The sequence below is a fragment of the Enterobacter sp. E20 genome (assembly GCF_000801755.2).
Lineage (GTDB): Bacteria > Pseudomonadota > Gammaproteobacteria > Enterobacterales > Enterobacteriaceae > Enterobacter > Enterobacter asburiae_B.
Genome location: NZ_CP012999.1, coordinates 2620703 through 2678373 on the forward strand (window position 1 = coordinate 2620703; position 57671 = coordinate 2678373).

51 protein-coding genes and 4 pseudogenes (2 of these 55 running past the window's edge) are annotated in these 57671 nt (G+C 56.7%); 23 read left to right on the forward strand and 32 right to left on the reverse strand.

Annotated features, from left to right (window positions below):
- Positions 1–1188 carry the 3' portion of an MFS transporter gene (locus tag NI40_RS12310; protein ID WP_047748429.1) on the forward strand. The gene continues 66 nt to the left of window position 1, outside the view, so only the last 1188 of its 1254 coding nucleotides appear in the window; its start codon lies beyond the left edge, outside the window; it ends in the stop codon at positions 1186–1188.
- Between the two features lie 61 nt (positions 1189–1249).
- Here the strand turns inward: NI40_RS12310 and NI40_RS24310 are convergent.
- Positions 1250–1414: pseudogene (locus tag NI40_RS24310) on the reverse strand (DUF1264 domain-containing protein); the annotation flags it as partial.
- 29 nt (positions 1415–1443) lie between these two features.
- Between NI40_RS24310 and NI40_RS22860 the strand changes: the two are divergent.
- Both NI40_RS22860 and NI40_RS12315 read left to right on the forward strand, forming a co-directional pair.
- Entirely contained in the window at positions 1444–1791 is a 348-nt protein-coding gene (locus NI40_RS22860) for a DUF6530 family protein (RefSeq protein ID WP_071884846.1), read from the forward strand.
- A gap of 353 nt (positions 1792–2144) precedes the next feature.
- Positions 2145–2660: a type III toxin-antitoxin system ToxN/AbiQ family toxin gene (locus NI40_RS12315; RefSeq protein ID WP_039264110.1), complete on the forward strand. Its 516-nt coding sequence runs from the start codon at positions 2145–2147 to the stop codon at positions 2658–2660.
- A gap of 50 nt (positions 2661–2710) precedes the next feature.
- Here NI40_RS12315 and NI40_RS12320 read toward each other — a convergent pair.
- From NI40_RS12320 to silC, 9 genes and pseudogenes are all read right to left on the reverse strand, one after another.
- Positions 2711–3025: pseudogene (locus NI40_RS12320) on the reverse strand (sensor histidine kinase); the annotation flags it as partial.
- 14 nt (positions 3026–3039) lie between these two features.
- Positions 3040–3737 (reverse strand): IS1-like element IS1B family transposase gene (locus tag NI40_RS12325; RefSeq protein ID WP_095033700.1). Its coding sequence is split into 2 segments (ribosomal slippage): positions 3040–3488 and positions 3488–3737, totalling 699 coding nucleotides; the frame shifts between segments, so codons are not numbered across the junction.
- A 245-nt stretch (positions 3738–3982) separates the two neighbouring features.
- A complete protein-coding gene (locus NI40_RS12330; protein WP_000843494.1) occupies positions 3983–4180 on the reverse strand; it encodes a DUF2933 domain-containing protein in 198 nt (65 codons plus the stop codon).
- A 40-nt stretch (positions 4181–4220) separates the two neighbouring features.
- On the reverse strand, positions 4221–6695 hold the full coding sequence (silP, locus tag NI40_RS12335; protein WP_131631839.1) for an Ag(+)-translocating P-type ATPase SilP: 2475 nt from the start codon (positions 6693–6695) through the stop codon (positions 4221–4223).
- Positions 6696–6792: 97 nt separating this feature from the next.
- The gene (locus NI40_RS12340; protein ID WP_001549797.1) at positions 6793–7233 is read right to left on the reverse strand and encodes a DUF411 domain-containing protein; all 441 of its coding nucleotides are present in this window, start codon (positions 7231–7233) and stop codon (positions 6793–6795) included.
- 85 nt (positions 7234–7318) lie between these two features.
- Complete coding sequence (gene silA / locus NI40_RS12345) at positions 7319–10465, reverse strand: Cu(+)/Ag(+) efflux RND transporter permease subunit SilA (protein ID WP_039264114.1); 3147 nt, start codon at positions 10463–10465, stop codon at positions 7319–7321.
- A gap of 10 nt (positions 10466–10475) precedes the next feature.
- A complete protein-coding gene (silB, locus tag NI40_RS12350; protein WP_032425548.1) occupies positions 10476–11768 on the reverse strand; it encodes a Cu(+)/Ag(+) efflux RND transporter periplasmic adaptor subunit SilB in 1293 nt (430 codons plus the stop codon).
- Positions 11769–11881: 113 nt separating this feature from the next.
- Positions 11882–12235 (reverse strand): cation efflux system protein CusF, encoded by a 354-nt coding sequence (gene cusF / locus NI40_RS12355; protein ID WP_001246153.1) that lies wholly within the window; start codon positions 12233–12235, stop codon positions 11882–11884.
- A 28-nt stretch (positions 12236–12263) separates the two neighbouring features.
- Positions 12264–13649 (reverse strand): Cu(+)/Ag(+) efflux RND transporter outer membrane channel SilC, encoded by a 1386-nt coding sequence (gene silC / locus NI40_RS12360; RefSeq protein ID WP_039264115.1) that lies wholly within the window; start codon positions 13647–13649, stop codon positions 12264–12266.
- A gap of 189 nt (positions 13650–13838) precedes the next feature.
- Between silC and silR the strand changes: the two genes are divergently transcribed.
- The 4 genes from silR to copM all read left to right on the forward strand — a co-directional run bounded on the left by silR (position 13839) and on the right by copM (position 17163).
- Complete coding sequence (silR, locus tag NI40_RS12365) at positions 13839–14519, forward strand: copper/silver response regulator transcription factor SilR (protein WP_039264117.1); 681 nt, start codon at positions 13839–13841, stop codon at positions 14517–14519.
- On the forward strand, positions 14512–15987 hold the full coding sequence (gene silS, locus NI40_RS12370) for a copper/silver sensor histidine kinase SilS (RefSeq protein WP_039264118.1): 1476 nt from the start codon (positions 14512–14514) through the stop codon (positions 15985–15987). The genes silR and silS overlap by 8 nt, the downstream gene beginning before the upstream one ends.
- Positions 15988–16237: 250 nt before the next feature.
- Positions 16238–16669, forward strand: a complete 432-nt coding sequence (gene silE, locus NI40_RS12375) for a silver-binding protein SilE (RefSeq protein WP_000790483.1) — start codon at positions 16238–16240, stop codon at positions 16667–16669.
- 143 nt (positions 16670–16812) lie between these two features.
- Positions 16813–17163, forward strand: coding sequence for a CopM family metallochaperone (gene copM / locus NI40_RS12380; protein WP_000694954.1), 351 nt, complete (start codon positions 16813–16815; stop codon positions 17161–17163).
- A gap of 166 nt (positions 17164–17329) precedes the next feature.
- Here the strand turns inward: copM and NI40_RS12385 are convergent.
- The 4 genes and pseudogenes from NI40_RS12385 to NI40_RS12400 all read right to left on the reverse strand — a co-directional run.
- Positions 17330–18367 (reverse strand): annotated as a pseudogene (locus NI40_RS12385) (ATP-dependent nuclease); the annotation flags it as partial.
- Between the two features lie 59 nt (positions 18368–18426).
- The gene (locus tag NI40_RS12390) at positions 18427–19716 is read right to left on the reverse strand and encodes an ISL3-like element ISPpu12 family transposase (protein WP_039264119.1); all 1290 of its coding nucleotides are present in this window, start codon (positions 19714–19716) and stop codon (positions 18427–18429) included.
- 339 nt (positions 19717–20055) lie between these two features.
- Complete coding sequence (locus NI40_RS12395) at positions 20056–21060, reverse strand: IS110-like element IS4321 family transposase (RefSeq protein WP_000427623.1); 1005 nt, start codon at positions 21058–21060, stop codon at positions 20056–20058.
- A gap of 78 nt (positions 21061–21138) precedes the next feature.
- Positions 21139–24105 carry a Tn3-like element ISPa38 family transposase gene (locus tag NI40_RS12400; RefSeq protein ID WP_003100881.1) on the reverse strand — a complete coding sequence of 989 codons (2967 nt, stop codon included), beginning with the start codon at positions 24103–24105 and terminating at the stop codon, positions 21139–21141.
- A gap of 158 nt (positions 24106–24263) precedes the next feature.
- Between NI40_RS12400 and NI40_RS12405 the strand changes: the two genes are divergently transcribed.
- The 8 genes from NI40_RS12405 (at position 24264) to NI40_RS12440 (ending at position 28610) form a co-directional block, all read left to right on the forward strand.
- Positions 24264–24554, forward strand: coding sequence for a nucleotidyltransferase family protein (locus NI40_RS12405; RefSeq protein WP_001247892.1), 291 nt, complete (start codon positions 24264–24266; stop codon positions 24552–24554).
- The gene (locus tag NI40_RS12410) at positions 24551–24937 is read left to right on the forward strand and encodes a HepT-like ribonuclease domain-containing protein (protein WP_003100872.1); all 387 of its coding nucleotides are present in this window, start codon (positions 24551–24553) and stop codon (positions 24935–24937) included. The genes NI40_RS12405 and NI40_RS12410 overlap by 4 nt, the downstream gene beginning before the upstream one ends.
- Before the next feature lie 236 nt (positions 24938–25173).
- A complete protein-coding gene (locus NI40_RS12415) occupies positions 25174–25530 on the forward strand; it encodes a cupin domain-containing protein (protein WP_003465043.1) in 357 nt (118 codons plus the stop codon).
- Positions 25531–25784: 254 nt separating this feature from the next.
- Entirely contained in the window at positions 25785–26111 is a 327-nt protein-coding gene (locus NI40_RS12420) for a hypothetical protein (RefSeq protein ID WP_003100858.1), read from the forward strand.
- The gene (locus tag NI40_RS12425; RefSeq protein ID WP_003100856.1) at positions 26108–26608 is read left to right on the forward strand and encodes a hypothetical protein; all 501 of its coding nucleotides are present in this window, start codon (positions 26108–26110) and stop codon (positions 26606–26608) included. Before NI40_RS12420 ends, NI40_RS12425 begins: the two co-directional genes overlap by 4 nt.
- A complete protein-coding gene (locus NI40_RS12430) occupies positions 26605–26976 on the forward strand; it encodes a hypothetical protein (protein WP_003100853.1) in 372 nt (123 codons plus the stop codon). The genes NI40_RS12425 and NI40_RS12430 overlap by 4 nt, the downstream gene beginning before the upstream one ends.
- Positions 26970–27527, forward strand: a complete 558-nt coding sequence (locus NI40_RS12435) for a recombinase family protein (RefSeq protein ID WP_003100847.1) — start codon at positions 26970–26972, stop codon at positions 27525–27527. The genes NI40_RS12430 and NI40_RS12435 overlap by 7 nt, the downstream gene beginning before the upstream one ends.
- Positions 27528–27605: 78 nt before the next feature.
- Positions 27606–28610 (forward strand): IS110-like element IS4321 family transposase, encoded by a 1005-nt coding sequence (locus tag NI40_RS12440; protein WP_000427623.1) that lies wholly within the window; start codon positions 27606–27608, stop codon positions 28608–28610.
- A 198-nt stretch (positions 28611–28808) separates the two neighbouring features.
- Here the strand turns inward: NI40_RS12440 and NI40_RS23650 are convergent, their stop codons facing one another.
- The 3 genes from NI40_RS23650 to NI40_RS12455 form a co-directional block, all read right to left on the reverse strand.
- Entirely contained in the window at positions 28809–29186 is a 378-nt protein-coding gene (locus NI40_RS23650; RefSeq protein WP_052954135.1) for a LysR family transcriptional regulator, read from the reverse strand.
- Positions 29179–30204 (reverse strand): phosphonate dehydrogenase, encoded by a 1026-nt coding sequence (locus NI40_RS12450; protein ID WP_039262298.1) that lies wholly within the window; start codon positions 30202–30204, stop codon positions 29179–29181. The genes NI40_RS23650 and NI40_RS12450 overlap by 8 nt, the downstream gene beginning before the upstream one ends.
- Before the next feature lie 712 nt (positions 30205–30916).
- Entirely contained in the window at positions 30917–31324 is a 408-nt protein-coding gene (locus NI40_RS12455) for a DUF1772 domain-containing protein (RefSeq protein WP_052954136.1), read from the reverse strand.
- Between the two features lie 104 nt (positions 31325–31428).
- On the opposite strand from NI40_RS12455, the gene NI40_RS12460 reads away from it, so the two are divergent.
- Positions 31429–34344, forward strand: a complete 2916-nt coding sequence (locus tag NI40_RS12460; RefSeq protein ID WP_003049965.1) for a Tn3-like element IS1071 family transposase — start codon at positions 31429–31431, stop codon at positions 34342–34344.
- Between the two features lie 218 nt (positions 34345–34562).
- Here NI40_RS12460 and NI40_RS12465 read toward each other — a convergent pair whose 3' ends face one another.
- From NI40_RS12465 to NI40_RS24315, 5 genes are all read right to left on the reverse strand, one after another.
- Entirely contained in the window at positions 34563–35762 is a 1200-nt protein-coding gene (locus NI40_RS12465) for an NAD-dependent formate dehydrogenase (protein ID WP_039262297.1), read from the reverse strand.
- Positions 35763–35902: 140 nt separating this feature from the next.
- Complete coding sequence (locus tag NI40_RS12470; RefSeq protein WP_039262296.1) at positions 35903–39502, reverse strand: ABC transporter ATP-binding protein/permease; 3600 nt, start codon at positions 39500–39502, stop codon at positions 35903–35905.
- A complete protein-coding gene (locus NI40_RS24205) occupies positions 39472–39900 on the reverse strand; it encodes a chorismate synthase (protein ID WP_218055119.1) in 429 nt (142 codons plus the stop codon). Before NI40_RS24205 ends, NI40_RS12470 begins: the two co-directional genes overlap by 31 nt.
- A complete protein-coding gene (gene aroA / locus NI40_RS12475; RefSeq protein ID WP_218055120.1) occupies positions 39897–41297 on the reverse strand; it encodes a 3-phosphoshikimate 1-carboxyvinyltransferase in 1401 nt (466 codons plus the stop codon). Before aroA ends, NI40_RS24205 begins: the two co-directional genes overlap by 4 nt.
- Positions 41281–42099, reverse strand: coding sequence for a 3-dehydroquinate synthase (locus NI40_RS24315; RefSeq protein ID WP_236918807.1), 819 nt, complete (start codon positions 42097–42099; stop codon positions 41281–41283). The genes aroA and NI40_RS24315 overlap by 17 nt, the downstream gene beginning before the upstream one ends.
- Here NI40_RS24315 and NI40_RS12485 point away from each other — a divergent pair.
- The 3 genes and pseudogenes from NI40_RS12485 to NI40_RS12495 form a co-directional block, all read left to right on the forward strand.
- A pseudogene (locus tag NI40_RS12485) lies at positions 42034–43242 on the forward strand (IS91-like element ISPps1 family transposase); the annotation flags it as partial. The gene NI40_RS24315 and the pseudogene NI40_RS12485 sit on opposite strands and share 66 nt — an antisense overlap.
- A gap of 309 nt (positions 43243–43551) precedes the next feature.
- Positions 43552–44397, forward strand: a complete 846-nt coding sequence (locus tag NI40_RS12490) for a Bug family tripartite tricarboxylate transporter substrate binding protein (protein ID WP_052206735.1) — start codon at positions 43552–43554, stop codon at positions 44395–44397.
- Positions 44397–45257, forward strand: a complete 861-nt coding sequence (locus tag NI40_RS12495) for an EamA family transporter (protein ID WP_033996650.1) — start codon at positions 44397–44399, stop codon at positions 45255–45257. The genes NI40_RS12490 and NI40_RS12495 overlap by 1 nt, the downstream gene beginning before the upstream one ends.
- Positions 45258–45374: 117 nt before the next feature.
- Here the strand turns inward: NI40_RS12495 and yczE are convergent, their stop codons facing one another.
- On the reverse strand, positions 45375–46046 hold the full coding sequence (yczE, locus tag NI40_RS12500; protein WP_033996651.1) for a membrane protein YczE: 672 nt from the start codon (positions 46044–46046) through the stop codon (positions 45375–45377).
- 61 nt (positions 46047–46107) lie between these two features.
- Here yczE and yczR point away from each other — a divergent pair, with 61 nt between their 5' ends.
- Positions 46108–47547 carry a MocR-like transcription factor YczR gene (yczR, locus tag NI40_RS12505; RefSeq protein ID WP_047783232.1) on the forward strand — a complete coding sequence of 480 codons (1440 nt, stop codon included), beginning with the start codon at positions 46108–46110 and terminating at the stop codon, positions 47545–47547.
- Positions 47548–47565: 18 nt separating this feature from the next.
- On the opposite strand, the gene NI40_RS12510 is transcribed toward yczR, so the two are convergent.
- Positions 47566–47841 carry a TetR family transcriptional regulator C-terminal domain-containing protein gene (locus NI40_RS12510; protein WP_218055121.1) on the reverse strand — a complete coding sequence of 92 codons (276 nt, stop codon included), beginning with the start codon at positions 47839–47841 and terminating at the stop codon, positions 47566–47568.
- Between the two features lie 66 nt (positions 47842–47907).
- Here NI40_RS12510 and NI40_RS12515 point away from each other — a divergent pair, with 66 nt between their 5' ends.
- A complete protein-coding gene (locus NI40_RS12515; RefSeq protein WP_001067855.1) occupies positions 47908–48612 on the forward strand; it encodes an IS6-like element IS26 family transposase in 705 nt (234 codons plus the stop codon).
- A 141-nt stretch (positions 48613–48753) separates the two neighbouring features.
- Here NI40_RS12515 and NI40_RS12520 read toward each other — a convergent pair whose 3' ends face one another.
- The 7 genes from NI40_RS12520 to NI40_RS12550 all read right to left on the reverse strand — a co-directional run bounded on the left by NI40_RS12520 (position 48754) and on the right by NI40_RS12550 (position 52017).
- Positions 48754–49311 (reverse strand): recombinase family protein, encoded by a 558-nt coding sequence (locus NI40_RS12520; RefSeq protein ID WP_003100847.1) that lies wholly within the window; start codon positions 49309–49311, stop codon positions 48754–48756.
- Positions 49305–49676, reverse strand: a complete 372-nt coding sequence (locus NI40_RS12525; protein WP_003100853.1) for a hypothetical protein — start codon at positions 49674–49676, stop codon at positions 49305–49307. The genes NI40_RS12520 and NI40_RS12525 overlap by 7 nt, the downstream gene beginning before the upstream one ends.
- Positions 49673–50173, reverse strand: coding sequence for a hypothetical protein (locus tag NI40_RS12530; protein ID WP_003100856.1), 501 nt, complete (start codon positions 50171–50173; stop codon positions 49673–49675). The genes NI40_RS12525 and NI40_RS12530 overlap by 4 nt, the downstream gene beginning before the upstream one ends.
- Complete coding sequence (locus NI40_RS12535) at positions 50170–50496, reverse strand: hypothetical protein (RefSeq protein ID WP_003100858.1); 327 nt, start codon at positions 50494–50496, stop codon at positions 50170–50172. Before NI40_RS12535 ends, NI40_RS12530 begins: the two co-directional genes overlap by 4 nt.
- A gap of 254 nt (positions 50497–50750) precedes the next feature.
- Positions 50751–51107: a cupin domain-containing protein gene (locus tag NI40_RS12540; RefSeq protein WP_003465043.1), complete on the reverse strand. Its 357-nt coding sequence runs from the start codon at positions 51105–51107 to the stop codon at positions 50751–50753.
- Between the two features lie 236 nt (positions 51108–51343).
- Complete coding sequence (locus tag NI40_RS12545) at positions 51344–51730, reverse strand: HepT-like ribonuclease domain-containing protein (RefSeq protein ID WP_003100872.1); 387 nt, start codon at positions 51728–51730, stop codon at positions 51344–51346.
- Entirely contained in the window at positions 51727–52017 is a 291-nt protein-coding gene (locus tag NI40_RS12550) for a nucleotidyltransferase family protein (RefSeq protein ID WP_001247892.1), read from the reverse strand. The genes NI40_RS12545 and NI40_RS12550 overlap by 4 nt, the downstream gene beginning before the upstream one ends.
- A gap of 158 nt (positions 52018–52175) precedes the next feature.
- On the opposite strand from NI40_RS12550, the gene NI40_RS12555 reads away from it, so the two are divergent.
- Both NI40_RS12555 and NI40_RS12560 read left to right on the forward strand, forming a co-directional pair.
- Positions 52176–55142, forward strand: a complete 2967-nt coding sequence (locus NI40_RS12555; RefSeq protein WP_003100881.1) for a Tn3-like element ISPa38 family transposase — start codon at positions 52176–52178, stop codon at positions 55140–55142.
- A gap of 78 nt (positions 55143–55220) precedes the next feature.
- Positions 55221–56225, forward strand: coding sequence for an IS110-like element IS4321 family transposase (locus tag NI40_RS12560; protein ID WP_000427623.1), 1005 nt, complete (start codon positions 55221–55223; stop codon positions 56223–56225).
- A gap of 671 nt (positions 56226–56896) precedes the next feature.
- On the opposite strand, the gene NI40_RS22920 is transcribed toward NI40_RS12560, so the two are convergent.
- On the reverse strand, positions 56897–57671 hold the 3' portion of the coding sequence (locus NI40_RS22920) for a hypothetical protein (protein ID WP_033144814.1). It continues 152 nt past the right edge of the window; 775 of the gene's 927 nt are visible here — the last part of the coding sequence; its start codon lies beyond the right edge, outside the window — the gene reads right to left on this strand; it ends in the stop codon at positions 56897–56899.

Genomic DNA, 57671 nt, shown 5'->3' on the forward strand with positions numbered 1-57671 from the left:
AAAGTGCTGGGCGCAACCGGCCTTGCTCACCTTTTCCATGATGGCGTGACGGACATGCACTATGTGCTTTTTGCCCTCTGGCAGCAGCAATTTGGGCTTTCAATGGCGCAGATCGGTTTACTGAAGATGCTATTTTCTGGCGCGATGTCGGCGTTTCAGATCCCATCGGGAGAACTGGGCAGAAAATACGGCGAGCGGAAAGTGTTAATCGGCGGCACGCTGCTTTTAACTGTCGCGCTGCTGCTGTATGGAACGTCAGAAACGCTGATACAGCTCATGATCTTGATTGTGATTGGCGGCCTTGGTGCCAGCGTTCAGCATCCGCTCTCCTCCAGCTTTATTACGCGGTTTTATCCCGCTCAGCGCGCCCGTATCGCGCTCAGCACCTACAACTTTTTCGGCGATGTAGGTAAAGGGATCATCCCCAGTACGCTTTCTGCCTGCCTGTTGATTATTACGTGGGGAACTGCACTGCAGTTGATTGCGCTTTTGGGTTTCCTCGTCACTCTCAGTCTTTATGTGTTACTGCCTGCGGATGGCAAAAAAGCGCCCCAGATGGCTACGCTGGCGGGCAAAGAAGCGACACAGCAGAAGCAGCAGGTCTCCAGCGCAAAACTCCCTGAGCCGCTTCGCAAACGCGCTTTCACTGCGCTGTGCGTGATTGGCAGTATCGACAACGCCACGCGTACCGGCACGCTGACATTTCTTCCCTTTTTAATGGCCGCAAGGGGCGCTTCTGCAACGCAAATTGGCTTTGCGCTGACCTTAATTTTTATTGGCGGAGCATTTGGCAAACTGGTTTGCGGGGTGCTGGCGACAAAACTCGGTGTTATCAAAACCGTCGCGGCCAGTGAGATCATTACCTCGGCCATTGTACTGGGAATGACGGTTGCCCCTTTGCAGGTAAGCTGGCTGCTGTTGGTTCCGCTGGGTGTCGCGCTGAACGGAACCTCGTCCATTCTGTATGGCAGCGTAGCCGAACTCGCCAGACCGCATCAGCAAACCCGCGCATTTGCTATTTTCTATACCGCGTCGCTGGGATGTGGCGCGATTATGCCGCTTATTTATGGCCTGGCAGGCGATGCGATTGGGGTAAAACAGACATTAGTCGTTGTCGCGCTGCTGGTACTTTGCATATTGCCTTTGCTCATTCCCATCAGAAGCGCAACGAAAATTGTCGCGCAATAAGGCTGTTCACTGCCCTTTTTGACACAGCAGAGAGTCGCGGCAGAATGCCGCCCTGACCGGGCTATTGGTCTCGTTGTGCTCCGATTTGCTCCGCCTGCCCGAAACCGGTATCGCCATGAGCATGCTCACCTGCGCCCGGCACCCGTTTGAGCTGAATCACTTCGCCCTGCTCCCATGCGTTGGCCCCTTTGATAACAGGGTGCGCGATAATATTCTGGCGCGCTCGATGGGCCATATGCTGATGACACTGATGCAATGGGGTTATCCGTAGGAATAGCTCAATGGAATACTCCTGGATGGACTGAGTTATCCGCAAAAGTTTGGAGAAATACTGGTGAGAAGTGGTCGCGCCAATCAGAAGAACTGCCTCTGCATAGAGTGATAGATCTTGCTACTTTGGTATGCATTACAATGGATTATGCAAAAAATGGTCGTTTATCATCTGAGGATGATTTTCCTGTAAGCCGCTCTACTGGCAACCCAGAGTTAGCTCACCATACTGAGTTAATGAAAAAAGAGCTGAAACAAAATCATAAGTACCTAGATGAAAGCCTAAAAAGACTCTCTTTAGAATTGAAACGGTTGGGATATGGCAACCAGTAAGGATACAACTACATCTGTACGTCACTCGAGTTGTAAGCTTTAACAAAGATCAGGTATAATTGTTCCAAGGTGATTTGCTACCTCAAGTGCAGCTAGAAATTCAGGTGATTTGCTACCTCAAGTGCAGCTAGAAATTCAGGTGATTTGCTACCTTAAGTGCAGCTAGAAATTCAGGTGATTTGCTACCTTTAAGTGCAGCTAGAAATTCAGGTGATTTGCTACCTTTAAGTGCAGCTAGAAATTCAGGTGATTTGCTACCTTAAGTGCAGCTAGAAATTTAGGTGATTTACTACCTTAAAGTAATAAAGTAAAAAAGGCGACTGCACACAGTCGCCTTTTTTACGAGAAAAAAAATGAAATTCTACCAAATATCAAGTAGATACATTAGTTACCTGAAAGAGTTTGAAGAAAAGGTTCCTAATAGTGAAGATCCCACCTATCAGAATCCTAAAGCTTTTATCGGTATCGTATTAGATATCCAAGGCCATAAGTATCTAGCCCCTCTGACATCTCCCAAACCATGGCATCAGGATATAAAAGAGTCCTCACCTAACTTTTTCAAGTTGCATGAAAATGGCGTACCTGAAAATCAACTCGGGCTAATCAACCTGAAGTTCATGATCCCTATCATCGAGTCAGAAGTATCATTACTTGATATGGGCAGTATGCCTGACTCACGATACAAGAGAATGCTTTATAAACAACTTCAGTTCATCCGTGCCAATTCGGTTAAAATCAATGAAAAATCAGAGCTTTTAAGAAGTCTCGTTTTACAAGGTAAGATGCGGGGGACATGTGACTTCGGCCTTTTAGAGGAGAAGTACAGAGGCTTTGGTAAAGAACATACCGATAAAAAAGAAGAAGAATAGTTTTACCTTTTCAAAGTATCTCCAGTAAGAGTACAATTTTCATCTACATTTTATCGCGCAGATTGCAGTGGCAGGACAATGCTGACCAGTACGCCTGAGGTAAACTGGCTGGCAGGGGCTAAAGTAACTTTCCCACCCAGCCGCGTGACGCATGCTTTGACTATCGCTAAGCCCAACCCAGAGCCGGGTTGGGTCACGCCTTCAGGGCGATAAAATGCATCGAACACGCGCATCCTTTCTTCTGCGGCAATACCGGGACCGTTATCTTCAACTTTAATGATCGCTTCGTGCTGCGATACCATCACGCTGAGATCAATTTGTCCGTGTTCCGGTATATAGCGGATTGCGTTTTCTACCAGATTTTGGTAATGACTCCAACTTATTGATAGTGTTTTATGTTCAGATAATGCCCGATGACTTTGTCATGCAGCTCCACCGATTTTGAGAACGACAGCGACTTCCGTCCCAGCCGTGCCAGGTGCTGCCTCAGATTCAGGTTATGCCGCTCAATTCGCTGCGTATATCGCTTGCTGATTACGTGCAGCTTTCCCTTCAGGCGGGATTCATACAGCGGCCAGCCATCCGTCATCCATATCACCACGTCAAAGGGTGACAGCAGGCTCATAAGACGCCCCAGCGTCGCCATCGTGCGTTCACCGAATACGTGCGCAACAACCGTCTTCCGGAGCCTGTCATACGCGTAAAACAGCCAGCGCTGGCGCGATTTAGCCCCGACGTATCCCCACTGTTCGTCCATTTCCGCGCAGACGATGACGTCACTGCCCGGCTGTATGCGCGAGGTTACCGACTGCGGCCTGAGTTTTTTAAATGGCGGAAAATCGTGTTGAGGCCAACGCCCATAATGCGGGCGGTTGCCCGGCATCCAACGCCATTCATGGCCATATCAATGATTTTCTGGTGCGTACCGGGTTGAGAAGCGGTGTAAGTGAACTGCAGTTGCCATGTTTTACGGCAGTGAGAGCAGAGATAGCGCTGATGTCCGGCAGTGCTTTTGCCGTTACGCACCACCCCGTCAGTAGCTGAACAGGAGGGACAGCTGATAGAAACAGAAGCCACTGGAGCACCTCAAAAACACCATCATACACTAAATCAGTAAGTTGGCAGCATCACCCAGCGGACGTTCATCCGGTCCTCATTTACATTACGAGCTGGTCATCAATAACAATCCTGTTAATTCACTGTCGTTCCGGGCATCGGCACCCGCTGATAACAAACTCGAACAGCATGCCTTTGCGCATGCCAGAGACTACGAACGATACCTGGACTGATAACGGGACCGCGACGCGGCCCCGTTTGCCGGATTAATTTTTTTTATCGTTTTCACTTCCGTGATGTTGGTGATCCCCATGCCCTCCGTGGCCGTGGAAAAGATGCATTAGCGGGCAGACCAGCAATAACAGATATGGCCAGTAACCTGCCACATGTGACCAGTGTTCTCGCAGGAGGGCAAATGCCGCGATCGCGGCGACAGCAATAAGCGCATAGGTGGTACTTTTCATACTGGACTCCTTCTGTTCATAACAGACCCTTCACTCAGTGTTATTTCCCGAGCCTGACACTTTTCAGACGCAACGCATTCACAATGACGCTGACGGAAGAAAGAGCCATGGCCGCCGCCGCAATAACTGGCGACAGCAGTATTCCATACACAGGATAAAGCAGGCCTGCAGCCACCGGCACACCAAGTGCGTTGTAGATAAATGCAAAAAACAGATTCTGTCGGATATTTTTCATGGTGATCTCTGACAGATGACGGGCCCTGTTCAGTATCATCAGGTCGCCTTTGAGAAGGGTGACTCCGGCACTTTCAATTGCCACATCTGTACCCGTTCCCATGGCTATACCCACGTCAGCCGCTGCCAGCGCCGGGGCATCATTCACACCGTCTCCGGCCATCGCAACCACATGGCCAGACTCTTTCAGTCGGGTTATCACTGCTTTTTTGCCATCCGGCAGAATCCCGGCTTCAACCTCATCTATTCCCAGTTTCCGTGCGACTGCTTCAGCAGTAAGCTGGTTATCCCCGGTGAGCATAACAATGCGGATCCCCGCCTGACGCAAAGCTTTAAGCGCATCCGGCGTGGTTGCTTTCACGGGATCCGAGATAGCTATCAGGCCTGCAAGGTTCCCGTCTGTGGCCACATAGATAACGGTAGCGCCTTCCATCCGCAACGTATCCGCAACGGCCTTTTGATTATCAATAACGATACTGTTTTCCTGCATAGCCAGTTCATTACCAATAACAACCCGTTGACCTTCGACATCGCCTGAGACACCTTTCCCCGACGGGGCATTGAAATTACTGACGGCAGGTATCACGATCCCCTTTTCCTGCGCGGCTCTGACAACAGCCATACCCAACGGATGCTGCGAACCTTTTTCCACTGCAGCTGTTACACGTAAAAGAGATATTTCCCCACCCGGACTGAGACTGATAATCCCTGTCACCGTAGGCGAACCTTCCGTGAGCGTGCCTGTTTTGTCGACAACCAGCGTGTCCACTTTTTCAAGACGCTCAAGGGCTTCGGCATTCTTGATTAACACCCCGGCCTGGGCGCCTTTGCCCACCCCCACCATTATCGACATCGGCGTGGCCAGTCCCAGCGCGCAGGGACAGGCAATAATCAGGACCGACACAGCCGCAATGAGACCGTGCGCCATCCTGGGCTCGGGCCCCCAGACAGACCAGATCAAGAAAGCAACAACCGCGATAAGTATCACCAGAGGAACAAACCAGCCTGAAACGCTGTCTGCCATTCTCTGGATGGGGGCACGCGAACGCTGTGCATCAGCGACCATCTGAACAATTCGTGAGAGCATCGTTTCATCACCGACTTTCTCTGCTCGGATGATAAGACTACCTGTCTGATTAATCGTCCCCCCAATGACAGGTTCACCCTCTTTTTTGGTAACCGGCATAGACTCCCCGGTCACCATCGATTCATCAACAGTTGTTTTGCCTTCGACCACGATACCGTCGACCGGAATACTCTCTCCAGGTCTGATGCGGAGCTTATCGCCAGGCAGGACATCTTCTGCATTAATATCCGTTTCATGACCGTCATGATCCAGCCGCCTGGCTGTTTTGGGGGCAAGGTTCAGAAGCGCAGTAATGGCACCTGAGGTTTGTTCCCGTGCCCGCAGTTCAAGAACCTGTCCCAGCAGAACAAGCACCGTAATTACTGCTGCGGCTTCAAAATAAACGGCCACCAGGCCATCCATGTTTCTGAACGATGCAGGAAACCAGGAAGGGAAGACGGTTGCAATGACGCTGTAAACCCAGGCTGCGCCGGTCCCCATTGCAACAAGGGTAAACATATTCAGGGAGCGGTTACGCAACGACATTCCGGCCCGGGCGAAGAATGGCCAGCCACAGTACAACACGACTGGAGAGGCCAGAAGCAGCTGCAGCCATGTGTTGTATTGTGGCGGTACTGTATTCCTCAAGGCGGGAAACAGATGAGATCCCATTTCGAGTATCAGAACCGGAAACGCCAGCAACAACCCCAGCCAGAAGCGTCTTGTCATGTCGCGAAGTTCATCACTCGGCCCCGTCGATGCCGTGGCTACGAGCGGTTCCAGTGCCATTCCACAGACAGGACAGCTTCCGGGACCACTGCGGCGTATCTCCGGGTGCATCGGACATGTCCACACACCTTCAGAAATATCTTTCTCCGCCTGATGGTGAGGCTGTTTTATCTGGTCTGGGCTGACTTCGTGGTGATCGTGGTGGTGGTGGGAATGTTCACTGGCATCTTCGGTAAGATAACGGTCGGGATGGGCTGTAAATTTACTCTCACAGCTGGCAGAGCAGAAATAAAGCTGATGGTCCTGGTATCGAATGCTGCTGTGCGCCTTGTCGGGCAGGAATGCCATCCCGCACACGGGATCTCTCACCTTATGCAATACGTGGCTCTCGTCCGGGGATAATGTCTGTTCAGAAGCAGTCTGGTTGTTGTGTTGCACTACATTGTCATTTTTCACAGTAACTCTCCTTATGCATGCCTGAAGCATTTTCTGTCTTCAGGGTATGTCATGGATGCGATTACCACGAATGTCGCCGGCACAGGAGTGCCTGCTGCCGGCGTCCCGTTATCAGCCGTTCCGCTGACTATTCGATTCGCTGGAAGACTTTTTTACTGCCCTCCGGAGAGAATGAAATAACATCGTAAGCCTCTTTACGGGCCCCCATCTCCATTCCCGGGCTCCCCGCAGGCATGCCCGGGGTGGCAAGACCATAAATCCCTGAACCAGACAGCATTGCCTTATGTATCGTGGCTGCAGGCACATGGCCTTCAATGATCAAATTACCAGTAACTGCGGTATGACAGCTTCTCAGCTCAGCAGGAACAGCATATTTTTCTTTCAGGGCTGACAGGGCCTGATCATTCATGACGTGGGTCCGCACCTCAAACCCGTCCTTTTCCATCGCCTTGCCCCACAGGGAACAGCAACCACAGTTTTCAGACTTGTACATGTCTATTACTTTTTCACCTGCCATTGCAGGAAGTGAAAGGCCAAAAGCCAGGGTCATTAAAATTATTTTTTTCATACTCACCTCTGTATGTTATCGATATAAACCCTGACGTCAGGGTGAATTTATGCAAAAGGACACCCGCAGGGGTGCCCTTTCAGGGTTATGACACGCTCTTTTTATGTCTGCGCAGCCAGATGAGTTTATAGGCGGCAGGAATAATGAACAGGGACAGCAGCGGAGCTGTGATCATCCCGCCAATCATGGGTGCCGCGATACGGCTCATGACTTCTGAACCTGCACCGGTTCCCCAGAGTATTGGCAGCAGACCCGCAATGATCACCGCCACGGTCATGGCTTTCGGCCGGACACGCAGTACGGCACCATGATAGAGGGCTTCATCAAGACCTTCCGGTGTGAACGTCTCTTTACGGGACAATTCCGGGTGCGCTTCAATGGCATGACGCAGATACATCAGCATGACCACGCCAAACTCTGCTGCCACCCCGGCCAGGGCGATAAACCCGGTTCCGGTCGCCACTGACATATGGAAGCCCTGCCAGTACAGGAACCATATCCCGCCAACCAGGGCAAACGGCAGGCTCATCAGAATAAGTAAGGCCTCATCAGCCCGGCGGAATGCCAGATATAACAGGATGAAGATGATCATCACCGTCATCGGTACCATCAGTTTTAATTTCTTGTTGGCGTGCTCGAGTAATTCAAACTGTCCTGAGAATGCCACACTGGTCCCCGGTCTCAGTTTCACTTTCTCACTGATGGCCGTCTTAATATCGTTCACCACCGACACCATGTCCCTGCCGCGGGCATCAACATAAATCCAGCTGGCTGGCCGGGCATTTTCGGTTTTCAGCATGGTTGGTCCAGAAACGACGTTAATATCCGCGACATCGCCCAGCGTGATCTGCTGCTTCATCGGGGTCAGGATCGGCATCTGTTTCAGCGCCTGCGGACTGTTCCGGTAATCCTGCGGGTAGCGAATGTTAATAGGGTACCGGGCCACCCCTTCAACCGTCTCACCCACCATAGCACCTCCGATTGCTGAAGAGACGAACAGCTGGACATCACCTACCGTCATCCCGTAGCGGGAGGCTTTCTCCCGGTTGATATCGATATCGATGTAGCGCCCGCCCTCAAGTCGCTCAGCCAGGACAGACACCACGCCAGGCACGGTTTTGGCTACCGCCTCGATACTCTGCGCCGTCGCGTCGATATCGGACAGAACAGTCCCGGACACTTTGATACCTATCGGGCTTTTGATCCCGGTTGAGAGCATATCAATACGGTTACGGATAGGCGGCACCCAGAGGTTTGCCAGACCCGGTAAACGGACTGTCCTGTCGAGTTCATCAATAATCTTGTCAATTGTCATGCCGGGACGCCACTGATCCTCAGGTTTGAGCTGGATCGTGGTTTCCACCATTTCGAGCGGCGCGGAATCCGTTGCGGTCTGTGCTTTACCGGTCTTGCCAAATACAGAAGCCACTTCAGGAACGCTTTTGATTAACTTGTCTGTTGTCTGCAGGAGCGCTGCAGCTTCTGCCGGAGAGACGCCAGGCAAGGTCGACGGCATATACAGCAGATCGCCCTCGTTAATCTTCGGCAGAAATTCACCGCCCACCTGACTCAGTGGCCAGATAACCGTGAAAATGGACAAGGCCGCAACCAGCAGGGTTGTTTTTGGCCAGTGGAGGACCCGCAGCAGCAAAGGATGATACGCTTTGATCAGCACCCGGTTCAGGGGGTTACTGGTCTCGGCAGGAATTTTCCCCCGGATCCAGAATCCCATCAGAATAGGAATGACGATGATGGCCAGTGCGGCCGCTCCCGCCATGGAGTACGTTTTCGTGAATGCCAGCGGGCCAAACAGACGACCTTCCTGCCCTTCCAGGGTAAAGATAGGAATAAAGGACAGGGTGATGATCAGCAGGCTAATGAACAACGCGGGTCCCACTTCCACGGAGGCGTCGGTAATCACCTTCCAGCGGGTGGCGTTGTCAATCTGCTCACCCGGATGCTGATGATCCCACTCCTCAAGCCGTTTGTGCGCATTTTCAATCATCACAATGGCGGCATCCACCATCGCACCGACGGCAATCGCTATCCCTCCCAGCGACATAATATTGGCGTTCAGTCCCTGGAAGTGCATGACGATAAAGGCGATACACAGGCCAAGCGGCAGAGAGATAATCGCCACCAGGGCAGAACGTACGTGCCACAGGAACAGAGCACAGACGATGGCCACCACGATAAACTCTTCCAGAAGTTTATGGCTGAGGTTATCAATCGCCCGGTCGATTAACTGGCTGCGATCGTAGGTGGTCACGATTTCAACGCCTTCCGGCAGGCTGGCCTTCAGTGTCTCCAGTTTATCCCTCACTGCCGTGATTACGTCGCGCGCGTTTTTACCCGACCGCAGGATCACCACGCCGCCGGCGACTTCCCCCTGGCCGTTCAGCTCGGCAATACCTCGCCGCATTTCAGGCCCGGTCTGCACGCGGGCAACATCCCGCAGATAAACCGGTACACCGTTCTCGCCGGTTTTCAGGACAATGTTATTGAAATCATCAATGGTCTGAAGATATCCGCTGGCCCGGACCATATACTCCGCTTCGGCCATTTCAACGGATGAACCACCGGCCTCCTGGTTAGACGATTCAAGAGCCTGTTTCACTTCAGGCAGGCTGACACCGTACTGGGACAATTTCTCCGGATTGACCTGGATCTGATACTGTTTCACCACGCCGCCAACCGAAGCTACTTCCGCCACGTTCGGGATGGTTTTCAGTTCAAATTTCAGGAACCAGTCCTGCAAAGAACGCAGTTCTGAAAGGTCGTGTTTTCCGCTGCGATCGACAAGGGCATATTCAAAAATCCAGCCCACACCCGTGGCATCAGGACCGATTTCAGAACTCACACCGGCAGGCAGTTTTCCCTGAACCTGATTCAGATATTCCAGCACGCGGGAACGGGCCCAGTACAGATCGGTGCCGTCTTCAAAAATGACATACACATACGAATCCCCGAACTGTGAAAAACCACGCACGGTTTTTGCGCCAGGTACGGACAGCATGGTGGTGGTAAGCGGATAGGTGACCTGGTTTTCTACAATCTGCGGGGCCTGTCCGGGATAGCTGGTTTTAATAATGACCTGCACATCTGACAGGTCAGGCAGCGCATCGACCGGCGTGTTAATTATCGTCCATGTGCCCCAGATGCTGAGAAACAGGGCCCCCATCATGACCAGGAAACGGTTGGCGACAGAGCGCCGGATAATCCATTCAATCATCGTCGTCTCCTCAGTGCCCTGAATGCATATTTACAGGCTGGTCAGACATTGCTGGCATACTGCTTTCTGTTTTTTCAGGGTGGCGCATACGTTCCAGCGCGCCCGTAATATTGGCTTCGGAGTCAATGAGGAACAGGCCACTGACCACCACGGTATCGCCTTCATTCAGGCCGGAACCGATGCCGGACTGTTGCTGTGATTCATGCAGAACGTGGATCTGTTTCGGCACAAACTTGCCTTCATCATCAACAGTAATCACGCGCTGTTCTTTGCCGGTATCGATAACTGCCTGGCTTGGTATCAGCAGCATCTCCTGGCTCCTGGTATTCAGTTTCAGATAGGCATTCATGCCCGGCTTGAGAAACTCATCCTTATTAGAAACCTGGAGACGGACCTGAAGCGTACGGGTTGTCTGATCCACGCTGGGAAGAATGTTCCATTTTTCGACATGGAATGTTTTATCCGGATAAGCCGGTACCGAAATTTCAAACTGCGACGTATCTTTCAGCAGATATGCGATAGATTCTGGCACTGCAGCGCTGATCCAGACCGGGTCCATCCCCTGAATCTGAGCCACTACTTTATCTTTCGAAATATTCATTCCGGTGCGCAGGTCAAACGCAGTAATGACACCATCAATAGGTGCTTTAATGGTAAAACGGGTCTGGATTGTGCGGGTTGAACGCAGCCTTTGAATATCCTCTTCCGGCATACCAGCCAGACGAAGTCGCTCCAGAACCCCTTTTATCTGGGTTGACGTACCGCCTGTACCGGATAACAGCAGGAACTCACTTTGTGCCTCAACCCATTCAGGAATGGTGATATCGATAAGCGGAGTGCCTTTCTTCACATGATCGCCAATCGTCAGGGGATACACTTTTTCGACGAAACCGTCAGAGCGCGCCTGCACAATGACAAACTGATACTCGTTGTAACTGACATTAGCCGGGATTGTCTGAGAATAATTCAGCATTCCTCGCGTGACTTTTTGCGTTTTTAATCCCAGATTCTGAACCTGCGTTGGATCGATACGGATCCCGCCACTGCTTTTATCGCCGCTTTCATCAGCATATTTTGGCACCAGGTCCATATCCATAAAGGGAGATTTTCCGGGTTTATCAAATTTGGTATCCGGTTTCATCGGGTCATACCAGAAAAGTACCTTTCGCTCCGGTGCCTTTTGTTCGGTTTGTACTGTTTTTTGTGATGAGTTTACATACTGCCAGGCAGTAACCGATATCAGCCCCCCTGCTATGAGGCTGCTGATAATTATTGCAGCATATTTTATCTTTAAAGAAGCCATACAATTTCTCGCTGAAAAATCAAAACACCTGGCATATGCGCCCGATCATTCATTCACAGTAATCCCTTAATGAATGTTCAGGCGCACTGGATGTATTCGCTCCGGACTGATAATCAGGATTGCGTAACGTTAATGCTTTTGAGTAAGGAGATATTGCCCTGCTGAATAAACGAGAAATCGACATGGTTGCCGGTTTTCAGGGCATTGATAGCGTCGTCTGCATTAACAAAAGTGAAGCGCATGGTCATTGCAGGCCAGCCCACAGCAGGGATTGCTTCGTGCGAAATGGTAATCTTTTTACTATTCATATCAATGTCTTTAACGACACCGGTGCCCTTGATAACCTGCTGTACCGAAGCATCACTGGCAGCATTCATATCGCCATGCTGATGTGTTTCAGCATGAAGACCGGCAGAAAACATGACAGAGAAGGCACCAAATAAAACGGCTTTAAGTGAATTACGCATTTTTAATTTCCTGATTAATTAAATAAATTTACTCTACCCAACCGCCACCCAGCGCGGTAAACAGATTAATTTCGTTAACCTGTCGGGAATAGGTAAGATCGAGAATGGTTTGCTGCGTAGCGAAGAGGGAACGTTCTGCATCCAGCACTTCGATGTAACTGACAGCACCACTTGCATATAATCCTCTGGCACGCTGGAGAGTTATCTGAAGTGAATCAAGATAACGCTGCTGTGACTCAAGTTGCTGGCTAAGGCTGTCGCGCAGCGCAAGCGTGTCGGAAACATCCTTAAAGGCTGACTGAATTTTTTGTTCGTAATTAACCACCGATTGTTGCTGGCGAATTTCAGCCAGCTTCAGATTGGCTTTATTCCTGCCAGCATTAAAAATAGGAATTTCAATTTTAGGGATAAAATTCCACATTCCACTTCCTGACGTAAACAGGCTTGACAGCTCCGTACTGCTTGCAGAAAGACCACTGGTCAGGGTAATGGAGGGGAAAAAGGCCGCTCGCGCTGCGCCAATATTGGCATCAGCCGCTTTCAGCTGATATTCCGCTTCCATAATATCCGGTCGCTGCAGCAAAATTTGTGAAGACAGATTTGGTGGCAATTTTACTGGTGCGATCTCCCCGCCTTTCATCCCTTTTTCTGACGGAAGTGCGCGGTACGTTCCCAGCACCAGTTGCAGGGCATTGTTTGCCTGAGCCAGATCGCCTTCTCGTTTGGCTATTTCGGCGCGGGTACTTTCGATTTGTCCTCTCGCCTGTTCAAGTGCCAGAACGTTCGTACTCCCGGTCACGAGCTGTTGCTCAACGAAAGCATAGGACTGTTCATAATTTTTCAGCGTTTCCCGCGCAATACGGAGTTGTTCGTACGCCAGTTGCTGGCTGAAATAGCTCTGTGAAACGCTGGAGACCAGCAGGATGTGTACGGCACGACGGGCTTCTTCGCTGGCAAAGTAGTTCTGGCGATCAGCCTCATTCATGTTCTTAAGTTTGCCAAAAAAATCGAGCTCATAGCTGAGCTCCAGACCCGCGTCGTACTCCTGTGTGGTCGGCTTGTCACCTTTCAGACCACCGTTGTATGTGATCCCGGATGAGGCATTCAGCTGGGGATAACGATCTGCATCCGTGACGTTGAACTGGGCCCGGGCCTCTTCAACCTTCAGGGCAGCCATTCTCAAATCACGGTTATTATTCAGGGCTTCACCGATCAGCCTGCTGACCTGGGGATCGACAAAAAAGTTTCGCCAGCCCGTATCCTGATAGCTGTTTACCGCAGGCGTCAGACTGTTTTTAGACAATGAAAACTGCTGGGGAACCGGAGCTGGCGGACGCTGATATTCAGGTGCCAGAGAAACACAACCAGCCAGGATGAATATGGTACTGATGCTGAGTAATTTTAATTTGAACATAACGCTTCTCGTACAGGCAGACCTGGTAAATGGTTCAAACGAAGTCCAGAGTATTGATAGGGATACTTTACCGAACGCTCTCTGTTTGCCGGGTGACAGGATAATGACAATGTTGTCATTTTTGCTGTAATCCGTTGATAACGATCGTGGGCGCAATAAAATGACATTAGCAGCCAGCCGGGGAGCATGATGAAAATATTAATCGTTGAAGACGAAATTAAAACAGGTGAATATCTCAGCAAGGGGCTGACAGAGGCGGGGTTCGTCGTGGATCACGCTGATAATGGTCTGACCGGATATCATCTTGCCATGACAGCCGAGTATGATTTAGTCATCCTGGATATCATGCTGCCTGATGTAAACGGCTGGGATATCATCCGTATGCTGCGCAGTGCCGGAAAGGGGATGCCGGTATTACTGCTGACGGCCCTTGGCACGATTGAACACAGGGTCAAAGGACTTGAGCTGGGTGCGGACGATTATCTGGTGAAGCCCTTTGCGTTTGCTGAACTGCTCGCCCGGGTAAGAACCCTCCTCAGGCGGGGAAACACGATGATCACGGAAAGCCAGCTTAAAGTGGCTGACCTCTCGGTTGATCTCGTATCCAGAAAAGTCAGCCGCGCCGGGAACCGCATTGTGCTCACCAGTAAAGAGTTCAGCTTGCTGGAATTCTTCATTCGCCATCAGGGAGAGGTTCTTCCCCGCTCCCTGATTGCCTCTCAGGTCTGGGACATGAATTTTGACAGCGACACTAATGCGATCGATGTCGCAGTAAAGCGACTCCGCGCTAAAATAGACAACGATTACGGGACAAAGCTGATCCAGACAGTCCGGGGCGTGGGCTACATGCTGGAGGTCCCGGATGCATAGCAAACCTTCCAGACGCCCTTTCTCACTCGCTCTGCGGCTGACCTTTTTTATCAGCCTGTCCACGATACTGGCTTTTATCGCCTTCACCTGGTTTATGCTGCATTCTGTTGAAAATCATTTTGCCGAGCAGGATGTCAGCGATCTTCAACAAATCAGCACCACACTGAACCGTATACTGCAGTCCCCGGTGGATCCGGATGATAAAAAAATAAGCAAAATAAAGGAATCAATTGCCAGCTACCGCAACGTTGCCCTTTTGCTCCTCAATCCCAGGGGTGAAGTGCTCTTTAGCTCAGCTCAGGGGGCGGCACTACGCCCGGCAGTGAATTCAGCAGATTTTAGCGAGCACAGCCGCGCACGGGATGTCTTTCTCTGGACGGTGGAGGATCCTGCGGGACCGATGGATACCGGGTCCGAAATGAAGATGGAAACATACAGGATTATCGCCTCCTCTGGTCAGGCGATATTTCAGGGCAAACAGCAGAACTATGTCATGCTGACTGGCCTATCCATTAATTTCCATCTCCATTACCTCGATGCGCTGAAAAAGAACCTGATTGCGATTGCCGTCGTGATAAGCCTGTTGATTGTTCTGATCATTCGAATCGCTGTCCGTCAGGGGCACCTGCCCCTTCGTAATGTCAGCAATGCCATTAAAAACATCACCTCCGAGAATCTTGATGCGCGACTGGAACCGACACGCGTTCCCATTGAGCTGGAGCAACTGGTTATCTCGTTCAATCATATGATTGGAAAGATTGAGGATGTCTTTACCCGCCAGGCCAATTTCTCTGCCGATATCGCGCATGAGATCAGAACGCCCATCACCAATCTGGTGACGCAGACTGAAATCGCACTGAGTCAGGATCGAACACAGAGGGAACTTGAGGATGTCCTCTATTCCAGTCTTGAAGAGTATAACCGGATGACCAAAATGGTCAGCGATATGCTGTTCCTGGCACAGGCAGATAATAATCAGCTGATACCTGACAGGGTCATGTTTGACCTCAGAGCGGAAGTCATGAAAGTCTTCGAGTTTTTCGAAGCCTGGGCCGAAGAACGCAATATCACGCTCAAATTTAACGGGATGCCCTGCCTGGTTGAGGGAGATCCACAAATGTTCAGAAGAGCGATCAATAATCTGTTATCCAATGCCCTGCGTTATACCCCGGAGGGACAGGCCATCACCGTCTCAATAAGAAAGCAGGAGAGCTTTTTTGACCTTGTGATTGAAAATCCAGGGAAACCGATCCCTGAAGAACATTTATCAAGGCTGTTTGACCGTTTTTATCGGGTGGATCCATCCAGACAACGAAAAGGAGAAGGCAGCGGCATCGGCCTTGCGATTGTGAAGTCAATCGTGGAAGCACATCACGGAAGAGTGCAGGTGGAATCAGACGTACGCTCCACGCGTTTTATCTTATCCGTGCCCAGACTGGAGAAAATGCTCCCGGAAACCCAATGCTGAAAATAAAGATGTAAATGACAAAGATGTCATTAGCCTGTCATGCAGCAAACAGAAGCCATTCGATATAATTAGTGCAACTTATCAGGAAGGCTGGATTGCTTCATCAATACCCGGCGTCAGAGTACGCCAGGAAATGAATATCCAGCCCTCTTCCGGAGAAATAAACGCTGCCGAACTTGTTTCAGTTATGGAACTGAAAACACCGGTTGTACTTCCCCGGACATCACTAATTCAGAAATGGAGAGTTATCATGAAAAATATCGTATTAGCATCTTTGCTGGGCTTTGGTTTAATTTCATCGGCCTGGGCCACTGAAACCGTGAATATCCATGATCGCGTCAACAATGCACAGGCTCCTGCTCACCAGATGCAGTCTGCTGCGGCTCCTGTCGGGATCCAGGGGACTGCTCCTCGTATGACCGGTATGGACCAGCATGAACAGGCCATTATTGCTCATGAGACCATGACGAACGGCTCGGCGGATGCGCACCAGAAAATGGTGGAAAGTCATCAGAAGATGATGGGAAATAACACGGTATCCACGACCGTCCCGTCAACGTCTTACGCGGCGATGAATGAGCATGAAAGAGCAGCGGTTGCCCATGAATTCATGAATAACGGGCAATCCGGCCCACATCAGGCCATGGCCGAAGCGCACCGCCGCATGATCAATGCAGGCTGAATGCGACGGTAGTATCCGTGCTGTTACCTTTTCCCTGATAGATTTTCCTGAAACAACGTTGCTACATTTTTGCCCCCCGTCAGGGGGCTTTTTTGTCTGACTCAGCTACACTTAACCGGTACCTGTCTGAAAGGAATTATTATATGAAAATCAAAAACACCCTTTTTGTAATATTAATGTTATCCCTGCCAGCCATTTCTGCTGAACATTCGGAAATGAAAATGTCAGATATGCACTCATCGGCATCATCACAGGAATATATGGCTGGCATGAAAAATATGCATGAAAAAATGATGGCCGCCGTTAATGAATCCAATCCCGATAAGGCCTTTGCAAAAGGTATGATCGCACACCATGAAGGGGCAATCGCAATGGCTGAGACCGAGCTCAAATACGGAAAAGATCCCGAAATGAGAAAGCTTGCGCAGGACATCATTAAAGCTCAAAAAGGTGAAATCGAGCAGATGAATAAATGGCTTGGCAGTCAAAAATAAAGATTGCAAAAACGCCATAATAAGCGTAATTTTAATTCACTCCCGGGCACGGGAGCCTGTTAAACGTTAAATAATTAAAACCCGATTAATTTCGGGTTTTTTATATACTATACTCCGGTCCTTTGCTGTGGACCGGAATATATGCAGCAGCGATAATTTTTACACATTATCTCGTCATGGCAACAATATCGCTCAGGATCTCAACCAGCTCAATCCTTTCCTGCATTCCGTCATGATAGGTTGATCTTGAGATGATTCTTTCCGCTGTCATCCGGGGCCAGAATTTATCAAGCACATTATCGGGCTTCATTCCCACCGCCCGGCCAATTATTTTTTTAGCATCACAGGTGTCCGTAAACGTGACGGCTACACCGGTCATTTCTTCGATCAGATCCGGGCAGAGATAGTTCTCTATTTCACGTTTACGCGTGGCGAAGAATACCTTACCGGCATCCTCCACTTCTCTTTTACGTTTCTGAATGGACATAACCTGTGCAGGGTCTCCCCCAATATCGGAGTCCAGAAAAACGCACCAGGGAAGCCCCAGATCGTTGGCCAGATTCAATGTAACCCAGTGTTTGACGCTGCCACACCCTCCTATGAGGACTGGCACTATTTTCACGTCCTCCAGAGAGGCTGGCAGCACACCTGACTGTTTTAATGAACTGGCCGCATGCCTCAGGAAAGTGACATCCGACTTTCCCTCTACCAGAACAATCCCCTGCGCCCTTTCCATACCGGTCTCTGGTAGCACCCCCAGGCTTTCAGTGGCTTCCTTCAGCACAGCGTCATCCGGCATTTTTACTACGGGTTCACCCGCCTCATTTCGGGTGACATAACGTACACCTTCGACAGGGATCAATCCGGCCAGCGCCGGGACATGGGTGGTGACGATAATCTGACGGTGCGGCTGGCCTGCCAGTGCCAGCAACGCTTTCATCAGCATCATCTGATAGTTTGGCTGCTGTGACGTTTCAGGCTCTTCGATGGCATAAATCATGTTTCTGGGCGTCCCCGCGACATTCTTTTCAGCCTCAGCCCGGAAAAAATTCAACAGGATAAGCCTCCTTATCCCGCTGCCGCGCTTATTGATGGGGATGCCATTTTCCCCGTCCAGGGTGAAATTGAAGGTCCACTTGGGTTTTTCCTTAAATCGTGGAGTCAGTTCACTGGCGAGTTCGGGGGCCATTTCACGTAATTTATCCGGGTATACGGATTTAATGGTTGATGGGGCACCTTCACCCCATCAATCTGATACCACCCTCAGATGGTTGATAGATCGACTCCGTAGTTGAGTTCCTCTGCGAAGTCCGGCAGTCCGTAACCGATGGTTTTCTTGTAGAAAGGAGAGACCTTCGCAGTCGGTGCCTTCTTCTTGTGCTTCGTGGTGTAGAGCATTCGTGCCCGCATCACCTCGAAGGAGTAACCGCGCCCTTCACGGTTCTTGTCCTTGGCCAGTCGGTTGATGGACTCCGTGTAAGCGTTGGTGACGGGCATGTCCGTCTCGAAGTAGGTCATGGTCTCTTCGCGCCAGTTTCCCACTGCCCTGACCAGATCGCTCCAGACTTCCTTTTGGCCCTTCGGGATGGTGGCTATCCACTCGTCCAGGGCGGCTTCTGCCTGGAGCCGTGTGGTGGCGTCCCAGATGCCGTAGAAGCGCTCCTTGTGCTCGTAGGCGGCCAGCAGTTGCGGGAACGCGCCTGTCCAGGTCTCCATGATGAGGCGCTCCCGGTCTGAGACTTCGTGAGCGCGTTTCAGCAGGATTTTCCGGTCTCCCTTGAGAGTCCGGCTCTGGGACGGTTTCAGCTCCTTTCTGAGGCCCTTGCGCACTCTCTCTAGGGCATCGTTGGCCATGCGCACCACATGGAACTTATCGACCACGATACGGGCCTGGGGCAGCACAGCCTTGACCGCTGCCCGGTAGGGGTTCCACATGTCCATGCTGACGATCTCGACCTTCTGCCGGTCTTTCAGCTTCATCAGGTAGTTGGTCACCACGTCCTGGCGGCGGGGGGCCAGCAGGTCGAGCAGGGTTCGCTCCTCAATGTTGGTCAGAATGCAGCGGTAGCGCTTGTTCAGGTATAGCTCGTCAATGCCCAGGATGCGGGGCGTCTCGAAGCGGTGCCAGCGCCCCAGGAACTCGGCGCGGGCGTTGAAGATGTCGCGCACCGTCTTCTCGTCCAGGCCGGTCTGTGCCGCCACAAAGGTGTAGGGGTGGTTGAAGGATTCCTTCTCCACGTACTCATGCAGCCGCAGTGTCATACGGAATCCGTCCACCATCTCCGGTAGCTGGGGCCTGAATGTTGTCTTGCAGGCCCGGCAGGTGTATCGGCGGCGGACCACCCAGAGAGTGACCCGCTTGCCGTGGATGGGCAGATCACGATAGGGAACGTCACGCTTGCCGAACCGTACGAACTCACCCTGCACGCCGCATTCCTCGCAGGCGATGGGATCGGGCACGTCCACCTGGAAGTGCATTTCGTCGTCGGTTGATTTGCAGCCCAGTACTTGGTATTGCGGCAGGTGAAGGATGTTGTCGGGAAGTTCGGTCATGGTGTTGTATAGGCGTAGGTGTCAGTCAGATCCATCCGACTCGGCATTGGTGTTTGCTTTTTGGGGTCGCCTCAGAAAACGGAATCTATGGTCACTCCCGTTTTTGCAACACCGATTTTGACGACAAGTTGGCTTGCTTGAATCTATCCGGCGTCTGAATGGGATTTTATTCCCGCGCCTTGATGAGTTCCGCGCCTGATGAACCTCCAGAAAATATACGGCTTCAATGAGCCTTTCCGTTTTACAGGTTCCTCAACAGGCCGGTGGGCCGTTAGTATCATCAATATCAGTATTCGCAAAACCAGATCAGTAATTCTTTAAACCGGTGTATTTCTGCCGTTATGCTACATAAGTTTGCTGTCGTGCCGTTAGGGCCCAGGCTATTCTGGCCAGCTTGTTTGCCAGAGCACAAGTGACGACAAAGTTGCTTTTCCGGCACAGTAAATCCCTGACCCAATCGGCCAATTTGCCAGACTGGTGTTCCAGTTTTTGTATGAATACCCTGGCACATTGAACCAACAAAGTTCGGATCTTTTTATTACCTCGCTTACTAATTCCCAGCAATGTCGTCCTACCTCCCGTGCTGTACTGCCGAGGTACAAGCCCTGTTGCCGCCGCAAAGTCACGGCTGCTGGCGTACTGCTTCCCGTCGCCAATCTCAGTTGAAATAGTACTCGCTGTCAGTGTTCCGACGCAGGGAATGCTCAGCAAGCGCTGTCCAACCTCATCTTCGTCCAACTTTCGTTTCAACTGGGATTCCAAATCTTTAATCTGCTCAACAAGATAGTGATAATGCTGTTGTAATTTCAGCAATAACTGGCTGAGGTAAAGAGGCAAACTATTATCCTCAAGAATGGTACTCAGTCGGCTAATAACGGCAGCTCCTCGGGGAACGCTAATGCCAAATTCCAGCAGAAAAGCATGCATTTGATTGGTTGTTTTTACCTTATCCTGAACCAGGGATTCACGGACACGATGCAGAGCCCGCATTGCCTGCTGAGATTCCGTTCTGGGCTGCACAAAACGCATAGACGGACGCGATGCAGCTTCACAAATAGCTTCGGCGTCGACAAAGTCGTTTTTATTGCTTTTAACGAACGGGCGGACAAATTGTGGTGATATCAGCTTTGGGGAATGCCCCAACTCTTCCAACTTGCGTGCCATAAAGTGAGAACCGCCACAGGCTTCCATTGCGATGGTTGTAGCGGGGCATGTCGCCAAAAATTCGATCAACTTTGGCCGGGTAAATTTTTTACGGTAAACAGCCTTCCCGCGACGATCCTGGCAATGAATATGGAAAGAGTTTTTACCCAGATCGATACCAATGAGCGCAATGTTTTCCATGATAGTTCTCCGAATGAAAGCCTGTCCTCAGCATAGTACCGGGAAGGAGGGAGTGACCATCTCATTAAATAAAGCACGCTAAGCCGGTTGCAGCGGCCGTAGCGGCCTGAACTTGCCCGCGCCGATCTTGGCGCTGCTGCGCCAGAGGTAATCGCCGGTCAGGTTGATGTGCTCCCAGCCGAGCGGCGACAGGTACTGCAACAGGCCGTCATCGACGGCTTGACCGTGGCCACGCAAGGCGTTCGCGGCCCGCTCCAGATAGACCGTGTTCCATAGCACGATGGCCGCCGTCACCAGGTTGAGGCCGCTGGCCCGGTAGCGCTGCTGCTCGAAGCTGCGGTCGCGGATTTCCCCCAGGCGGTTGAAGAACACGGCGCGGGCCAGCGCGTTGCGCGCCTCGCCTTTGTTCAGCCCGGCATGCACGCGGCGGCGCAGCTCGACGCTTTGCAGCCAGTCCAGGATGAACAGTGTGCGCTCGATGCGTCCCAGCTCACGCAGGGCGACGGCCAGGCCGTTCTGGCGCGGGTAGCTGCCAAGCTTCCTGAGCATCAGCGAGGCCGTCGCCGTGCCCTGCTTGATCGAGGTGGCCATCCGCAGGATTTCATCCCAATGGGCGCGGACGTGCTTGATGTTGAGCGTGCCGCCGATCATCGGTTTCAACGCCTCGTAGGTGGCATCGCCCTTCGGGATGTAGAGCTTGGTGTCGCCCAGGTCACGAATGCGCGGGGCGAAGCGGAAGCCCAGCAGGTGCATCAACGCGAAGACGTGGTCCGTGAACCCTGCCGTGTCGGTGTAGTGCTCCTCGATCCGCAGGTCGGATTCGTGATACAGCAGGCCGTCGAGCACGTAGGTCGAGTCGCGCACGCCGACGTTCACGACCTTGGTGTGGAACGGCGCGTACTGGTCGGAGATATGGGTGTAGAACGTCCGCCCTGGGCTGCTGCCGTATTTCGGATTGATGTGGCCGGTGCTCTCGGCCTTGCTGCCGGTGCGGAAGTTCTGGCCGTCCGACGATGACGTGGTGCCGTCGCCCCAATGCTCGGCGAAGGGATGTCGGAACTGCGCGTTGACCAGCTCGGCCAGTGCCGCCCCGTAGGTTTCGTCGCGGATGTGCCAGGCTTGCAGCCAGGCCAGCTTGGCGTAGGTCGTGCCGGGGCACGATTCCGCCATCTTGGTCAGGCCCAGGTTGATCGCGTCGGCGAGGATCGTGGTCAGCAACAGGTTTTTGTCCTTGGCCAGGTCGCCTGACTTCAGGTGGGCGAAGTGCCGGGTGAAGCCCGTCCATTCGTCTACCTCCAGCAGCAATTCGGTGATCTTGACGTGCGGTAGGATCATCGCCGTCTGGTCGATCAGGGCCTGTGCGGTATCGGGCACCGCCGCATCGAGCGGCGTGATCTTCAGGCCCGACTCCGTGATGATGGCGTCCGGCAGCTCGTTGGCCAGCGCCATGCGGTTGACGGTGGCGAGCTGCGTTTCCAGCAGCGTCAGCCGGTCATGCAGGTACTGGTCGCAATCGGTGGCCACGGCCAGCGGCAATTCGCTGGCCTGCTTGAGGCTGGCGAATTTCGCGGGCGGCACCAGGTAGTCCTCGAAGTCCTTGAACTGGCGCGAGCCTTGCACCCAGATGTCGCCGGAGCGCAGCGCGTTCTTCAGCTCCGACAGCGCGCACAGTTCGTAGTAGCGCCGGTCGATGCCGGTGTCGGTCATCACCAGCTTCTGCCAGCGCGGCTTGATGAACTCGGTCGGCGCGTCGGTGGGCACCTTGCGGGCGTTGTCGCTGTTCATGCTGCGCAGCACCTCGATGGCGTCGAGTACGTCCTTGGCGGCGGGCGCGGCCCGCAACTTGAGCACGTCGAGAAATTCCGGCGCGTAGCGGCGCAGCGTGGCGTAGCTCTCGCCGATGCGGTGCAGGAAATCGAAGTCCTCGGGTTGCGCGAGCCGCTGCGCTTCGGTGACGCTCTCGGCGAAAGCATCCCAGGACATGACGGCCTCGATGGCGGCGAACGGATCGCGGCCCGCTTGCTTGGCCTCGATCAGCGCCTGGCCGATGCGCCCGAACAGCCGCACCTTGGCATTGATCGCCTTGCCGGATGCCTGGAACTGCTGCTGATGCTTGTTCTTGGCGGCATTGAACAGCTTGCCCAGGATGCGGTCATGCAGGTCGATGATTTCGTCGGTGACGGTGGCCATGCCCTCGATGGCGAGCGCCACCAGGGTCGCGTAACGCCGCTGCGGCTCGAACTTCGCCAGGTCGGCGGGCGTCATCTGGCCGCCCTCGCGGGCGATCTTGAGCAGCCGGTTCTGGTGAACCAGCCGCTCGATGCCGGAGGGCAGGTCGAGCGCCTGCCACGCCTTGAGGCGTTCGATGTGTTCCAGCATGTGCCGCGAGTTCGGTTTGACCGGGGATTGCCGCAGCCAGGCCAGCCACGTCGTCTTGCCGTTGTCGCGGCGCTTGAGCAGATCGTCGAGGCGACGGCGATGCACGTCCGTCAGCGGCTCAGCCAAGGCGTCGTAGAGACGCCGGTTGGCGCGGGTAATCGCTTCGGCGCTCGCCCGCTCGACGGCGTTGAGGGCGGGCACAATGACCGACTGCCGCCGCAGGTGCTCGATCAAGGCTCTGGCCAGCACGATGCCCTTGTCGGTTTGCATGGCCAGCTCGGTCAGCAACTGGACAGCCTGCCGGTAGTGGCCAATCGTGAACGGCTGGAAGCCGAACACCGTTTGCAGCTCGACCAGGTGCTCGCGTCGGGTCTGCTCACGCTGCCCGTACTCGTCCCAGCTTTCGATGCCGACCTTGAGCTGGTTGGCGACCAGTCTCAGCAATGGCGGGAACGGTGGCTCATCAGCGCCAAGGATGACGCCGGGAAAGCGCAGGTAGCAGAGCTGCACCGCGAAGCCCAGCCGATTGGCCGGGCCGCGCCGCTGCCGGATGATGGAGAGGTCGCTTTCGCTGAACGTGTAGTGACGGATCAACTCATCCTTGGTGTCCGGCAACGCCAGCAGGCTTTCGCGCTCGGCGGCGGAGAGGATCGAACGGCGGGGCATGCGGTTTCCTTCTTCTTGAAAACGTAGGTTTGTGACAAGCCCGCCAAGGCAACCGGCGCGGCACGGGAATCAAGGCATTGCGATTCTCGAAAATAGTTCTTGAAATTCTATTCTTGATTGCATATCATCTCAACGAGTTTCGATAAGAAAGGATGCGCATGCGACCGTCTGTTGTGCTTGACATGAAGCGAAGCGCAGTGCGTGAAGCGGTAGGCCGCTTTCGCGCCGCGAACCCGCGCGTCTTCGGCTCGGTGCTGCATGGCACCGACCGGGATGGCAGCGACCTCGACCTGTTGGTCGATGCGCTGCCCGGTGCCACGTTGTTGGACTTGGGCGATTTGGAAGAAGAACTGAAATCGCTGCTCGGCGTTGACGTCGATCTGCTGACTCCCGGCGACCTGCCGCCGAAGTTCCGGGCCAAGGTGCTCGCGGAGGCGCAACCGATATGAGCGAGAACCGCCTGCCCGATTACCTCGACCACATTCAGCAGGCCGCAACCGATGCGCGCAGCTTCGTGGAAGGGATGGCCAAGGACGACTTCTTGGCCGACAAGCGCACCCAGCAGGCCGTCATCATGAGCCTGATCGTCATCGGCGAGGCGGCCACAAAGGTGATGGATGGCTACGTCGAGTTCACCCAGGCGCATGCCGACGTGCCGTGGCGCAGCATGCGCAATATGCGTAATCGCATGGCTCACGGCTATTTCGACATCAACCTCGATGTGGTGTGGGAGACGGTACAGGAATGGCTGCCGGCGTTGCTCCAGCAATTGCCCGCCGTGCGTCAGGATGCCGACGATGAAGACCGTAACGACAAAGGCATGGAGCCATGACCAATCAAGCCGCCGATGTTCGGCCCCTCTGGCGTGTTCGATCCCGCGACCTATGAGCCGCGCTCGGGCAAGACCTTCTGGATGGCCGCAACGGACGTGAGTTCGCTGGTGGGCAAGGAGGCAGCAGCCGACACGCTCATCGGCAACTGCACGACCGCACGACCAGCCTCCCGTTCAAATTCGAGTTAGAATTCATATCCAGCCTGTCTGGGGGCACTGTGAAAGAGGGATCTCCGATGACTGTTGAATCGAGAATATTTTCTGTAGCCGAGTATGTTCAGCCGTCCGAAGGCGAGCCTATTCGTTCCGTTGTGCTTGAAACCCGAGACTCAATTATCGTGGTTTGGCATGTCCATCCCGGGCAGGAAATTGCGGCTCACATTCATCCTCACGGCCAAGACACGTGGACTGTTTTGTCGGGAATGGCTGATTACTTTCAGGGCAATGGGATTGTTCGTGCCCTCAGGGAAGGTGAGATAGCCGTGGCAAGACCGGGCCAAGTGCACGGGGCGCGAAATACAGGTACCGAGCCATTTGTGTTCGTCTCGGTTGTGGCATCAGCCAATGCCGGTTTCGTATTGGCTGAGCGATAGAGCCCAATCTCTGGAGTTGGTCCAATGAGCGGTCGGGGAGATAGGTAACAGACATGCAGCGGACACGGCTGCTAAACCAGGTCGCAAACCTCCTTGCGTCGCAGCGTGCCGCAAGCGACGCGATCAATCGAATGGGGTCGGCATGAGACTGAACACCATCCAGTTCCCGACCGCGTAGCCGCCTGTCCTGCCGATCAGGTCTTGACCATCGACGCCTGGGATCAGTCCTGAATGTTCTTGGAGACCACTACGTTATGAGCCGCAGCCGCCGCAAAACACCCATCGTCGGGCACACGACCTGCGGCAGCGAGCGCGAGGACAAGAAGCTCTGGCATCAGCGCTGGCGCACCCGTGAGCGCACGGCGCTGACCAGCGCGTCGCCCGAAGCCCTGAGCGCCCATCTGCCCCTGCTGGAAAACCAGGCCAGCAGCGTCTGGTCGATGGGCAAGGATGGCCGCTCCTACTGGCCCGTCAAGCGCCAGGCCGCCACGGCGGATCGCATCGCCAATCACAAGGGACGCAACCCGCAAGAACGCGCCTCCCTGAAAAAGCGCCTGCTGCGCAAGTGGATGAGCAAATGAAGCTCTCCTTCCATCAGCACATTGCGCTGTTCTGGATGATCGGTGCTCCGGGCGTCTTCGCGCCCGTGATCGAGAACGCCAAGCGGCCCGATGCCGGCGCCGTCATGGCGTGGGGTGTCGCGATCGTGGCGGTGATGATCCTCTTCACCCCTTTGCTGCTGCGCTGTCCACCATTCCGGCGCTGGTATGGCCGGACGGATGCGCTGTCGGAGCGGCAGCGCCAGGCGCTTGCCGAGCGCGGCCTGCGCCGCTACTACCAGACCGCTTTCGATGACGGCTACGTGCCCCGCGTGATGCCCTACGTGTGGCGCATCATCTGGACGGTCGGCGGGTTGATGGCTGTGACCGCCGTACTGCCTACCAACACCGGACGGCCAGCCTTCGATGCCTTGGTGGTCTTCTCGACCTGGTATCCGATAGGCGTGATGCTGCTGGTTTTCGCGTCGAGGCCCCTTGGCCGGTTGATTCGCCAAAGAGCACAGGAGCGGCGGAAATGAGCACGTCAACCATCGAGGCGCTGGCCAGCGCCTGGGCAAGGATTGCCGAGGAAGCGGAATTCCCCGCTGACTACGAGGGGACTGCCACACCACAAGCGCATCGGGCTAGCGAAGCTATTCAGGAGCAGATTCGGGAGCGCATCGTCGCCACCAACGACATGCGGCTGTTCAGCCTGCTGCACCTGCTGGGTCAGGCGTCGCTGCGCATGGAGCAAGCGCTGTGGCCGGAGGATTACGAGCGGATGACGCGCGAGGTTGAGGAAGCCCTGCGGCAAGCCACCGACGCCAACGCCAGATCGTACACCCACGAAGAAGTGATGCAGGCGATGCAGGAACGCATCGACCGGGCGCGAGACAAGCCATGTTGATTGGCTATGCGCGCGTCTCGACGCAGGATCAGAACCTGGAGCTGCAACGCGAAGCCTTGAGCAAGGCCGGATGTAAAAAGGTCTTCGAGGACAAGGTGAGTGGCACGCGGGCAGACCGGCCTGGCTTGGCCAAGACGCTCGAAATGCTGCGCGAAGGCGATACTTTGGTCGTCTGGAAGCTCGACCGGCTGGGCCGGTCGGTCAAGCAACTGGTCGATCTGGTCGGCGATCTGCACAAGCACGGTGTCCAGTTCAGGAGCCTCACCGACTCCATCGACACCGGCACACCATCCGGGCGGTTCTTCTTCCACGTCATGGCGAGCCTTGCCGAAATGGAGCGCGAGCTGACCGTCGAGCGCACCCGCGCCGGGCTGGAAGTCGCCAAGCAGCTCGGCCGCAAAGGCGGCCGCAAGCCGAAGATGACCGACAGCAAGATCGAGTCGGCCAAGAAGCTGCTGGCCAGCGGGGTGCCGCCCAAGGACGTGGCCAAGAACCTCGGCGTGTCCATTCCGACGCTGTACCGCTGGGTGCCAGCCTCCACGCACGCTTAGCGTGCTTTATTTAATGAGATGGTCACTCCCTCCTTCCCGGTACTATGCTGAGGACAGGCTTTCATTCGGAGAACTATCATGGAAAACATTGCGCTCATTGGTATCGATCTGGGTAAAAACTCTTTCCATATTCATTGCCAGGATCGTCGCGGGAAGGCTGTTTACCGTAAAAAATTTACCCGGCCAAAGTTGATCGAATTTTTGGCGACATGCCCCGCTACAACCATCGCAATGGAAGCCTGTGGCGGTTCTCACTTTATGGCACGCAAGTTGGAAGAGTTGGGGCATTCCCCAAAGCTGATATCACCACAATTTGTCCGCCCGTTCGTTAAAAGCAATAAAAACGACTTTGTCGACGCCGAAGCTATTTGTGAAGCTGCATCGCGTCCGTCTATGCGTTTTGTGCAGCCCAGAACGGAATCTCAGCAGGCAATGCGGGCTCTGCATCGTGTCCGTGAATCCCTGGTTCAGGATAAGGTAAAAACAACCAATCAAATGCATGCTTTTCTGCTGGAATTTGGCATTAGCGTTCCCCGAGGAGCTGCCGTTATTAGCCGACTGAGTACCATTCTTGAGGATAATAGTTTGCCTCTTTACCTCAGCCAGTTATTGCTGAAATTACAACAGCATTATCACTATCTTGTTGAGCAGATTAAAGATTTGGAATCCCAGTTGAAACGAAAGTTGGACGAAGATGAGGTTGGACAGCGCTTGCTGAGCATTCCCTGCGTCGGAACACTGACAGCGAGTACTATTTCAACTGAGATTGGCGACGGGAAGCAGTACGCCAGCAGCCGTGACTTTGCGGCGGCAACAGGGCTTGTACCTCGGCAGTACAGCACGGGAGGTAGGACGACATTGCTGGGAATTAGTAAGCGAGGTAATAAAAAGATCCGAACTTTGTTGGTTCAATGTGCCAGGGTATTCATACAAAAACTGGAACACCAGTCTGGCAAATTGGCCGATTGGGTCAGGGATTTACTGTGCCGGAAAAGCAACTTTGTCGTCACTTGTGCTCTGGCAAACAAGCTGGCCAGAATAGCCTGGGCCCTAACGGCACGACAGCAAACTTATGTAGCATAACGGCAGAAATACACCGGTTTAAAGAATTACTGATCTGGTTTTGCGAATACTGATATTGATGATACTAACGGCCCACCGGCCTGTTGAGGAACCTGTAAAACGGAAAGGCTCATTGAAGCCGTATATTTTCTGGAGGTTCATCAGGCGCGGAACTCATCAAGGCGCGGGAATAAAATCCCATTCAGACGCCGGATAGATTCAAGCAAGCCAACTTGTCGTCAAAATCGGTGTTGCAAAAACGGGAGTGACCATAGATTCCGTTTTCTGAGACGACCCCAAGTAGGTTCCAATGTTTCCACTTGCGCCAATCGCCACGCGCTCCTGCAGCAGCGCCATCTCGGCATCAGCGGCCAGTCGGGTCAACGTGCGTGCATGCCTGAGCAGCTTCGCGCCAGCAGGCGTAGCTTCGCAGCGAATTCTGTTTCGCAGGACCAAAGCCACACCGAGGTAGGACTCAAGGTTGCGAAGACTTTGCGATACCGTGGGTTGCGATACACCAAGTCTTTCGGCTGCCTTCTGAAAGGTGCCTGTCTCGATGATGGCAACATACGCGGCTAGTTGAGTCAGGCTAAGCATTGCTGCCAATCCCCTTGTGGCGACCAACTTGCTCTGCGTTCAGTGCTCCTTGCGGAATCTTTCCATCGAAGAACTCGATGAGATTCTCTGCGGCCTGCATTGCCATTTCTTCTCGGACGCGGGTGACAGCAGAACCAATGTGAGGGGTTAGGAGGGTCTTTGACCGGTTCTCGATCAGGCCTTGATGGACCTGTTTGGGACGGTCAGCGATGGACCAATCTTCGAACTCGAAGACGTCTGCGGCGTAATAACCGAGACCTCCAGAGTCAAGCGCCTTGGAGACGGCCGCTTCATCTACCAACGAGCCCCGAGCGAAGTTGATCAGGATTGCGCCAGGCTTCATCTTTGCAAGCCGCTCTGCATTGATGATGTGGCGGGTTTGAGCGTTGAGCGAGACAGCGACGACCAGGAAGTCGCTGTCCCGGAGAAGCTCGTCGAACGATACAAACGTTGCGTCAAGCCGCTCCTCAACCTCGACGGGCTGGCGCGCCTTGTCCCAGTACCTGACGTCGCTTCCAAAAGGCTTCAGTCGCTCGGCGATAGTGCGCCCTACCGCTCCCAGACCGACGATACCAACCGTACTCTTCTCTAGTCCTGTGCCGTAGAAGCGAGGGCGCCAGCCCTTGAATTCGCCACGCCGGATGTAGCTGTCACCCGCGATCACATTGCGGCCTGCAGTAATCATCAGGCCGATCGCCAGCTCCGCGCCTGGCACGGTTAAGAGGTCCGGAAGGATTGACACCAACACGCCGTGTCGTGTGCAAGCGTCGATGTCGAAGTTGTCATAGCCCTTGAGGCAGCAAGAAACCATCTTGAGTTTCTTGGCATGGTTCAGGAGCGACTCGTCAATCATGTCCGGCATGAACGTGATCACGCCGTCTGAACGCGAGAGGTTCTGAAGCAGTGTGTCTTCGGGCCAGGGCTCGCGATCCGAGTTCGCAAGGACCTCGAAGTGAGCAGATAGGCGATCGAGTACGGCTTGGTGGACCCAATTTGTAACGGTGACTAGAGGCTTCATGCTATCTCCTTGTGTCTAGGTTCAGGGGACGAAAGGCGGTGGAGGACCGCGTCAGCTCCGGCATCTACATGGCGAAGGCAACGCTGGAGGCGCTCCAGTGGTCAATCAGCCAAACGCTGCGATTGGCCTTCTCATAAGTATAAGCCTATCCAAGTCGACTTGAATAGGTACTAACCATTTACGCTCTGGCTGGGCAGTGTCCACGCCAAAAGCATCGATCCACAGGTAGGCTTCATGGACGGGCATGGGCATGGAACCCGCACGGGAGGAGCGATATGCAGCCACGGTACCCCCAAGCGGGGTGGCACCTACCCGGGGTCTAGTCCTGGTCTAGTCCCCAACTCCGACGGGCATCGCCAAATCCGGGCTCAGTAGCCAGCACCAGGCGACGAGTGCTCTGCACTATTTGAATCGCCGTCAAGGTATGGCGTGAGTGACTGACCCGGAAATGGAGAGTTTCTGCCTCGCGCCCATATGCGGGCCGTGGTAGACGAGGCGAAGATCGTCAAGGGTGATCTTCATATCATCCCCGCCAACGACGCAATCGCTCCGCCCATACGTTGCCGAGACCGATTGCGACAGCAGGCAGTACGTTCGGCAGCACAATGTCCGTCATAGGATCTTGTCGAATCGAGACATCGGGTCTCTGGAATCGGCTGCCATGAGATGACGCAAGTATCCGGAAACGAGGTGCGGAGGAACTCGAAGCTGATCATCGCAAGGCTCCCGGCATAGCCAAGTCCGCCGTGCCTGTCGATTGAGAGCCGGCGGCGCGCCAAGTCAATGTGGCCAAGCCGAGGGCGAAGAGCAGTGAGCACCAGCCTGCACGCCATGCATTCGCGCGGTTCCACTCATCGCGCGTGACGACCCAGTCCGCCGGCAGCGTGGCGGGCGTCCACGATTCTGTGATCTGGTTCAGCGGCAGGTTCACCTGCTGCGTAAAGACCACGATGCCCAGCGCATAGCCCAGTCCGACCAGAGTCGCCAACCACCACCAGCCCGGGCGCGCGCGCCAGGCGCTTGTGAGGGCCACCGCGCACCACAGCGGCGGCCCGAAGAAGAAGGTGAAGAACAGTGTAGGGGTCTCCTCGTTTTCAGTGCAATAAGTGACGGTACGCAAAGCTAGCACTGGCGCGGGGGTGGTCTGGGTAGACCGTTGATTTCATTGACTTTCCTGTTCGCTTTGTAAACGGGTATGGTGGCCTCCCACTTTTGAGGTTCACGATGCAGGGTTGGCACACAACGTTTTTGGGGATGCGTGGGCTCCCCCGCGATATCAGCGACTTCGAGATGAAGGCATTTTTCACCTTCGATGGTGCCGAGCGCGACGCAATCAATGCACGCCGAGGTGATTCCCACAAGCTTGGTCTGGCGCTCCATATTGGTTTCCTGCGCATGAGTGGGCGTTTGCTCGGTGCCTTTCGGGTAATTCCAGTAGCCTTGTGGCGCCACCTTGGCAACGAGCTTGGCATTGCAGCACCAGAAGTCGCCTCGCTGAGAGCCATGTATGAACGCGGGCGCACGCTATTCGATCACCAACAAGTAGCCTGCACGGTCCTTGGATTCCAGTGGATGAGCGAGCACCAGCGCCGCTCACTGGTACGTGAACTGCGCGACGAAGTGGCGCGCTGCGCCGACCGCGATCAGCTACTCGTGCGGGCGCGTCAATGGCTGTACAAGAACAAGCTGGTGATCGTGCACGAGCGGGCAATTCGGACACTGATTGCGGCGGCACTTGCCCAGCTTGAAGTTGAAACAGGCACCGCCATCGCCGCCAGCGTTGATCCAGCAACACTTGATCGCTGGCGAGCCTCAGTTTCAGAGCTGCGCCCAGATGGACAAACCCAGCAGAGTTGGCTATGGGCTGCACCGGCGAAACACTCAACCCGCCAAATCAGCGAGGTACTGGAGCGCATCGACCTGCTTTACACGCTGGACGTTCATAAGCACCTGGCAGACATCCCCGATCTCATCTTGCGCCGCTACGCGCGCCGACTTGTCTCCAGGCCGCCCTCAGCCGGAGCCAAGATCAAAGAGCCAGCGCGCACCGTGGAGGTCGCATGCTTTCTTCGGTATTGCCTGTTCACCACCACAGACCAGTTGATCCTTATGGTGCAGCGCCGGATCGCCGATCTGTGGCGTCAGGCTGCCGCCGATGTCCCCGCTACCGTCAATTGGGCCGCAATGTACAAAACGCTGCTCGGCGAACTTGTTGCCTTGAGCGCGCAAGGTGCGGTGCCAGATGCTGAGTTGCGTGCCCGTCTTGAAGCCTTGATCACCGAAACCCAGAAACGCAAACCACCGAGCAGGGCCTCCCTGGTCCGCGAGGGATTGATTGATGGAATTCGCCCCGTGCGGTCGTTGCTCGTCGCCATTGCAAAGCTGCCCTGGCAGGCCACCGGCGAGCATCCTGCCATCGAGTACCTTGCCAAGCTGCAAGCTTTATATCTCAAAGGATCCAGAAAGCTGCCAGTTGAAGTGGTGGCACCAAGTCTGGGAATGATCTGGCAGGTTTCGATCTCCAGCCCAGACCGGGAACGGGCGTTTCAGGCGTTGGAGGTGGCCACCCTGTTTGCCCTGCGCCGCGCGGTGCGCAATGGCTCGGTCTGGATTGAGCACAGCCTGAGCTTTCGGGGTCGTGCGCGCTTGTTCTTCACGGACGAGCGTTGGCAGGCAGAGTCCAAGAAACACTATGCCCGTCTATCGTTACCCAGCAAGGCTGCCACTTTCTTGAAGCCTTTGCTGGCCAGAGTAACTGCCGGTGTCGATGCGGTGGCCGCTGCAGCCCGCAGTGGCGTACTGCGCGTGGATGATGAACTCCATTTGTCGCCATTGCCCGCAGAGGACGAAGACCCAGAAGTGACCAAGCTGCGCGCGGCTTTGGATCACCGCATCGGTGAGGTTCAATTGCCGGAAGTGATTCTGGCCGTTGACGCCCAGGTGCGCTTTAGCTGGATCATGCTCGGACGTGAGCCGCGCTCTACCGACGAGCTGCTGATGGTCTATGCCGGCATCATGGCCCACGGCACCAGTCTGACTGCGGTCGAATGCGCGCGCATGATTCCGCAATTGTCTGCCACCAGCATTCGCCAGGCCATGCGCTGGGCGCGGGACGAACGGCGTCTGAGCCAGGCCTGCCAGGCTGTGCTGGAATTCATGCAGCGACACCCGATTGCCGCCACCTGGGGGCGGTCCGATTTGGCATCTTCTGACATGATGAGCATGGAGACCACCAAACGGGTGTGGCAAGCCCGGCTTGATCCTCGGCGCAACACACCTTCCATTGGAATCTACTCCCATGTAAAAGACCGGTGGGGCATCTTCCATGCGCAGCCCTTTGTGCTCAATGAGCGCCAGGCGGGCGTGGCCATTGAAGGTGTCATCCGCCAAGAAAAGCTGGAGACCAGCCAGCTTGCTGTGGATACCCATGGCTACACCGACTTTGCCATGTCACATGCCCGTTTGCTTGGTTTTGATCTTTGCCCGCGGTTGAAGGAACTCAAACAGCGCCACCTCTTTGTGCCACGCGGCACCAAAGTGCCCGCAGAAATCGCTGCGGTGTGCGAAGCCAATGTCGACGTCGCTTTGATCGAAAAGCATTGGGATAGTCTGGTGCACCTGGCAGCCTCGGTCATGAGCGGACATGCCAGTGCGGTGGCAGCTCTTGCGCGGTTCGGTTCTGCCGCCCAGGGCGATCCAATCTATGAGGCTGGCGTGCAATTGGGGCGGTTGCTGCGTACGGCGTTTTTGGCTGACTACTTTGTCAAGGACGCTTTCAGGAACGAGTTGCGCCGGGTGCTCAATCGGGGCGAGGCTGTTAACGCCCTCAAGCGCGCCATTTATACCGGCCGGATCAGCCCGGCGCAGGCCAAACGTGTCGATGAAATGCAGGCTGTGGCCGATGCGTTGAGCCTGATGGCCAACATCGTGATGGCGTGGAATACCTCACAGATGCAGGCGGTCCTGGATCGCTGGTCGAACCGCCGCCAGGTCATTCCACCGGAACTGATCGGGAAGATTGCGCCCACCAGGCTGGAGAGCATCAACTTGCGGGGTGTGTTTCGCTTCCCGGTTGACCGCTATGCTGACCAAATCCTGCCTTCGCGGCCAAATGCATCGATAACTGGCACCAATGGATGAAACCGACCACGGTTTGACGCCACGAATCGCAGATTTGAAAGTGAACAGGAAAGTCAATGAAATCAACGATCTACCAACACCACCTCCGCGCCAGTGCTAGCTTTTCGTACCGTCACTTATTGCACTGAAAACGAGGAGACCCCGATGCTGGCGATCCGGTCGCGCCGCGGCGCGCCTGCCTCCTTGCGAGGCGCCGCGGTCGTCGAGAGCACGAGGTGCTACTTCTTGAAGCGCGCGGCTTCTTCCGAGCCGCCGGTGGCATTGCCCGCGCTGTACGAATGCGCGCCCACGCCCGCGAGCTGGCCGCCCTGCACGATCAGGTACTCGTTGCGGATCGGCCGGTTCTCGAAGTAGCACTCGAGGATCTCGCGCGTGCCGGCCGCATAGCGCGACTGCGCCGACAGGCTGGTGCCCGAGATGTGCGGCGTCATGCCGTGGTGCGGCATCGTGCGCCACGGATGGTCGGCCGGCGCGGGCTGCGGGAACCACACGTCGCCCGCATAGCCCGCGAGCTGGCCGCTCTCGAGCGCCGAGGCGATCGCGTCGCGGTCGCACAGCTTGCCGCGCGCCGTGTTGATCAGGTAGGCGCCGCGCTTGAACTTCTTCAGGCTGTCGGCATTGATCATGTGCTCGGTCTCCGGGTGCAGCGGGCAGTTCAGCGTCACCACGTCGCAGACCTTGGTCAGGCTCTCGAGGCTGGTGTGGTGCGTGAGGTTGAGCTCCTTCTCGACCGACTCGGGCAGGCGGTGGCGGTCGAGGTAGTGCAGCTTCACGTCGAAGGGCTTGAGCAGCCGCAGCACGCGCAGCCCGATGCGGCCCGCGGCCACCGTGCCCACCTGCATGCCCTCGAGGTCGTAGGAGCGCGCCACGCAGTCGGCGATGTTCCAGCCGCCCTTGACCACCCAGTTGTACGAAGGGATGTAGTTGCGCACCAGGCCCAGCGTCATCATCACCACGTGCTCGGCCACGCTGTTGCTGTTGCAGTAGGTGACCTCGGCCACCGTGATGCCGCGGTCGATCGCGGCCTGCAGGTCGGTATGGTCGGAGCCGATGCCCGCGGTCACGATCATCTTGAGCTTGGGTGCCTTCGCGATGCGCTCGGCCGTCATGTAGGCGGGCCAGAAGGGCTGCGAGATCACGATCTCGGCGTCGTGCAGCTCGCGGTCGAGCACGCTGTCCGCGCCGTCCTTGCTCGAGGTGACCACGAGCTGGTGGCCGTTGGCCTCGAGGTACTTGCGCAGGCCCAGCTCGCCCGAGACGCTGCCCAGCAGGGTGCCGGGCTGGAAGTCGATGCGCCGCGGCGTGGGCAGCGTCTGTCCGTCGGGATAGCGCTCCAGGTGCGGCAGGTCGTCGCGGGCGTAGGTGGTGGGATAGCCCGTCACGGGGTCGTCGTAGAGCACGCAAACAATCTTGGCCAAAGTCATCTCCTGGTTGATGCGGCAGCACATCGCTGCACGGAGGAGATGGTTTCGCAGCGCGCGATTTCAGGCCAATCGTTTGATCGGATGGGGCGATAGGCGCGGCTTATGAAGCCCGCCGCGGGCCGGACCGCGCACCCTCATGCCCGCGCCCGTTGCGATGGTTCGGCACTCGCGCCCTGGTGGCTCGCCAGCTTCGCATACACCCCCTGCCGGCGCAGCAGCTCGTCGTGCGTGCCGGCCTCCGCCAGCGTGCCGTGCTCCAGCACCAGGATCAGGTCGGCGTCGCGGATGGTCGACAGCCGGTGCGCGATCACGAGCGTGGTCCGGTGCCGCATCAGCGCATCGAGCGCGCCGCGCACCTGCAGCTCCGACAGCGTGTCCAGGTGCGAGGTGGCCTCGTCGAGGATCAGCACCGGCGCGTTCTTGAGGAAGGCGCGCGCGATCGAGATGCGCTGGCGCTGGCCGCCCGACAGCTGCATCCCGCGTTCGCCGACGCGCGTGGCCAGGCCCTCGGGCAGCGTGCGCACGAAGTTCGTCAGCGCGGCGCGGTCGAGCGCGAGAGCCAGTTCCTCGCCGCTGGCATCGGGGCGCGCGAGGCGGATGTTGGCCTCGAGCGTGTCGTTGAACAGGTAGGTGTCCTGCGACACCAGCGCGACGCGTTCGCGCAGGCCGTCGAGCCGCAGCTCGCGCACGTCCACGCCGTCGAGCCTCACGCGGCCCTGGCGCGGATCCCAGAAGCGCAGCAGCAGGCTGGCCACGGTGCTCTTGCCGGCGCCCGAGGCGCCGACCACGGCCACGGTGGCGCCGGCCGGCACCTCGAAGCCGAGCTCGTGCAGGGTGTCCTGCGCCTTGCCCGGATAGGCGAAGCAGACGCGCTCGAAGGCCAGCGACAGGCCGCGACCCGCGGCCGGCGGCGGCAGCGGGCCGTCGACCACGGGCTCGGGCTCGTTCTCGACCACGTGCAGGCGGCGCGTGGCCGCGATGGTGTCGGCCAGCTGGCGGCTGACCTGCGAGATCTCCGACACCGGCAGGAAGGTGGCGAGCGCGATCAGCACCAGCAGCGGCAACATGCCGGCCGGCAAGGCACCGCTCGCGACCTGCAGCGCGCCGACCACGGCCACGGCCAGGCCGCCCAGGCCCATCGCGATCTCGAACCACGCGGTCTGGCGCGACAGGTCGTTCAGGATGTCCAGGCGCCGCGCGCGGCTGCGGTCCGCCACCTCGAGGAACTGCGCGCGGCGGCGGCCCGTGGCCTGGAAGGCGGTCAGGTCGGCCAGGCCCTGGATGGTCTCGGCGGTATGGGCGCTCATCTCGCCCAGCGCATGGCGGGCGCGGTCGCCGAGCGCATCGACCTGGCGGCGGCCCCGGATCGGCGACACCAGCGCATAGGCGAGGAACGGCAGCAGCGCCAGCGCCACGGGCCAGCTGTAGAGCGCGAGGAAACCCAGCACCGACAGCGGCACCAGCACCGAGACGATGGCCGGCGCGATGGTGTGGGCGTAGAAGTACTCGACCATCTCCACGTCGTGCGTGGCGAGCGCGACCAGGTCGCCCGAACGGCGCTGCAGCAGGTAGGCCGGCGCGAGTCGCTCGAGCTTGTCGTAGAGCTTCACGCGCATGTCGGCCAGCAGCTGGTAGGCCATGGCATGGGCCAGCCACGACTCGAGCCAGTGGAACAGCGCGGCCAGCGGCGCCGCGACCAGCAGGCCGACGATCAGCGCCGAGGTGTCGCGGCCGTCGCGGATCGCGGCCACCACCAGCGCGCTGAGCACGCCGACGCCGATGAAGGCCGCGACACGCGCCACGCCCAACACGATGGTGGCGATCAGCGTGCCGCGCCAGGGCCGCACCACCGACAGCAGCGTGGCGAGCGTGGCCTTCCAGCCGACCTGCTCGGCGTCGGCATCGAGCGGGCGCAGCGCGGGGCCGCGATCGCCCTCCTCTTCCGCGGCAATGCGCCGCACCGATGCGGCCTGCGCATCGACCGGCGCGGGCGCCGCGGCGGCGAGGCCCACGGCCTGCTCGTGCATCAGGCGGTGGTAGAGGCCCTGCCGTTGCATCAGCACCGCATGGCGGCCCTCCTCGACCACGCGCCCCTGATCGAGCACCAGGCAGCGGTCGGCGCCGATGATGCTGGCCAGCCGGTGCGCGAGGATCAGCGTGGTGCGGCCGACCATCAGGCGGTCCAGCGCCTGCTGGATCAGCGCCTCGTTCTCGGTGTCGACCGAGGACAGCGCCTCGTCGAGGATCAGGATCGGCGCGTCGCGCAGCAGGGCACGCGCGATCGCCACGCGCTGGCGCTGGCCGCCCGAGAGCTGCAGGCCGCGCTCGCCGACCTGGGTGGCGTAGCCCTGCGGCAGCGCCATGATGAAGTCGTCGATGTTGGCGGCCCGCGCCGCGGCGCGCACCTGCTCGTGGGTGGCGTCGGGGCGGCCCAGGCGCAGGTTGTCGTCGAGCGTGCCGTGGAACAGCGTGATGTCCTGGCTCACCAGCGCCATGTGGCCGAGCAAGGTTTGCGTGGCCAGGCCGTTGACGTCGTGGCCGCCCACGCGCACCGTGCCCGATTGCGGCACGAACTCGCGCAGCAGCAGCCGCACGATGGTGGACTTGCCGGCGCCGCTCGGGCCCACGATGCCCACGCGCTCGCCGGCCGCGATGCGGAACGACAGGCCCTGGTGGGCGGCGCGCTGCGGCGAGTAGGAGAAGGCCACGCCGTCGAATTCGATGGTGGGCGCGAGATGCGCGGGCCCGGCGGCGTTCGACCGTGTTTCAGGCGAAGCGGTCGGCGCTTTTGCATCCATCAGCGCATGGATGCTCGCCGCGGCCGATTGCCCCAGCATGCCCCGGTGCAGCACGGAGCGCAGCTCGCGCAGCGGACGGAAGATCTCGGTGCCGGCCATCAGCACGATCAGCAGGGCTTCCACGCTCATGTCGCCGGCCGTCACGCGCCAGGCGCCCACCGTGAGCGCCAGCGCGGCACCGAGTGCCACGCCGAGGTCGCTGATGCCGCGCGTCAGCAGGCTCACCGACAGCACCCAGAAGGTGTTGTCCGAGAGCTTGCGCGCGCGGGCCGCCAGCCGCTCGCCCCAGGCCTTGCCCTGGCCGTAGGCCTTCAGCGTGGGCAGGCCCTGCATCGCATCGAGGAACTCCTCGCCGAATTCGTTGAGCGAGCGCGTGCGCGCCAGGCTCGCGCGGCTGTCGAGCATGTGGACGGCCATTGGCCCGAGCAGCGCGAACAGCGCCGCGGCCAGGAAGACGAGCGCGGTCGGCAGGTCCCAGAAGGCGATGACCGCGAAGATGGCGAACGGTGCCGCGGCCGCGATCACGACCTGCGGCAGGTACTGGCCGAAGAAGGTCTGCAGCTGCTCCACGCCATCGACCACCGTCAGCATCACGCCGCCGGTGCGCTGGTTGGCGAACCAGGCCGGGCCCAGTGCCACGATGCGGTCGTAGAGCCGTGCGCGCAGCGCCTGCTGCACCTCGGCCGAGGCGCGGTTGGCCTGCACCGTGCGCAGATGGTCGAACAGCGCGCGCAGCAGCACCATCGCGCCCACGCAGGCCGCCGGTGCGATCCAGTCGCCGTAGGGCGCGCCGTCGAACACGCGTGCCAGCAACTGGCCGAGGAACACATAGCGCGCGATGCCGGCCGCCAGCGCCAGCAGGCCGAGCAGGATGCCGCCCGCCATCTGCAGGCGCAGGCCCGCTGTCAATTGCCAAAGCCGAATATCGAAATACATGGTGGTGCGATCGGTTCTTCCTGTCGGGCCGTCATTGTCATGCATCGCGCGGGGCGGCGAAAGCGATGGTTTTTCAATCCTGGGTTGAGATAGATTGCACCCTTTGCCGCTCCACCCCGCCCCATGCCACCTCGGGTATTATTATTTTCAAAAAGAATCGTGATCGGTGCCCCGGTGGTTTTTCCATTGAACACGCCACTCTTAAAAAAGGGATAATCAGCTTCCTGCCGCGGCGTTGTCCCCTTCTGTTTTCCGCCTTTACGCCTTTCCAGGTCCGGTAAAAGATCTTCTTCGGACAATGACAGACCAGCAGGACAACCATCAATAACGATGCCTACTGATTCACCATGTGATTCGCCAAAAATATGCACCCTGAAGATGCGGCCGAAGCTATTCATGAGAAATTAAATTGATGGTTTAAAGATACAACACCGCCAAGTTGTTTAAGATCGCTGTAAAAATCCGGGTAGGATTTATTCACCGCTTCTGCATGTTCGATGGTTGTTTCACCCACAGCTTTTAAAGCAGCCACCGCGCAAGCCATCGCAATGCGATGATCGTGCCTTGAACTAACTTCAGCTCCTTTTACGCCTTTCCCTCCGATCACGCGCATCAGATCTCCCTCAAGGTGGATTTCAACACCCATTTTCCCGAACTCGTCCTGCAGCGTCAATCCTCTGTCACTTTCTTTATGCGCCAGCCTGCTTACGCCTTTGATCTTTGTTTCTCCTTTGCAATAAGACGCCAAAGCAACCAATGGCGGAAAAAGATCCGGGCAATCAGTAGCATCAAATTCAAATGCATTGAGATCAGCAGGATGAAGTTTGATCTCTTTTGCATCAATCGCAATACCTGCGTTCGCACTCATCAAAGCCTGAACGATCGCTTTATCAGCCTGCGTCGAAGCTATATCCAAACCTCTTACCGTGATCGGCCCGGCAATAGCCCCCGCTACCAGTAAAAAAGCACCACCGCTCCAGTCGCCTTCTACGGTGTATCGTTGCATTTTCGTTTCATCATATACATTCCCGGCTTTGAAATAAAACTCTTCATAGTTTCGATTCTCGGGAGTCTTCAAACCAAACCGCTTCATCACATCCAGTGTAAGATCGATATACGGACGGCTTTTGAGATTCGTTACTTTTATCGCAACATCGCTTGCATCTGCGGCCGCATATGCAAGCAACAAACCTGTAAGGAACTGAGAGCTTAAGGACCCATCAACCGTAACGTCTGCTGGTTTCAATGGCCCCTGTATAACGAGAGGCAATTTACCCTGGTTAGATTTAACTTTTACACCGAGATGCGGAAGAATTTCATCAAAGAAATCCATTGGTCTTGTAACAAGGCTTCCAGATCCTTTGATCGTCACCTCTTCTTTACTCAACGCAACAATCGGAGTAAACATCCGGATACTTAAACCAGATTCACCGCAGTCAATAAAAGGAGCGACAGGTTTTACGCCTTCACTTGTTATCTGCAAAGAACCATCAGGCTGATCTTCAAGCCTGGCACCAAGCCGGCTTACAATATCCCTGGCAGCTTTATCATCATTGCTATGACCGGGATTAATGATCTCACTTATTCCTTTTGCAACCAGTGCAGCAGCACAAGCTCGCTGCATCGAACTTTTTGAAGCGGGTGACTGGATAATTCCAGTCAGATCTCCGGGCTGTATTGTTACTTTCACTTTGGTAATGCTTGAATGATTTTTTCTAATTGAACCAGTGGAATACTCTTCACCACTCCCTTCCCTACTTTTTCCAGCAACACATAGTTCATTTCTTTTTTTCACGCTTCTTGTCCATTTTCAACAGATTAAAAGCCTTTTCCCTATCGAATGCCATATAAGTCGGTAACCCATATTGTTCCAACACTTCTACCACGCGATTTGTTTGTTTGAATCCAGACAATTGCTCAGAAATATGACACGCGTATGTCATTCCTATAGCAACCGCATGGCCATGCATCAACGCATATTCATTTTCGATGGCATGCCCCAATGTATGACCAAAGTTCAACAAACGCCTTACCGACTTTTCGAACTCATCCTCCTGAACAACCTTCGCTTTTAACTGAGCATTACGCTGAAGAAGCACTGCAATCAGCTTTGGCTTTTTCTGATATACCGCAAGATTGTTCGCTTCCAGTTCACGGAACATGGCAGCATCCTTTATACAAGCATGTTTTATGATCTCGGCAAATCCGTTCACCCATTCCTTGTGCGGAAGACTCTTCAATAAACTAATATCATGCAGGATAAATGATGGCTGACGGATCACACCAACCATGTTCTTATACAGCCCCACGTCAATACCATTCTTACCGCCAACAGATGCATCCACCAGTGCCAGCAATGAAGTCGGAATAAATCCAAACTTTAATCCGCGCATATAAACCGCCGCAACATAACCAGCAATATCTGTGATCACACCGCCGCCAATTCCTACCAGCGTTGTTTTTCTATCAGCTTCCAATTCTATCAACTGATCGATAATATCGTCAACTGTCGACTGAATCTTATACGCTTTTTCCCCCGCCTGCCGGTGCGCCAGTGGGTGCTCTCCGTGCCCAAGAGGTTGCGGTACTTCATGCAACGCGACGGAGCGGTGCTGAGCATGGTGCTGCGCATCTTTCTGCGGGTGATCGCACAAACTCTGCAGACCCACAGCCCCGGTGCGGCCCATATGGACAAGGCAGGCCTGCACATCGGTGCCATCGCCTTCATTCACCGATTCGGCTCCAGCCTCAATGAACACGTCCACTTCCACGTTTGTGTGGTGGACGGGGTGTTTGAGGAAGTGGAGGGCGAGGGCGATGCTGATGCGACCCCTCGAATCTCATCGCCGGGTGTCATCTTTCACGCGGCCACCGGCATCGATGCGGCTACCGTGGCCCCAGTGCAGACCACACTGCAAAAACGCATCCTGCGCGCCTTCGTTGCTCGGGGCCTGCTGGAGAACTGTGACGCCAAAGACATGCTGGGCTACAAACACAGCGGCTTCTCGGTGGACGCCGGTGTCTGCATCGAAGCCCACGACCGCGCTGCGCTGGAGCGGCTGCTGCGCTATTGCGCGCGTCCACCGTTTTCCATGGAGCGCCTACGCAAAGAGGGAAGCAAACTGGTGTACCGCTGTGCCAAACAGCGCAGCGAGCCCACCAGTGACAAGCGTGGTGCCAAGGCAGATGAGCTGCACCTCACACCGCTGGAACTGATCGACCGCATCGCCGCGCTGGTGCCACCGCCACGCACCCACCGGCACCGCTACTTTGGTGTGCTGGCACCAAACTCGCCGCTGAGAGCGGCGGTAACGGCGCTGGCTCAGCCTGCTGCGTCGCAACCAGCCACGGTGGAGACTGCACAACCTGGCGCGGGCGTACCTGGGGTGGCGGCGCCGGGCAACGCGGCCACACCCACACCCGAACCTGAAGCACGCCCGAAGCGAGCGGCGCATTACTTGTGGGCGGTGCTGATTGCCCGCATCTACGAGGCATTTCCGCTGCTGTGCCCCATGTGCGGTGGGCAGATGCGCATCATTGCCTTCATCACCCACAGCGCCGAAATCCGCCACATCCTGAACCACATCGGGGTGGAGTCTGCCCCCCCGCACATCACCCCGGCACGCGGGCCACCGCTGTGGGAGGGCTGCGACGCGCCGGTGGATGATGGTGCGCAAGGCGAGCCGGATTGGGATCTGGCAGCTCAACCCGACGAGGTAGACCAGCGCGTCAATTGGTGACCCAGTGAAGCGGCGGTATCCATCGCTGCGGGGAAGCAGCTGCGCGCGCGCCAGGCCCAAATGCATACTGCCTCCCAAGCTCTTGCCATTGAGCGGCAAGCGAGCGCTCAACCTTCCTTGGCCGAACGTGTTTCGAGGCCCAAAACTCGTGCCATACTTGGCCTCATGCGGTTGAATTTCCTATCCGTTCGTGCCATACTTGGCCTCATGCGGTTGAATTTCCTATCCGTTCGTGCCATACTTGGCCTCATGCGGTTGAATTTCCTATCCGTGCCACCCCATGAGCGCACACCCAGGGAGACAAAAGCCATGACACATCGCCGCAACCCCGCACCGTCGGTGCATGACGCCTGTTCGCGCCGCCGCTTCAGCCAGACCCTGCTGGGTTCGGCCGGCGCCTTGCTGTTGCCGGCGGCGCCGAGCGCCTGGGGCGCGGAAGCGGACGGCTATCCGTCCAAACCCATCCGCATGGTCGTGCCGTTCACGCCCGGCGGCTCCACCGACATCCTCGGCCGCGCCATCGCGCAGGAGTTGGGCAAGGCCTGGGGCCAGCCCGTGGTGGTCGACAACGTGCCCGGAGCGGGCGGCAGCATTGGCGCCGACAAAGTAGCCAAGGCTCCCGCCGACGGCTACACGCTGCTGATGGGCCACATCGGCACGCTGGCCGTGACGCCGTCGCTTTACCCGCACCTGCCCTACGACCCCGAGAAGAGCTTCACGGCCATCGCGTGGGCGGCGCGTGTGCCCAACGTGCTGGTGCTGCATCCGTCGGTGCCCGCCACCAATGTGAAGGAACTGGTCGCCTACGCGCAGGCCAACCCGGGCAAGCTCAACTATGGCTCCGGCGGCAACGGCAGCGCGGCGCACATCGCCACCGAGTACTTCAAGCTGGTCACGCACACGCAATTGCAGCATGTGCCTTACCGCGGCACGGCGCCCGCCGTCACCGACCTGCTGGCCGGACAGATCCAGGTGATGTTCACCGGCGTGCCGGCGGTCATCGAGCAGGTGCGCGCGGGACAGATGGCCGCTGCGGGAAGTCGATTGGCTCAGCTCGTCGTTATCGATGCGGTGGTCGCATCCCTGGCGCTGCGCGATCAAGAGCGGACCCGCTTGGCGGAGCGGGCGGGCATCGATCTGCCCGATATTTCCTGATGCAGCCCGGCACCATCGCAATGGTTCTCGCCGCAGCGGTAGCCCATGCGGTGTGGAACCTGGCCTCGAAGTACAAGCGGGGAGACACTTTACTGTTCGTGTGGGCTTATAGCTGTGCTTCGACGCTGCTGTGGGTCCCGATCGGTCTCGTTCTTATGGTTCAGGACCAAGGGGCGATCGATTGGCGGCTCGGGGTGGGAGCGGCCGTTTCGGCGGCATTGCACATTGCGTACTCCCTGACCTTGCAGGCTGGCTACGATCGTGCCGAACTCGGGGTGGTTTACCCGATCGCCCGTGGCACAGGGCCGGTGCTGACGATGCTGTTTGCGATTCTTATTTTGGGGGAGCGGCTCTCCGTCGTCGCGCTTTTAGGGGCGCTTCTCGTCGTCTCAGGCATTCTTGTCGTTACCGGAAACCCGTTTGGAAGCGGAAGCCACCGCCCGCTCCAGGGGATGTTTTGGGGAGGGGCCACGGGGGCCACCATCGCAAGCTATACCGTCTGGGACAGCTACGCAGTCACGTCGCTGCATTTGGCGCCCGTGAGCTACTACGCTGGCACACTGCTTCTGCAAACCCTGATCCTGACGCCAAGTGCACTGCGCCGATGGCATCACATTCACGCAGTTATCCGTGCTGATGCCGTGCCTATACTCATCGTGGCAGTATTCTCTCCACTGGCCTACATCCTTGTGCTCACCGCCATGCTGACGGCACCGCTCGCGCTCGTCGCCCCTCTGCGTGAGTCGTCCATCATCATCGGCTCTCTTTTCGCGTACAGGCTCTTCCGTGAGGGTCATCTCGCGCGCCGCATAGTTGGAGCGGTGATCGTATTAACAGGGATCGCGGCGATTAGTTCTTGATTTTATCGACAGACCCCATTTTGTTCTCTGGATTAGTTCACTGATGGGTCGACAAAGTCCTACGGACAACTACATTGTCCTCTGCGGAAAGCCGGATATTCCCTCAAGAAATAAGCGTTACTGTTCCTCGGCTACCGCCGTCACAGCGTCAAGAGGAATGAGCACCCAAGGCAGCAATGCTTGCGTGAGTGGGCCGATACATAGAGCGAACAGAACGGTACCGACACCGAAAAGTCCAAATCCGCCTAGCGTGAGGCCGATGGTCAGCACCGCGATTTCCAAGCCAGTGCGCACCAATCTCAGCGATAGGCCAGTCACCCGCTGAAGGCCCGTCATCAAGCCATCGCGAGGACCTCGCCCCAACTGCGCACCGATATAGAGTGCGGAACCCAGGCCGCACAAGAGGACTCCGCCCACAGTGAGTGCAGCACGCCCCCAGAGTAGTTCGGGCGTTTTCAGCACCTGCAATGCAAGGCCCGCGACCACACCGATGGTGATGGCATTGGCGAGGGTGCCAAGCCCCGGCATTTCGCGCAAAGGGACCCACAGCAACAGCACGACGAAGGAAAGGCCGACGACAACCCAGCCGAAGCTCACAGGGAGATGCGCCGTTATTCCAAGATGGAGCGCGTCCCACGGCGCTTGTCCAAGATTGCCCCGTACCATCATTGCCATCGAAATGCCGTAAAAGGTCAGCCCGAGCATCAGTTGCGCCAGCCGTCGAATTAGCTTGCCGGCGCGTAATTGTTCAATAGGCCCGAGTTGGACGAGATGGACTGTTTTTTTCATGTAGCCATATTGCCGAAAATTGGCATTGTGAAAAATAGCCAATCATGGAAAAGTGGACACCATGAAAGAGACCATCTCAGCGCGCCGTGTTCGAGAACTCATGGGCGACCTTGCTCCAGGCCCAGCTTGGGCCAATCTGGCCGATGCGCTTACGCTGCTCATTGGGGACGGCCGCATTCCTCTTGGCGTTCGCCTGCCCAGCGAGCGTGAGCTAACAGCGGCTATCGGCCTGTCGCGCACCACCGTGTCGCGTGCATATGCCGCGCTGCGAGACAGCGGCTACGCTCACGCGACACAAGGTGCAGGAACCTTCACCGCCGTCCCCGGCGGGCGCGAACGAGCCCATGACCGTGTGCTTGCTCCGAAAGGTGTCGGCGAGGACTGGATCGACCTGAACTGCACTGCGGACTCGGCGCCCGCCGACGTAATGAGCGCCTACACAGCCGCGCTTTCGCAACTCCCCGCCTACTTGGGCGGTCACGGATATTTTCCGGGAGGCTTGCCGGTGTTGCAGGAAGCCGTTGCTGCGGCCTACGCGATGCGCGGACTGCCAACCACTCCTGACCAGATCGTGGTCACACCGGGTTCGCTGGCTGCCGCCAGCGTCGTGGCCCGCGCACTTGCTTCGCGTCGCACGCGCGCACTGGTCGAGTCCCCCACGTACCCCAATGCGGCCGAAGCACTGAGGGCATCCGGCGCGCGATTGCACGAAGCGCCATTGGATGCCCACGGATGGGACATCGCCGGCATCATGGAAACCGTGAAGCAAGTGAAGCCGGACTTCGTGTATCTCGTTCCCGATTTTCAGAACCCCACGGGTGCCGTCATGACCGCAGACCACCGCAAGCGATTGGGGAAGCATCTTCTTGCACACGCCGCGCTGCCCATCGTGGACGAAACGAACTACGCGCTGGCGTTGGATGGTCAGCAGATGCCGCCTCCGTTTGCGGCCTTCCATCCTAATGCGATCACGCTCGGCAGCATGAGCAAGGCGTTCTGGGGAGGATTGCGCGTGGGCTGGATTCGAGCCCCTCGTCACCTCGTCGAGCGCCTGACCAGGGCACGCCTATCTCTCGATCTTGGCGTGCCCGTTCTGGAGCAACTCGCGGCGACGCACCTGCTGCGAAGTGGACCGGCCGCTACCGGACATCTTCATCGTTTGCGACTACAGCGTGATGCACTGATCCACGCAGTAGAATCACATTTACCGGGCTGGCGCTTCGTCCCACCTGCTGGCGGGATGGCGCTGTGGTGCGAGCTTCCACGCCGAGGCGCAACCGCATTGGCCTCCATGGTGGCCGCCAACAATGTCATCATTTCGCCCGGCCCGGTCTTTTCCCTGGGGGGCGGGCTGGATAAATTCGTTCGCCTGCCTTGGACTCGGCCGGCAAACGAGTTGCAGGATGCCGTCGAGCGTATCGCCATCGCATGGCATCGCATTGAGCAACATGGCCACCACGGACATCCAACCCCCACACACGGGCGGTTCATCGTCGTCTAAGCGATGACCTCGGCTGATTCAGGCCTCGAATCCCAACGCCGTGAACGCATGCCGCGTGATCGCCTCCAGTGTGCGCCGGCTGGGCCGGGTCTTGGCCAGGACATTGAGTCCTTGCGTCGTGCATACGAGAAATACGGCCGCTTCGGCCGCATCGACGTCCCGCGATAGTTCTCCCGCTTGCTTTGCCCGCTCGATCGCGCCAGATAGGGCCGTTTCCAGCCTGGCCAGGTGGAGTTGGAAGGCTTCGCTGATCTGCGGATCATTCATGGCGAACTCAACGATCGAGTTCGTCACAAGGGCACTGTTGCAAATAGTCGGTGGTGATAAACTTATCATCCCCTTTTGCTGATGGAGCTGCACATGAACCCATTCAAAGGCCGGCATTTTCAGCGTGACATCATTCTGTGGGCCGTACGCTGGTACTGCAAATACGGCATCAGTTACCGTGAGCTGCAGGAGATGCTGGCTGAACGCGGAGTGAATGTCGATCACTCCACGATTTACCGCTGGGTTCAGCGTTATGCGCCTGAAATGGAAAAACGGCTGCGCTGGTACTGGCGTAACCCTTCCGATCTTTGCCCGTGGCACATGGATGAAACCTACGTGAAGGTCAATGGCCGCTGGGCGTATCTGTACCGGGCCGTCGACAGCCGGGGCCGCACTGTCGATTTTTATCTCTCCTCCCGTCGTAACAGCAAAGCTGCATACCGGTTTCTGGGTAAAATCCTCAACAACGTGAAGAAGTGGCAGATCCCGCGATTCATCAACACGGATAAAGCGCCCGCCTATGGTCGCGCGCTTGCTCTGCTCAAACGCGAAGGCCGGTGCCCGTCTGACGTTGAACACCGACAGATTAAGTACCGGAACAACGTGATTGAATGCGATCATGGCAAACTGAAACGGATAATCGGCGCCACGCTGGGATTTAAATCCATGAAGACGGCTTACGCCACCATCAAAGGTATTGAGGTGATGCGTGCACTACGCAAAGGCCAGGCCTCAGCATTTTATTATGGTGATCCCCTGGGCGAAATGCGCCTGGTAAGCAGAGTTTTTGAAATGTAAGGCCTTTGAATAAGACAAAAGGCTGCCTCATCGCTAACTTTGCAACAGTGCCATGTTTTCCATGATAGTTCTCCGAATGAAAGCCTGTCCTCAGCATAGTACCGGGAAGGAGGGAGTGACCATCTCATTAAATAAAGCACGCTAAGCGTGCGTGGAGGCTGGCACCCAGCGGTACAGCGTCGGAATGGACACGCCGAGGTTCTTGGCCACGTCCTTGGGCGGCACCCCGCTGGCCAGCAGCTTCTTGGCCGACTCGATCTTGCTGTCGGTCATCTTCGGCTTGCGGCCGCCTTTGCGGCCGAGCTGCTTGGCGACTTCCAGCCCGGCGCGGGTGCGCTCGACGGTCAGCTCGCGCTCCATTTCGGCAAGGCTCGCCATGACGTGGAAGAAGAACCGCCCGGATGGTGTGCCGGTGTCGATGGAGTCGGTGAGGCTCCTGAACTGGACACCGTGCTTGTGCAGATCGCCGACCAGATCGACCAGTTGCTTGACCGACCGGCCCAGCCGGTCGAGCTTCCAGACGACCAAAGTATCGCCTTCGCGCAGCATTTCGAGCGTCTTGGCCAAGCCAGGCCGGTCTGCCCGCGTGCCACTCACCTTGTCCTCGAAGACCTTTTTACATCCGGCCTTGCTCAAGGCTTCGCGTTGCAGCTCCAGGTTCTGATCCTGCGTCGAGACGCGCGCATAGCCAATCAACATGGCTTGTCTCGCGCCCGGTCGATGCGTTCCTGCATCGCCTGCATCACTTCTTCGTGGGTGTACGATCTGGCGTTGGCGTCGGTGGCTTGCCGCAGGGCTTCCTCAACCTCGCGCGTCATCCGCTCGTAATCCTCCGGCCACAGCGCTTGCTCCATGCGCAGCGACGCCTGACCCAGCAGGTGCAGCAGGCTGAACAGCCGCATGTCGTTGGTGGCGACGATGCGCTCCCGAATCTGCTCCTGAATAGCTTCGCTAGCCCGATGCGCTTGTGGTGTGGCAGTCCCCTCGTAGTCAGCGGGGAATTCCGCTTCCTCGGCAATCCTTGCCCAGGCGCTGGCCAGCGCCTCGATGGTTGACGTGCTCATTTCCGCCGCTCCTGTGCTCTTTGGCGAATCAACCGGCCAAGGGGCCTCGACGCGAAAACCAGCAGCATCACGCCTATCGGATACCAGGTCGAGAAGACCACCAAGGCATCGAAGGCTGGCCGTCCGGTGTTGGTAGGCAGTACGGCGGTCACAGCCATCAACCCGCCGACCGTCCAGATGATGCGCCACACGTAGGGCATCACGCGGGGCACGTAGCCGTCATCGAAAGCGGTCTGGTAGTAGCGGCGCAGGCCGCGCTCGGCAAGCGCCTGGCGCTGCCGCTCCGACAGCGCATCCGTCCGGCCATACCAGCGCCGGAATGGTGGACAGCGCAGCAGCAAAGGGGTGAAGAGGATCATCACCGCCACGATCGCGACACCCCACGCCATGACGGCGCCGGCATCGGGCCGCTTGGCGTTCTCGATCACGGGCGCGAAGACGCCCGGAGCACCGATCATCCAGAACAGCGCAATGTGCTGATGGAAGGAGAGCTTCATTTGCTCATCCACTTGCGCAGCAGGCGCTTTTTCAGGGAGGCGCGTTCTTGCGGGTTGCGTCCCTTGTGATTGGCGATGCGATCCGCCGTGGCGGCCTGGCGCTTGACGGGCCAGTAGGAGCGGCCATCCTTGCCCATCGACCAGACGCTGCTGGCCTGGTTTTCCAGCAGGGGCAGATGGGCGCTCAGGGCTTCGGGCGACGCGCTGGTCAGCGCCGTGCGCTCACGGGTGCGCCAGCGCTGATGCCAGAGCTTCTTGTCCTCGCGCTCGCTGCCGCAGGTCGTGTGCCCGACGATGGGTGTTTTGCGGCGGCTGCGGCTCATAACGTAGTGGTCTCCAAGAACATTCAGGACTGATCCCAGGCGTCGATGGTCAAGACCTGATCGGCAGGACAGGCGGCTACGCGGTCGGGAACTGGATGGTGTTCAGTCTCATGCCGACCCCATTCGATTGATCGCGTCGCTTGCGGCACGCTGCGACGCAAGGAGGTTTGCGACCTGGTTTAGCAGCCGTGTCCGCTGCATGTCTGTTACCTATCTCCCCGACCGCTCATTGGACCAACTCCAGAGATTGGGCTCTATCGCTCAGCCAATACGAAACCGGCATTGGCTGATGCCACAACCGAGACGAACACAAATGGCTCGGTACCTGTATTTCGCGCCCCGTGCACTTGGCCCGGTCTTGCCACGGCTATCTCACCTTCCCTGAGGGCACGAACAATCCCATTGCCCTGAAAGTAATCAGCCATTCCCGACAAAACAGTCCACGTGTCTTGGCCGTGAGGATGAATGTGAGCCGCAATTTCCTGCCCGGGATGGACATGCCAAACCACGATAATTGAGTCTCGGGTTTCAAGCACAACGGAACGAATAGGCTCGCCTTCGGACGGCTGAACATACTCGGCTACAGAAAATATTCTCGATTCAACAGTCATCGGAGATCCCTCTTTCACAGTGCCCCCAGACAGGCTGGATATGAATTCTAACTCGAATTTGAACGGGAGGCTGGTCGTGCGGTCGTGCAGTTGCCGATGAGCGTGTCGGCTGCTGCCTCCTTGCCCACCAGCGAACTCACGTCCGTTGCGGCCATCCAGAAGGTCTTGCCCGAGCGCGGCTCATAGGTCGCGGGATCGAACACGCCAGAGGGGCCGAACATCGGCGGCTTGATTGGTCATGGCTCCATGCCTTTGTCGTTACGGTCTTCATCGTCGGCATCCTGACGCACGGCGGGCAATTGCTGGAGCAACGCCGGCAGCCATTCCTGTACCGTCTCCCACACCACATCGAGGTTGATGTCGAAATAGCCGTGAGCCATGCGATTACGCATATTGCGCATGCTGCGCCACGGCACGTCGGCATGCGCCTGGGTGAACTCGACGTAGCCATCCATCACCTTTGTGGCCGCCTCGCCGATGACGATCAGGCTCATGATGACGGCCTGCTGGGTGCGCTTGTCGGCCAAGAAGTCGTCCTTGGCCATCCCTTCCACGAAGCTGCGCGCATCGGTTGCGGCCTGCTGAATGTGGTCGAGGTAATCGGGCAGGCGGTTCTCGCTCATATCGGTTGCGCCTCCGCGAGCACCTTGGCCCGGAACTTCGGCGGCAGGTCGCCGGGAGTCAGCAGATCGACGTCAACGCCGAGCAGCGATTTCAGTTCTTCTTCCAAATCGCCCAAGTCCAACAACGTGGCACCGGGCAGCGCATCGACCAACAGGTCGAGGTCGCTGCCATCCCGGTCGGTGCCATGCAGCACCGAGCCGAAGACGCGCGGGTTCGCGGCGCGAAAGCGGCCTACCGCTTCACGCACTGCGCTTCGCTTCATGTCAAGCACAACAGACGGTCGCATGCGCATCCTTTCTTATCGAAACTCGTTGAGATGATATGCAATCAAGAATAGAATTTCAAGAACTATTTTCGAGAATCGCAATGCCTTGATTCCCGTGCCGCGCCGGTTGCCTTGGCGGGCTTGTCACAAACCTACGTTTTCAAGAAGAAGGAAACCGCATGCCCCGCCGTTCGATCCTCTCCGCCGCCGAGCGCGAAAGCCTGCTGGCGTTGCCGGACACCAAGGATGAGTTGATCCGTCACTACACGTTCAGCGAAAGCGACCTCTCCATCATCCGGCAGCGGCGCGGCCCGGCCAATCGGCTGGGCTTCGCGGTGCAGCTCTGCTACCTGCGCTTTCCCGGCGTCATCCTTGGCGCTGATGAGCCACCGTTCCCGCCATTGCTGAGACTGGTCGCCAACCAGCTCAAGGTCGGCATCGAAAGCTGGGACGAGTACGGGCAGCGTGAGCAGACCCGACGCGAGCACCTGGTCGAGCTGCAAACGGTGTTCGGCTTCCAGCCGTTCACGATTGGCCACTACCGGCAGGCTGTCCAGTTGCTGACCGAGCTGGCCATGCAAACCGACAAGGGCATCGTGCTGGCCAGAGCCTTGATCGAGCACCTGCGGCGGCAGTCGGTCATTGTGCCCGCCCTCAACGCCGTCGAGCGGGCGAGCGCCGAAGCGATTACCCGCGCCAACCGGCGTCTCTACGACGCCTTGGCTGAGCCGCTGACGGACGTGCATCGCCGTCGCCTCGACGATCTGCTCAAGCGCCGCGACAACGGCAAGACGACGTGGCTGGCCTGGCTGCGGCAATCCCCGGTCAAACCGAACTCGCGGCACATGCTGGAACACATCGAACGCCTCAAGGCGTGGCAGGCGCTCGACCTGCCCTCCGGCATCGAGCGGCTGGTTCACCAGAACCGGCTGCTCAAGATCGCCCGCGAGGGCGGCCAGATGACGCCCGCCGACCTGGCGAAGTTCGAGCCGCAGCGGCGTTACGCGACCCTGGTGGCGCTCGCCATCGAGGGCATGGCCACCGTCACCGACGAAATCATCGACCTGCATGACCGCATCCTGGGCAAGCTGTTCAATGCCGCCAAGAACAAGCATCAGCAGCAGTTCCAGGCATCCGGCAAGGCGATCAATGCCAAGGTGCGGCTGTTCGGGCGCATCGGCCAGGCGCTGATCGAGGCCAAGCAAGCGGGCCGCGATCCGTTCGCCGCCATCGAGGCCGTCATGTCCTGGGATGCTTTCGCCGAGAGCGTCACCGAAGCGCAGCGGCTCGCGCAACCCGAGGACTTCGATTTCCTGCACCGCATCGGCGAGAGCTACGCCACGCTGCGCCGCTACGCGCCGGAATTTCTCGACGTGCTCAAGTTGCGGGCCGCGCCCGCCGCCAAGGACGTACTCGACGCCATCGAGGTGCTGCGCAGCATGAACAGCGACAACGCCCGCAAGGTGCCCACCGACGCGCCGACCGAGTTCATCAAGCCGCGCTGGCAGAAGCTGGTGATGACCGACACCGGCATCGACCGGCGCTACTACGAACTGTGCGCGCTGTCGGAGCTGAAGAACGCGCTGCGCTCCGGCGACATCTGGGTGCAAGGCTCGCGCCAGTTCAAGGACTTCGAGGACTACCTGGTGCCGCCCGCGAAATTCGCCAGCCTCAAGCAGGCCAGCGAATTGCCGCTGGCCGTGGCCACCGATTGCGACCAGTACCTGCATGACCGGCTGACGCTGCTGGAAACGCAGCTCGCCACCGTCAACCGCATGGCGCTGGCCAACGAGCTGCCGGACGCCATCATCACGGAGTCGGGCCTGAAGATCACGCCGCTCGATGCGGCGGTGCCCGATACCGCACAGGCCCTGATCGACCAGACGGCGATGATCCTACCGCACGTCAAGATCACCGAATTGCTGCTGGAGGTAGACGAATGGACGGGCTTCACCCGGCACTTCGCCCACCTGAAGTCAGGCGACCTGGCCAAGGACAAAAACCTGTTGCTGACCACGATCCTCGCCGACGCGATCAACCTGGGCCTGACCAAGATGGCGGAATCGTGCCCCGGCACGACCTACGCCAAGCTGGCCTGGCTGCAAGCCTGGCACATCCGCGACGAAACCTACGGGGCGGCACTGGCCGAGCTGGTCAACGCGCAGTTCCGACATCCCTTCGCCGAGCATTGGGGCGACGGCACCACGTCATCGTCGGACGGCCAGAACTTCCGCACCGGCAGCAAGGCCGAGAGCACCGGCCACATCAATCCGAAATACGGCAGCAGCCCAGGGCGGACGTTCTACACCCATATCTCCGACCAGTACGCGCCGTTCCACACCAAGGTCGTGAACGTCGGCGTGCGCGACTCGACCTACGTGCTCGACGGCCTGCTGTATCACGAATCCGACCTGCGGATCGAGGAGCACTACACCGACACGGCAGGGTTCACGGACCACGTCTTCGCGTTGATGCACCTGCTGGGCTTCCGCTTCGCCCCGCGCATTCGTGACCTGGGCGACACCAAGCTCTACATCCCGAAGGGCGATGCCACCTACGAGGCGTTGAAACCGATGATCGGCGGCACGCTCAACATCAAGCACGTCCGCGCCCATTGGGATGAAATCCTGCGGATGGCCACCTCGATCAAGCAGGGCACGGCGACGGCCTCGCTGATGCTCAGGAAGCTTGGCAGCTACCCGCGCCAGAACGGCCTGGCCGTCGCCCTGCGTGAGCTGGGACGCATCGAGCGCACACTGTTCATCCTGGACTGGCTGCAAAGCGTCGAGCTGCGCCGCCGCGTGCATGCCGGGCTGAACAAAGGCGAGGCGCGCAACGCGCTGGCCCGCGCCGTGTTCTTCAACCGCCTGGGGGAAATCCGCGACCGCAGCTTCGAGCAGCAGCGCTACCGGGCCAGCGGCCTCAACCTGGTGACGGCGGCCATCGTGCTATGGAACACGGTCTATCTGGAGCGGGCCGCGAACGCCTTGCGTGGCCACGGTCAAGCCGTCGATGACGGCCTGTTGCAGTACCTGTCGCCGCTCGGCTGGGAGCACATCAACCTGACCGGCGATTACCTCTGGCGCAGCAGCGCCAAGATCGGCGCGGGCAAGTTCAGGCCGCTACGGCCGCTGCAACCGGCTTAGCGTGCTTTATTTAATGAGATGGTCACTCCCTCCTTCCCGGTACTATGCTGAGGACAGGCTTTCATTCGGAGAACTATCATGGAAAACATTGCGCTCATTGGTATCGATCTGGGTAAAAACTCTTTCCATATTCATTGCCAGGATCGTCGCGGGAAGGCTGTTTACCGTAAAAAATTTACCCGGCCAAAGTTGATCGAATTTTTGGCGACATGCCCCGCTACAACCATCGCAATGGAAGCCTGTGGCGGTTCTCACTTTATGGCACGCAAGTTGGAAGAGTTGGGGCATTCCCCAAAGCTGATATCACCACAATTTGTCCGCCCGTTCGTTAAAAGCAATAAAAACGACTTTGTCGACGCCGAAGCTATTTGTGAAGCTGCATCGCGTCCGTCTATGCGTTTTGTGCAGCCCAGAACGGAATCTCAGCAGGCAATGCGGGCTCTGCATCGTGTCCGTGAATCCCTGGTTCAGGATAAGGTAAAAACAACCAATCAAATGCATGCTTTTCTGCTGGAATTTGGCATTAGCGTTCCCCGAGGAGCTGCCGTTATTAGCCGACTGAGTACCATTCTTGAGGATAATAGTTTGCCTCTTTACCTCAGCCAGTTATTGCTGAAATTACAACAGCATTATCACTATCTTGTTGAGCAGATTAAAGATTTGGAATCCCAGTTGAAACGAAAGTTGGACGAAGATGAGGTTGGACAGCGCTTGCTGAGCATTCCCTGCGTCGGAACACTGACAGCGAGTACTATTTCAACTGAGATTGGCGACGGGAAGCAGTACGCCAGCAGCCGTGACTTTGCGGCGGCAACAGGGCTTGTACCTCGGCAGTACAGCACGGGAGGTAGGACGACATTGCTGGGAATTAGTAAGCGAGGTAATAAAAAGATCCGAACTTTGTTGGTTCAATGTGCCAGGGTATTCATACAAAAACTGGAACACCAGTCTGGCAAATTGGCCGATTGGGTCAGGGATTTACTGTGCCGGAAAAGCAACTTTGTCGTCACTTGTGCTCTGGCAAACAAGCTGGCCAGAATAGCCTGGGCCCTAACGGCACGACAGCAAACTTATGTAGCATAACGGCAGAAATACACCGGTTTAAAGAATTACTGATCTGGTTTTGCGAATACTGATATTGATGATACTAACGGCCCACCGGCCTGTTGAGGAACCTGTAAAACGGAAAGGCTCATTGAAGCCGTATATTTTCTGGAGGTTCATCAGGCGCGGAACTCATCAAGGCGCGGGAATAAAATCCCATTCAGACGCCGGATAGATTCAAGCAAGCCAACTTGTCGTCAAAATCGGTGTTGCAAAAACGGGAGTGACCATAGATTCCGTTTTCTGAGACGACCCCTTCAAGGTCTTCAAAGCGTATTGAGTGTTCATAAGTGATCTTCCGTATCGACGGGTTAACAAGCACAACGAATGGATTTACAGCAGATAAGCTGTAATACTCATTAACAGACTATAGGCTGTAATACGCCTCTTGCCAAGATTCGGCATCTTTCAAAAACAAGGCCGTGTTGAGTAAGCAGTACTGGTATCTAGCACCCCTGACCACTTTGCTTGAGAGTGACCCAGTGACATTTATCGTGATCGTAGGTCTTTTAGACGTTGTTGCTAACCGGCATCATACTCAGGTGGTAACCCCCAGGGATACTCGGGAAGTGATAATTTATTCCCGCCCTAATCAAAATATATAACCCTATCTTATTAGCTTTCTTAGTAGTTTATAAATGAAGTAAAAATTAGCGAAGAAGCTTTACATTAAAAAGTGAGCAAAAATTTTTACCATTGAACCGGCAAAATTTGCAATCTGCGGCTTTTAGCCTGAGAAAATCCACATTAACAGAATAATCATCAAGTCCAACAGAGGCATAACTTACGTCCTCGAATAAATCGGTAATAAATGAGTTGAAATTACAAAAATTAACCTCACTCAATATCCTGAACACCGCAGAAATATAACTACTATGCATTATCCTGACTTCAATAACCTTTAATAAACTAGAATGCGATTTACTTTTAAAGAGGTCAAAGAGAAAGTAAACCAGCTCATTTTTATTGTCAGAAATCCATTTTAAAATTTTATCCCTGGCACATGGCAATAAATACACTGGAGTTTTGAAAGGATTTGAAATGTCAACCACAAGGGAACAATAACCATGAGGATTTATTCCACTTATAATTAAGTCACTAAGTCCTTTCACTGCATCCAAATAGTTGTCAAAACAAACCTCATATAAACAGGTACTATGAGCTGCACATTTAGATTCAAACAACCATCTATGACGAAGATAACCAATGCCTTTAGAGTGTATATCTTCAATAATACATTTATGGCAGTAATGAATCTTTGAGATGTTTACCAATGGATATGAATTAGTTATGTGTAAATTATTTCGACAGGCATCTTCAACAGCGTTGAAATACCCGTAAACACCAGAAGATAACGACACTATATTGGAAGTTAGTATATAACCATTTCTTGTGGCAAGAATGTCATATATATCCTGCAAACTA

Excerpts from the sequence above, each read along its gene's own strand:
- NI40_RS12425 (WP_003100856.1), top strand. The coding sequence starts at position 26,108 with ATGAAGCTCTCCTTCCATCAGCACATTGCGCTGTTCTGGATGATCGGT.
- silC (WP_039264115.1), bottom strand. The coding sequence starts at position 13,649 with ATGTTCAAATTAAAATTACTCAGCATCAGTACCATATTCATCCTGGCT.
- NI40_RS12395 (WP_000427623.1), bottom strand. The coding sequence starts at position 21,060 with ATGGAAAACATTGCGCTCATTGGTATCGATCTGGGTAAAAACTCTTTC.
- yczE (WP_033996651.1), bottom strand. The coding sequence starts at position 46,046 with ATGAAAAAAACAGTCCATCTCGTCCAACTCGGGCCTATTGAACAATTA.
- NI40_RS12420 (WP_003100858.1), top strand. The coding sequence starts at position 25,785 with ATGAGCCGCAGCCGCCGCAAAACACCCATCGTCGGGCACACGACCTGC.
- NI40_RS12430 (WP_003100853.1), top strand. The coding sequence starts at position 26,605 with ATGAGCACGTCAACCATCGAGGCGCTGGCCAGCGCCTGGGCAAGGATT.
- NI40_RS12550 (WP_001247892.1), bottom strand. The coding sequence starts at position 52,017 with ATGCGACCGTCTGTTGTGCTTGACATGAAGCGAAGCGCAGTGCGTGAA.
- yczR (WP_047783232.1), top strand. The coding sequence starts at position 46,108 with ATGAAAGAGACCATCTCAGCGCGCCGTGTTCGAGAACTCATGGGCGAC.
- NI40_RS24205 (WP_218055119.1), bottom strand. The coding sequence starts at position 39,900 with ATGAATAGCTTCGGCCGCATCTTCAGGGTGCATATTTTTGGCGAATCA.
- NI40_RS12410 (WP_003100872.1), top strand. The coding sequence starts at position 24,551 with ATGAGCGAGAACCGCCTGCCCGATTACCTCGACCACATTCAGCAGGCC.
- NI40_RS12330 (WP_000843494.1), bottom strand. The coding sequence starts at position 4,180 with ATGAAAAGTACCACCTATGCGCTTATTGCTGTCGCCGCGATCGCGGCA.
- NI40_RS12535 (WP_003100858.1), bottom strand. The coding sequence starts at position 50,496 with ATGAGCCGCAGCCGCCGCAAAACACCCATCGTCGGGCACACGACCTGC.
- NI40_RS12470 (WP_039262296.1), bottom strand. The coding sequence starts at position 39,502 with ATGTATTTCGATATTCGGCTTTGGCAATTGACAGCGGGCCTGCGCCTG.
- NI40_RS12555 (WP_003100881.1), top strand. The coding sequence starts at position 52,176 with ATGCCCCGCCGTTCGATCCTCTCCGCCGCCGAGCGCGAAAGCCTGCTG.
- NI40_RS12515 (WP_001067855.1), top strand. The coding sequence starts at position 47,908 with ATGAACCCATTCAAAGGCCGGCATTTTCAGCGTGACATCATTCTGTGG.
- silE (WP_000790483.1), top strand. The coding sequence starts at position 16,238 with ATGAAAAATATCGTATTAGCATCTTTGCTGGGCTTTGGTTTAATTTCA.
- NI40_RS12460 (WP_003049965.1), top strand. The coding sequence starts at position 31,429 with ATGCAGGGTTGGCACACAACGTTTTTGGGGATGCGTGGGCTCCCCCGC.
- NI40_RS12415 (WP_003465043.1), top strand. The coding sequence starts at position 25,174 with ATGACTGTTGAATCGAGAATATTTTCTGTAGCCGAGTATGTTCAGCCG.
- silR (WP_039264117.1), top strand. The coding sequence starts at position 13,839 with ATGAAAATATTAATCGTTGAAGACGAAATTAAAACAGGTGAATATCTC.
- NI40_RS12545 (WP_003100872.1), bottom strand. The coding sequence starts at position 51,730 with ATGAGCGAGAACCGCCTGCCCGATTACCTCGACCACATTCAGCAGGCC.
- NI40_RS12440 (WP_000427623.1), top strand. The coding sequence starts at position 27,606 with ATGGAAAACATTGCGCTCATTGGTATCGATCTGGGTAAAAACTCTTTC.
- NI40_RS23650 (WP_052954135.1), bottom strand. The coding sequence starts at position 29,186 with ATGCTTAGCCTGACTCAACTAGCCGCGTATGTTGCCATCATCGAGACA.
- silA (WP_039264114.1), bottom strand. The coding sequence starts at position 10,465 with ATGATTGAATGGATTATCCGGCGCTCTGTCGCCAACCGTTTCCTGGTC.
- NI40_RS12315 (WP_039264110.1), top strand. The coding sequence starts at position 2,145 with ATGAAATTCTACCAAATATCAAGTAGATACATTAGTTACCTGAAAGAG.
- NI40_RS12520 (WP_003100847.1), bottom strand. The coding sequence starts at position 49,311 with ATGTTGATTGGCTATGCGCGCGTCTCGACGCAGGATCAGAACCTGGAG.
- NI40_RS12495 (WP_033996650.1), top strand. The coding sequence starts at position 44,397 with ATGCAGCCCGGCACCATCGCAATGGTTCTCGCCGCAGCGGTAGCCCAT.
- cusF (WP_001246153.1), bottom strand. The coding sequence starts at position 12,235 with ATGCGTAATTCACTTAAAGCCGTTTTATTTGGTGCCTTCTCTGTCATG.
- silP (WP_131631839.1), bottom strand. The coding sequence starts at position 6,695 with ATGCTTCAGGCATGCATAAGGAGAGTTACTGTGAAAAATGACAATGTA.
- NI40_RS12405 (WP_001247892.1), top strand. The coding sequence starts at position 24,264 with ATGCGACCGTCTGTTGTGCTTGACATGAAGCGAAGCGCAGTGCGTGAA.
- silB (WP_032425548.1), bottom strand. The coding sequence starts at position 11,768 with ATGGCTTCTTTAAAGATAAAATATGCTGCAATAATTATCAGCAGCCTC.
- NI40_RS12390 (WP_039264119.1), bottom strand. The coding sequence starts at position 19,716 with ATGACCGAACTTCCCGACAACATCCTTCACCTGCCGCAATACCAAGTA.
- silS (WP_039264118.1), top strand. The coding sequence starts at position 14,512 with ATGCATAGCAAACCTTCCAGACGCCCTTTCTCACTCGCTCTGCGGCTG.
- NI40_RS12490 (WP_052206735.1), top strand. The coding sequence starts at position 43,552 with ATGACACATCGCCGCAACCCCGCACCGTCGGTGCATGACGCCTGTTCG.
- NI40_RS12530 (WP_003100856.1), bottom strand. The coding sequence starts at position 50,173 with ATGAAGCTCTCCTTCCATCAGCACATTGCGCTGTTCTGGATGATCGGT.
- NI40_RS12400 (WP_003100881.1), bottom strand. The coding sequence starts at position 24,105 with ATGCCCCGCCGTTCGATCCTCTCCGCCGCCGAGCGCGAAAGCCTGCTG.
- NI40_RS12525 (WP_003100853.1), bottom strand. The coding sequence starts at position 49,676 with ATGAGCACGTCAACCATCGAGGCGCTGGCCAGCGCCTGGGCAAGGATT.
- NI40_RS22860 (WP_071884846.1), top strand. The coding sequence starts at position 1,444 with ATGGGGTTATCCGTAGGAATAGCTCAATGGAATACTCCTGGATGGACT.
- NI40_RS12435 (WP_003100847.1), top strand. The coding sequence starts at position 26,970 with ATGTTGATTGGCTATGCGCGCGTCTCGACGCAGGATCAGAACCTGGAG.
- NI40_RS12540 (WP_003465043.1), bottom strand. The coding sequence starts at position 51,107 with ATGACTGTTGAATCGAGAATATTTTCTGTAGCCGAGTATGTTCAGCCG.
- NI40_RS12450 (WP_039262298.1), bottom strand. The coding sequence starts at position 30,204 with ATGAAGCCTCTAGTCACCGTTACAAATTGGGTCCACCAAGCCGTACTC.
- copM (WP_000694954.1), top strand. The coding sequence starts at position 16,813 with ATGAAAATCAAAAACACCCTTTTTGTAATATTAATGTTATCCCTGCCA.
- NI40_RS12340 (WP_001549797.1), bottom strand. The coding sequence starts at position 7,233 with ATGAAAAAAATAATTTTAATGACCCTGGCTTTTGGCCTTTCACTTCCT.
- NI40_RS12560 (WP_000427623.1), top strand. The coding sequence starts at position 55,221 with ATGGAAAACATTGCGCTCATTGGTATCGATCTGGGTAAAAACTCTTTC.